The following is a 55,433-nucleotide window of genomic DNA, read 5'->3' on the forward strand; positions in this document are numbered from 1 at the left end:
GTGCGCCCGCGTCTACATGCAGCAGCTCCATCGGCAGAGTGGCCGGCTCGCCGAGTGGGTGCGCGCCATGCTCACGCGCCGACACTCGAACGTCGTGGCCTGCGCGCTGGCGAACAAGCTGGCGCGCACCGCCTGGGCACTGGCGACTCGCCACGGCACGTTCGATGCGCGACCGGGCCTCAACGCGCCGGCCTGAGCGCCCGATCCCCAACCACGCTTTACCGCAGTCCCCCACCTGGTTTTGCGACCGCTGAACTTTGATGACGTGAACGGCATACCGGCCTGACGGACAACCTGTTAAAAAAATCGGCTCTCGAAGCCGCGGCGGTTTTAAGGACCATCAGGCGCGACTCTCATCGTGGCGCGGGGAGTGATCCCCACAACGACGCCGGATAGATTTAGGCAAGCCAACCACAACGTCAACGATCAAGGTTGCAAAAACGGGGGTGACCATAGATTTTTTTTGTCCTTATTTTTCGATCGCGCTCTGGGAGGCGGCAGCGAACGCGGGCGGCGTGGGGAAGTACACGCCCGCGCGCTGTGCCGCATTGGCGATGTGCGCCTCGATCGCCTCGCCGGCCGCCGCCGAGTCGCGCGCCTTCAGCGCCACCACGATCAGGCCGTGCTCGCGATGCGTGGAGAGCACGCGCTCGCGCCGGTAGAACGGCATGCGCTGGCTCTCTTTCATGATGTCGGCGCTGCTGCGCAGGATCGATTCGATCGCCGCATTGCCCGCGAGATTCACGATACGCATGTGGAACTCGAAGTCGAGCTGCGCGGCTTCGTCGAGTTCGTCGCAGGCGAGGGCGCTGTGCAGCGCCTCGGTGTTCGCTTCGAGCCACGCCACGTCGGCATCGCCGATGGCGAGCGCCGCCATGCGCGCGGCGAAGCCTTCGAGCGCGTAGCGCATCTGGTAGGTGTCGGGCAGCGACGACTGATCGGCGAAACGCCACGGGTGAGCGTTGGTGGCCTGCGCGCTCGTCACATACACACCCTTGCCCGCGCGGATCGACAGCATGCCGAGCGCTTCGAGCGTCGAGAGCGCTTCGCGCAACGACGCGCGGCTGATCGCCAGCTCCTCGGAAAGCTGCCGCTGCGCGGGCAGCAGGCTGCCGACCGGATACAGGCCGCCCTCGATCCGTTCGCGGATCGTGGCGATGGCGGCGTCGGTGACGGTGTGCGGAACGTTCTTCATCGGATGGCGCGGGCAGCTTTCGCGTGGTCTGACCGGTATTGTAGTCCCGTCACGAGCACCCGCATGGTGCATCGCGTCAACGCCCGTGCGCCGTGGGACAAGGCGTGGCGCTCCGGCCCGCAAACTGGTCAGACCGCGCAAGGGTAAACACCGCACTTGCCAACCTTGACTCCGGTATATCGGCTTCCTACTATCCGCCATAACAGTGCTGGTCAGACCAGTCAGAACAGTTGCTCCACCCCTGCTCAGTAGGAGACAGTCGTGACGAAGTTCTTCAATTCGCTGTTTGGCCGCGTAGTGATCGCCCTCGTACTAGGCATCGTCGTAGGCGCGGTGTTTCCGCATTTCGCTCAATCGCTGCGCCCGTTCGGCGACGGCTTTCTCAAGCTCATCAAGATGGTGATCGGGCCGATCGTGTTCTGCGTGGTCGTAAGCGGCATGGCGCACGCGGGCGACCTGAAGAAGGTGGGCCGCGTCGGCCTGAAGTCGGTGGTGTACTTCGAGGCGATGACCACCGTCGCACTCGTGATCGGCGCCGTGCTCGCGTATGTCACGCGTCCGGGCGCGGGCATGAACGTCGATCTGCACTCGCTCGATGCGGCCTCGCTTGCGACCTACACGGAGCACGCCAGGAGCCTGAAGGACACCGCGGGCTTCCTGCTGAAGATCATTCCCGACACCGCCTTCGACGCCTTCGCGAAGGGCGACATCCTGCAAATCCTCGTATTCTCGGTGTTGTTCGGCAGCGCGCTCTCGCTGCTCGGCCCGAAGGCGCAGCGTGTGAACAGCCTCATCGACGAACTCTCCCAGGTTTTCTTTCGCGTGATGGGCTTCATCATCAAGCTCGCGCCGCTCGGTGTGCTCGGCGCGATCGCGTTCACGACCGGCACCTACGGCGTCGCTTCGCTCAAGCAGCTTGGGCTGCTCGTGATCGTGTTCTACGCGAGCTGCGTCGTGTTCGTTGCGGTCGTGCTCGGCATTGTCATGCGGCTGGCGGGCTTCAACGTGTTCAAGCTGATCCGCTACCTGCGCGAAGAACTCTCGATCGTGCTCGGCACCGCTTCGTCCGACGCCGTGCTGCCGCAGATCATGCGCAAGCTCGAATGGATGGGCGTGAAGGATTCGACGGTGGGCCTCGTGATCCCGACGGGCTACTCGTTCAATCTCGACGGCTTTTCGATCTACCTCACGCTCGCCGTGATCTTCATCGCGCAGGCAACCAACACGCCGCTGTCGATGCACGACCTCATCGTGGTCGTGCTGGTGTCGCTCATCACTTCGAAGGGCGCGCACGGCATTCCCGGCTCGGCGATCGTGATTCTCGCCGCCACGCTCTCCGCCATTCCCGCGATTCCCGTGCTCGGCCTCGTGCTGATCCTGCCGGTGGACTGGTTCGTCGGCATCGCTCGCGCGCTCACCAACCTGATCGGCAACTGCGTCGCGACGGTGGTGGTCGCAGTGTGGGAGCACGACATCGACAAGGCGCGCGCCAGGCGTGTGCTGAACCTCGACGAAGGCTTTCTCTACGTGCCGGCGGGCGACAGCGACGCAGACACGGCGCATGGCGAAAACGGTGCGCTCGGCGGCAAGCACGCGCACGCCTGACCCAGCACTCGGCATTCGTTTTCCTTCGATCAACTGAACAACCCACGCGAACGACACCATCATGGCCATTCCGACTCTCGACCCCAATGCTCCCGCCTTCACGCGCCGCTACATGAACCTCGCCGATCCGCGTCTGGGCGCCCGCGCGCTCCACGCGAGCGACGAGTTCTTCGCGCCGAAGGAGCGCATGCTCGATCCGCAGCCGGCGGTCTTCATCCCCGGCAAGTACGACGACCACGGCAAGTGGATGGACGGCTGGGAAACGCGCCGCAAGCGCACGACGGGCCACGACTTCTGCATCGTGCGCCTCGCGCGCCCGGGCGTGATTTACGGCCTCGATCTCGACACGAGCCACTTCACGGGCAACTTCCCGCCGGCGGCTTCGATCGAGGCGTGCTACGCGCAGTTGGGCGACGACGATACCCCCAGTGACAACACCGACTGGCAGACCATCGTCCCCGCGACGACCTTGCAGGGCAACCAGCACCACTACGTCGAAGTGAGCGATACGCGCGCGTTCACGCATTTGCGCGTGAATCTCTATCCCGACGGCGGCCTCGCGCGTCTGCGCGTGTACGGTCAGCCCCGGCGCGACTGGAACACGGTGGAGCGCGGCAGCCTCATCGATCTCGCGGCGATCGAAAACGGCGCTTATCTGGTCGCGGCCAACAACCAGCACTTCGGGCTCGCTTCCACGATCCTGATGCCCGGCCGCGGCGTGAACATGGGCGACGGCTGGGAAACGCGCCGCCGCCGGGAGCCGGGCAACGACTGGGCGATCGTGGCGCTCGCGCGGCCCGGCATCATCCGCAAGGTCGAAGTGGACACGGCGCACTTCAAGGGCAACTACCCGGACCGCTGCTCGCTGCAGGCGGCGACCGTGACGGGCGGTACCGACGACTCGCTCGTCACCCAGGCGATGTTCTGGCCGGAACTGCTCGCCGAGCAGAAGCTCGAAATGGACAAGCAGCACGTGTTCGAGAGCAGGATCGCGGCGCTCGGCCCGGTCACGCACGTGCGTTTCAACATCTTCCCGGACGGCGGCGTCTCGCGCCTGCGCCTGTGGGGCGAACTGGCTTAAGCGAGGAGCCGCGATGCAGATCCTGCACATGGAACCCTTGACGCGCCAGGCGTTCGCGCCGTTCGGCGACGTCATCGAACTCGAAGGCGCGCGTCATTTTCCGATCAACGGCGGCACGACCGAGCGCTTTCACGATCTCGCCGCCATCGACGTGAACGAGGCGGGCGGCCAGCCCATCGTCAGCGTGTTTCGCGCCCAGCCGCGTACGTGGCCCGTCGAGATTGCGATGATGGAGCGACATCCGCTAGGCAGCCAGGCGTTCGTGCCGCTCGGCGAAGCGGACTACGCGGTGGTGGTCGCGCCCGCGGGCGAGTTCGATCCGGCCGGCTTGCGGGCGTTCTGGGCCGGGCGCGGGCAGGGCGTCAACTACGCCAAAGGCGTCTGGCATCACCCGTTGCTCGCGTTCGGGCGCGTAAGTGACTTCGTCGTGATCGATCGCGGCGGCACGCAGCCGAACTGCGACGAGATCGCGCTCGCGCGGCCCTGGCGGCTCGCGCAAGCCGACACGGCACTCGTGCCCGCCTGAGGGCCGGCCCGTTTTTCGCCAATACCGGCTCCCCAAACGAAAACGCCACGGCAGATCTGCCGTGGCGTTTCCTTTTCTGCAGCCTGCAAGCCGCAAGCGGCGGTCAGTGCTTGCGGTGCGGGCAGTTTTCCTTCGTGCATGCGCCGTAGAGCGCGAGGGCGTGCTCCTGGAGCTTGAAGCCGCGCTCCGTGGCGATCATTTGCTGGCGCTTTTCGATTTCGGGGTCGAAGAATTCTTCAACGATGCCGCAGTCGAGGCACACGAGGTGGTCGTGGTGACTACCCTCGTTCAGCTCGAACACCGCCTTGCCCGATTCGAAGTTGCTGCGCGTGAGCAACCCGGCCTGCTCGAACTGGGTGAGGACCCGGTAGACCGTGGCGAGGCCGATATCGAGCTCCTCGTTCAGCAGGTTCCGGTAGACGTCTTCGGCGGTCAGATGGCGCACGGGGCTGTGCTGAAAAATCTCCAGGATCTTGAGGCGAGGCAGCGTCGCCTTGAGGCCGATGTTCTTGAGATCGGTTGGATTGGTCATGACGATAAGTCCCTGGAGTACAATGCTAGGTTGTTATGTTAATGCGTTTTTGCCGTTCCGGGCATTTTCGCCAGAACTTCGAACGATCTTCTACAGAATACGCGCGGCTTCGCGAAAAGCCCGCACGGTGAGGGAAATGATTCCAGAATTCACAACGATCGGCCGGCGCATGCACGGCGGCCGCCTGGCGTGCACCCTGCTGGCTGCGGCCGCGTTCGCGGCGCTCGCCGGCTGTAAAACATACGACAGCGTGACGCAGCGCGTCGCCCAGAGCATTACGCCTTACCGCATTACCATCGTGCAAGGCAATTTCGTCTCGGCGGAAGCCGCGGCGCAGATGAAGGTGGGCATGTCGCGCGCCGAGGTCAAGCAGCTGCTCGGCACGCCGCTCCTCACCGACATGTTCCATGCGAATCGCTGGGACTACATCTTCTATTTCAAGCGCGGCTCGACCGCCGTGGTCCAGCAGCGTGACTTCGTCGTGCTGTTCGAAGGCGACCGCGTAGCGAGCTGGTCGGGCGGCGAAGACCTGCCCTCGAACCTCGAACTGCTCGCCGAAATCGACGGCGACCGCACCGGCAAGAAGGCCGTCGCGGCCGCGCCGGCCTCGGGCGCTTCGGCGCCGGTGGCGGCTGCAGCAGGCGCGCCCGGGCAGGCTTCGAGCGCGACCGGCCCGACGGTTGGCGACACGGCGCGCACGCCGTCGTCCGAACTCGGCACCGCGACCAACGCACTGCCGCAGGACGCCAACGCACAGGCGGCCGCCGCCGCGAACCGCGCCACGGAAGCCGTGCAAACCCCGTCGGGCTTCACGCCGTCGGTGCGCGCGGGCAATCCGCAGTCGTCGGCGCTGCCGCAGAACGTCGGCACGATGCCATCGCAGGTTCAGCTGCATCGTCAGCCGCAGCCGCAAATCCAGGGCGTGCCGCCGAGCAACCCGGTTGGCCCGACCGCCGGCGCGCAAGGCACAGGCGATACCAATGCGGCGCCGTCAGGCCCCGCACGGGATTCGTCGCTCGCCGCGCCACCCACGGTGCCGGCCTCGGGGGCCGCTGCGGCTCCGAGCAACTGACCCGGCTGACCCAGCCGGTAACACAAGCAGGGCGTCGTGCGCGAGGCGCGCCACGCCTCGATCCGGCGGCCGGGGTGTCACCACCACCGGCCGCCGCGTTTTTTGGCGGCGGCGCTGCGTGGCGCCTGGTAGGACCCGGCACCGCGGCCCGCGACACAATGGCAGGAAGACTCATGAAAATCGCAATCGCGGGGGCATCGGGCCGCATGGGCCGCATGCTTATCGAAACCGTCCTGAATTCGCCCGACGTCACGCTCTCGGGCGCGCTCGTGCGCAAGGGCTCGGCCGCCGTCGGCCAGGACTCCGGCGCGTTCCTCGGCAAGGACACCGGCGTGCGCATCACCGACGACATCGAGCAGGTCTTCGCGCAAAGCGACTGCCTGATCGACTTCACGCGCCCCGAAGGCACCCTCGTGCACCTCGAGGCGGCGCAGCGCCACGGCGTGAAGATGGTGATCGGCACGACCGGCTTCGACGCCCAGCAAAAGGCGCAGCTCGGCGCGGCCGCGCAGAAGATCGGCGTCGTGTTTGCGGCCAACATGAGCGTGGGCGTGAACGTCACGCTCAAGCTGCTCGAATATGCGGCGCGCTTTTTCGAGACCGGCTACGACATCGAGATCATCGAGGCGCACCATCGCCACAAGGTCGACGCGCCCTCGGGCACCGCGCTTGCGATGGGCGAGGCCGTGGCGCACGCACTCGGCCGCAATCTCGACGAATGCGCCGTGTATGGCCGCGAAGGCGTCACGGGCGAGCGCGACCCCTCGACGATCGGGTTTTCGGCGATTCGCGGCGGCGATATCGTCGGCGATCATACGGTACTGTTCGCGGGCATTGGCGAGCGCATCGAGATTACGCACAAGTCCTCGAGCCGCCTGTCCTATGCCCAGGGCAGCGTGCGCGCCGCGCGCTTTCTGCAGGACAAGGCCCATGGCCTGTACGATATGCAGGACGTGCTCGGCCTGCGCTGAGCGTTTCCCCTACGGTCCGGCGCCTGCGCCGGACCGACAGTGAGCGAGGTCCGATGGCAGCGAGTTCCGGAGTCATTCACTATCTGCAGACGGGCGACGCGGTCACCCACGCGGTTGCGTGGGTATTGCTCGCCATGTCGGTCGCGAGCTGGTGTTTCCTCATCATCAAGAGCTGGATCCTGCTGCGCGCGAAGCGCCAGGGGCCACGCGCCATTGCGCGCTTCTGGCAGGCGCGCACGCTCGCGGACGGCGTTGCCGCCATGCGTCCGGTCGACCGCGAGCGCGTGTTTCTGCCGCTGGCTCAGGCGGCGCTCGCCGCCGAGGAAGCCGACGCGCCCGGCGTGATGCTCGCGCGCGTGGATCGCGGCGAGCGCGTCCTGCGGGCGCTGCGCGGCGCGCTGCAGGCGTCGCAGCGGCGCCTCGAATTCGGCCAGGTCCTGCTCGCCTCGGTGGGCAGCACGGCGCCGTTCGTCGGTCTGCTCGGCACCGTCTGGGGCATCTATCACGCGCTCGGCAGCATTGCCGCGAGCGGCCAGGCGATGATCGAGAACGTGGCTGGCCCGGTGGGCGAGGCGCTCATCATGACGGCCTTCGGTCTCGTCGTCGCGATTCCTGCGGTGCTCGCCTACAACGTGCTGGGTCGCCTCGTGCGCCAGCTCTGCGACGATCTCGACGGCTTCGCCCACGATCTGCACGCCTATGCCTGTGCGCCCGAAGGCGCGCCGCTGCGCCGCGAAGGTGCGCACGGCGCGATGCGCGAAGGCGCGCGCGCCGAGTCGTAGGAGGCAACGCGTATGGCATTCGGCGGACTCGAAAAGAAGCGCGATACGGCACCGATGTCGGAAATCAACATGACGCCGCTCATCGACGTCATGCTCGTGCTGCTCGTCATCTTCATCATCACGGCGCCGCTCTTCTCACACGCGATCCGGCTCGATTTGCCGAAGGTCGCCGCCGAGCCGGCGCAGCAAACGGCGCAGACCGTCACGCTCTCCATCGACGCCGCCGGCAAGCTCTACTGGAACGCCCAGCCCATCACGCTAGACGAACTGCGCGCGCGCTTCACGGCAGCGGGCAAAGAGCCCGAGTCGCAGCAGCCGGAGCTGCAACTGCGCGCCGCGCGCGAGACGCGCTACGACGCGATCGCCCAGGTGATGGGCGCTGCGCAGCAGGCCGGTCTCACGCGCTTAGGCTTCGTGACCGAGCCGCCCGCCGGCGCTCACTGAAGACGCCACTGCGCACGCCGCTGAGCGCGCGCCAGTCAACGGTATAATCAACGTTTCCTTTAAAAACGGGCCCAGCGAAACCGCCGCAATCTGCCGGTATCGTGAACGGCCGGCCCGGTGCATCCGGCACCGAAACGGCCCGTTTCCAGCGTTCACCATCCACACCATGCTCGAAAAATACGTTCCCTCCGACGTCGAATCCGCCGCGCAAGGCGAATGGCGCGCCACCGACGCTTACCGGACGGCCGAGAAGACCGACAAGCCCAAGTTCTACTGCGTCTCGATGCTGCCGTATCCGTCGGGCAAGCTGCACATGGGCCACGTGCGGAACTACACGATCAACGACGTGATGTACCGTTACCTGCGCATGAACGGCTACAACACGTTGATGCCGATGGGCTGGGACGCGTTCGGCATGCCCGCCGAAAACGCCGCGATGGCCAACAGCGTGCCGCCGGCCAGGTGGACGTACGACAACATCGAATACATGAAGGGCCAGATGCAGTCGATGGGTCTCGCCATCGACTGGTCGCGTGAAATCGCCACCTGCAAGCCCGACTACTACAAGTGGAACCAGTGGTTCTTCCTGAAGATGCTCGAGAAGGGTATCGCCTACAAGAAGACCGGCACGGTGAACTGGGACCCGGTCGATCAGACGGTGCTCGCCAACGAGCAGGTGATCGACGGGCGCGGCTGGCGCTCGGGCGCACTGGTGGAAAAGCGCGAAATCCCGATGTACTACCTGCGCATCACGCAGTACGCCGACGAACTGCTGAACGACCTCGACGGCCTCGGCTGGCCCGAGCGCGTGAAGATCATGCAGCAGAACTGGATCGGCAAGAGCTTCGGTGTGAACTTCGGCTTCCCGTACGAGCTGGATGGCGAGAAGAAGCTGCTGCGTGTGTTCACCACGCGCGCCGACACGATCATGGGCGTGACCTTTGCGGCGATCGCGGCCGAGCATCCGCTTGCCACGCGTCTCGCGCAAGGCAAGCCGGAGTTGCAGGCGTTCATCGACGAATGCAAGCGCGGCGGCGTGGCGGAAGCCGACGTCGCGACGATGGAAAAGAAGGGCGTGCCCACGGGCTTTACCGTGACGCACCCGCTCACGCACGAGCAGGTGCCGGTGTGGATCGGCAACTACGTGCTGATGAGCTATGGCGAAGGCGCCGTGATGGGCGTGCCGGGCCACGACGAGCGCGATTTCGCATTCGCGCAGAAGTACAACCTGCCGATCAAGCAGGTCATCGCCGCAGAAGGCGAGACCTACTCGCTCGACGGCTGGCAGGAATGGTACGGCGACAAGGAACGCGCCGTTTGCGTGAACAGCGGCAAATACGATGGCCTCGCCTACACGGCGGCCGTGGACGCCGTCGCGGCCGACCTCAAGGCGCTCGACCTCGGCGACAAGCAGGTCACGTGGCGCCTGCGCGACTGGGGCATTTCGCGCCAGCGCTACTGGGGCACGCCGATCCCGATCATCCACTGCCCGAGCTGCGGCGACGTGCCGGTGCCCGAAAAGGACCTGCCGGTCGTGCTGCCGGAAGACCTCGTGCCGGACGGCACGGGCAACCCGCTCGCGAAGTCGGAAGCCTTCCTGAACTGCAAGTGTCCGACCTGCGGCGCCGACGCGAAGCGCGAAACCGACACGATGGACACCTTCGTCGACTCGTCGTGGTACTTCTACCGCTACGCTGCGCCGGATGCCGTGAACATGGTCGACGAGCGCACCGACTACTGGATGCCGATGGACCAGTACATCGGCGGCATCGAGCACGCGATCCTTCACCTCTTGTACTCGCGCTTCTGGGCGAAGGTCTCGCGCGACCTCGGCCTCGTGAAGTTCGGCGAGCCGGCGAAGAACCTGCTCACGCAGGGCATGGTGCTCAACGAAACGTTCTATCGCGAAGACGCTGCGGGCAAGAAGACCTGGTACAACCCGGCCGACGTGACCGTCACGCACGACGACAAGGGCCGCCCGATCGGCGCGACGCTCAACAGCGACGGCCAGGCCGTGGTGCTGGGCGGCGTGGAGAAGATGTCGAAGTCGAAGAACAACGGCGTCGACCCGCAGGTGCTGATCGACCAGTACGGCGCAGACACGGCGCGTCTGTTCACGATGTTCGCGGCGCCTCCCGAGCAGCAGCTCGAATGGTCGGGCGCGGGTGTGGAAGGCGCAAGCCGCTTCCTGCGCCGCGTGTGGGCCTTTGGCCACGCGAACGCCGAAGCGATCCAGTCGCGTGCCTCGTTCGACGCGGCGGCGCTCACGGACGTCGAAAAGGCGCTGCGCCGCGAAGTCTACAGCGTGCTCAAGCAGGCCGACTTCGACTACCAGCGCCTGCAGTACAACACCGTCGTATCGGCGGCGATGAAGATGCTCAATGCCATCGACGGCGCCAAGGGTGCGGGTGCGGGCGTGCAGCGCGAAACGTTCGGCGTGCTGCTGCGCGTGCTGTACCCGGTCGTGCCGCACATCGCCTTCGAACTCTGGAAGGCGCTCGGCTACGGCGATGAATACGGCACGCTGCTCGATGCACCGTGGCCGAAGGTCGACGAAAAGGCGCTGGAGCAGGCCGAAATCGAACTCGTGCTGCAGGTGAACGGCAAGGTGCGCGGCGCCGTGACGGTGGCCAAGGACGCACCGAAGGACGCGATCGAGGCGGCTGCACTTGCGCACGAGATGTTCGTCAAGTTCGCGGAAGGCCGTGCACCGAAGAAGATCATCGTCGTGCCGGGCCGCCTCGTGAACGTCGTGGTCTAACGAGGCAAACCAAGGCCATGTGAGCGGCGTAGCGCGTGAAGCACCGCGCGGCGCCGCTCAGCCGACACCGGCGACTCTGTCGCGAACCCAGGGAGTCCATGTGATTCGCAGATCGTTTCTCAGGTTGTTCCCGCTCGTGGCGGGCAGCGCGCTGGCCCTCTCGGCGTGCGGCTTCCAGCTGCGCGGCGAGGAGAACTTCGCCTTCAAGCGCCTCGCGGTCGTCGGCGCGCCGCCGCCGCTCGTCGGGCGCCTCTCGCGTATGGTCGAAGGCGGCAGCGATTCGGTGGTGGTCGACTCGGTGGCCAACGCCGACGCCGTGCTGCACATATCCGAAGGGCGCAGCTTCAGCACGCTCACGCTCAATTCACTCGGCGCAGTCGTGGAATATCAGGTCAACTATTCGCTGAACTATACGCTGACCAGACCGGATGGCAGCGTGCTGATCCAGCCGAGCGCCATTTCGCTGAATCGCGCGATGACGTACAGCGATCAGTTCTCGACCGCCAAGACGCAGGAAGCCGATCTGCTGTTCACCGACATGCAGAACGACGCCGTCGACCAGCTCATGCGGCGCCTTGCCGTGCTCAGAACGATCAACCCGACGCCCGATCAGGTCGTGCCGGGTGTCGCGCCGCGCGCACCGCTGCCGCCGCCGCCGCTGTAATGCGCGCGGTTTCCATCTACTGAGCGACCTTCGACCGAGCGCCATGCAACTGCGACCCGACGCACTCGAACCGCACCTCGCGCGAGGGCTGGCCGGCCTGTACGTCGTCTATGGCGACGAACACCTGCTCGCCCAGGAGGCGTGCGACCGCATCCGTGCGGCTGCGCGCGCGGCGGGCTTCACCGACCGTTCGGTGTTCACCGTCGAGCGCGGCTTCGACTGGAGCTCGCTCCTCGGTGCGAGCCAGTCGATGTCGCTATTTGGCGACCGCCAGCTGGTGGAGTTGCGTATTCCGTCGGGCAAGCCCGGCAAGGAAGGCGCGGACGCGCTCAAGACGCTCGCCGCTGCCTCGAATCCCGACGTGCTGATGCTCGTTACGCTGCCGCGCCTTGACGCCGCCACGCAGAAGTCTGCATGGTTCACGGCGCTGGCTGATAGCGGCGTCGCGCTGAAGATCGATCCCGTCGAGCGCACGGCACTGCCGAACTGGATCGGCCAGCGTCTGGCGCTGCAAGGCCAGCGCGTGGCGCCAGGCGAGGACGGCCGGCGCGCGCTGCAATTCGTGGCAGAGCGTGTGGAGGGCAACCTGCTGGCGGCGCATCAGGAAATTCAGAAGCTTGGGCTGCTTTATCCGCAAGGCGTGCTGAGCTTCGAGCAGATTCACGACGCCGTGCTCAACGTCGCGCGCTACGACGTATTCAAGCTCAACGAAGCGATGCTCACAGGCGACGTTGGTCGTCTCGCGCGCATGCTCGACGGGCTGCAGGGCGAAGGCGAGGCGTCGGTGCTGGTGCTGTGGGCCGTGGTCGAGGAAATCCGCACGCTGTTGCGCATCAAGCGCGGCGTGGCGGCGGGCAAGCCGCTCGCCATGCTGCTGCGCGAGAACCGCGTGTGGGGGCCGCGCGAGCGGCTCATCGGGCCGGCGCTGTCGCGCTTGAGCGAAGCGACGCTGGAGCGCGGTCTCGCGCTCGCGGCGCGCCTCGACCGCCAGGTCAAGGGGCTTTCGGGTCAATCGCGCGCGGACTGGCGCAATGCGCTGCCGCCCGATGCCTGGGACGGCCTTTTCGAACTCGCCATGACCGTGGCCGCGCCACGCGAAGGCGCACCGCAGGCGCGCGCCGCTGCCGGTGCGCGCGCCGCTGGAGCGCCACCACGCGCGCAGCCGGGTGCTCAGCCAGCTGGCCCAGCCGCGGCAGCCGCCGCCGCGGCCGCGGCCCGACCGCGCACCGCAGGGCCGTCGCGCCGTCCGGGATAAAGCGTTCCGCGCTTGCCTGAACCGGCGCGTCGGCGCCTGCCTCATGCCGCGCCGCGCGGCCGGTGCACCTGCCGGGCCGCCCGGCCACGTCCAGCAAACCTTGGCGGCTGGCCTTAAAATCGGCCTGAACCGCTTTGAATCGAACCGCGCCTGGGCAGCTCATCTGACTGCGCCTCACGCGCCGCATGACGAAAGACACTATGGATATCGACCAGTACATGACCGACCTCGGCCGCCGCGCCCGCAACGCTTCGCGCGCGATGGCACGAGCCACGACGGCCGCGAAGAACGCGGCGCTCGAAGCGGTGGCGCAAGCCATCGAGCGCGACGCGCAGCAGTTGAAGGATGCGAACGCACGCGACCTCGCACGTGCGAAGGAAAAGGGCCACGACGCGGCGTTCATCGACCGTCTCACGCTGTCGGACAAGGCGCTCAAGACGATGGTGGAAGGCCTGCGCCAGGTGATGGCGCTGCCCGACCCCATCGGCGAAATCAGCAACCTCAAGTTCCGCCCGAGCGGCATTCAGGTGGGGCAGATGCGCGTGCCTCTGGGCGTGATCGGCATCATCTACGAGTCGCGGCCGAACGTGACGATCGACGCTGCCGCGTTGTGCCTGAAGTCGGGCAACGCGACGATTCTGCGCGGCGGCTCCGAGGCGCTCGAATGCAATACGGCGCTCGCGAAGCTGATCGGCGAAGGGCTGGCTGCGGCGGGATTGCCGCAGGATGCGGTACAAGTGGTCGAGACTGCCGACCGCGCGGCCGTGGGCAAGCTCATCACGATGACTGAATTCGTGGATGTGATCGTTCCGCGCGGCGGCAAGAGCCTGATCGAGCGCCTGATGGCAGAGGCGCGCGTGCCGATGATCAAGCACCTGGACGGCATCTGCCATGTGTACGTGGACGACCGCGCCGATCTCGCGAAGGCGCTGACCGTGTGCGACAACGCCAAGACGCACCGCTACGGCACCTGCAACACGATGGAGACGCTGCTCGTGGCGCGCGGCATTGCGCACGACGTGCTGCCGCCGCTTGGCCGCCTGTATCGCGAGAAGGAAGTCGAACTGCGCGTGGATGCTGCGGCGCGCGCGATTCTCGCCGACGCGGGCGTAGGTCCGCTCGTGGACGCGATCGAAGAGGACTGGCGTACCGAGTATCTTGCGCCGGTGCTGGCGGTGAAGGTGGTCGACACGCTCGACGACGCGATCGAGCACATCAACGCCTACGGCTCGCACCACACCGACGCGATCGTCACCGAAGACCACGACCGCGCCATGCGCTTTCTGCGAGAAGTCGACTCGGCGAGCGTGATGGTGAACGCCTCGACGCGCTTCGCCGACGGCTTCGAGTTCGGCCTCGGTGCGGAGATCGGCATTTCGAACGACAAGCTGCATGCGCGCGGCCCGGTCGGCCTGGAAGGGCTGACCTCGTTGAAGTACGTCGTGCTCGGCCACGGCGAAGGCCGTCAATAGTCACGCATCGCTCGGGGCGGCGCACGGCGTAGCGCCCCGCCTCGTTGCACAATCGCTCACGAAGAAGAAAAAATAATGTCGATGCTCTGGGTCAAGACGTTTCACATCGTGCTGATCGCCTCGTGGTTCGCGGGCCTGTTCTACCTGCCGCGCATCTTCGTGAATCTCGCGATGGAAACCGAGCCTGCGGCCGTCAAGCGCCTGCTCATCATGGCGCGCAAGCTCTACCGCTTCATGACGATGATCGCCGTGCCCGCGCTGCTATGCGGACTGTGGCTGTGGCTCGTGGTGGGGATTGGGCGCGGCCAGGGCTGGATCCATGCGAAAGTGGGCGTGGTGGTGCTGCTCATCGTCTATCACGCGTACTGCGGACGTTTGCTCAAGACCTTCGAGCGCGGCGAAAACCGCCGCTCCGACAAGTGGTATCGCATGTTCAACGAGCTTCCCGTGCTCGGCATGCTGGCTGCGGTGGCGCTGGCTGTCATCAAGCCGTTCTGAATCACTGACGCACTCACGCCGCCACCGCGGCGCGTAATTCAGCTTTTTCCCGCGCGCGGGCGCCGTCAGATAGCGCCCGCTGTCTCGCGGCGCATGCGGGCCGCTACGACACGCCAGCTGCACGCCTGCTTCACGAGCACGTCAGTGAAGCGATACTCGATCGCCTCCAGGCCTGCCGCAGGTGTGTAACCGTAGATGCCGCTCGCCACGGCGATATTGTCGAGCACCTGCAAACCCGCGTCGCTCAGCACGTGCGCCCCCGATATCCGATAAATCTCGGCGGATAGCCTGAAGTTTAATATTTATTGAAAAATACCTGACAATTGCGGATGCAATTGGGATTGAATTGTAGGATTTCTTAAAAGGCGTAGGAGATTTTTCTCGTATAAAGACAAGGCTGTTTTTCTGTAATGCGATTCCGTCTAATTGGTGAAAATAAATGGAAATTTCCTGCTGCCTCTGCGGTTCTTATCTCGACCTTTGAGAACATTGCTGACTCCTGCGAACTATTGCTATTGCCTTTGCTGATTGTGTGCCTCGGCCCTTTTTCATCGACCTTTTTGCTTTAAGAGTTCTCTTATTCTCCCTGTGACTTCGAATTCGTAAAGTTGCTCCTGTAATCGCGTATTGGTCCGATAAATCTGTAGGGAATCCCTCAGTTGTCGGAATTATCGAGCCATGGCGTGTTCGACGCAGATCGTTGGCTTTAATGGGCCAGATGATTTTCTTTATAGAAGGGCGACGCACGACTCGGTGACGCTGGGCGGCACGGATGCGACCACGCCGGTGGCCTTGCACAACGTGGCGGCGGGCGCAGTCTCGGCGACGAGCTTCGACGCGGTGAACGGCTCCCAGTTGTACAACCTGGCCAGCTCGACGGCGGATTCGTTCGGCGGCGGCTCGACGGTGAACAGCGATGGCTCGATCTCGAACCCGACGTATAACGTGGGTGGAGACACCTACAACAGCGTAGGTGGGGCGATTACGAACCTCGATGGCCGCGTGACACAGAACACGACCGACATCACGAACCTGCAAGGTGACGTCACGAACATCAATGGCCAGCTGGCCGATGCAGTGATGTACGACACGTCGAAGCACAGCTCGGTCACGCTGGGCGGCACGGAATCGACGACGCCGGTCAAGCTGCCCAACCTGCAGGACGCTGAACTCTCGGCGTCGAGCACGGACGCCGTCACGGGCTCGCAGTTGTACGCCACGAACGTCGTGGTCTCGAACCTGAATCAGCAGATTCAGAACATCAGCGTCAACGGCACTGAGTATCTGTCGACCACTACGACGAGCGGCGCGGCTTCGGCCACGGGCGCCAGCTCGATCGCGGCAGGCGGCGGTGCGATTGCCTCGGGTCCGAACGCGACGGCGATTGGCGACTCGGCGAAGGCCACGGGCAACAACTCGGTAGCGCGCGGTGCAAATTCGATCGCGGACGAGGACGACACCGTGTCCGTGGGCTCGCAAGGCAACGAGCGACGGATCGCCCATGTCGCGAATGGCGTCAACGCTACCGATGCGGTGAACATGGGGCAGCTGCAGAGCGGCTTGAATGGGCTCCAGAGCAACGTCAACTCGGTGGCGCGCAACGCCTACGGCGCTATCGCGGCGGCAACCGCGCTGACAATGATGCCGGAAGTCGATCAGGGCAAGACCGTCGCGGTGGGTATCGGCACAGCCAACTTCCAGGGCTATCAAGCAGTGGCGCTCGGCGCATCGGCGCGCATCACACAGAACCTCAAGGTGAAAGTGGGCGGCGGTTATGCATCGGCAGGCGGTGCCACGGTCGGCCGCGGTATGTCGTACCAGTGGTAAGCGTCTGAGGCTTAATCGGTTGCGGTCTGGGCCGAAATGCAGAGCGGACTCCCTCGGGAGTCCGCTTGTTTTGTTGGGCGCCTTCTGGTCCGCCATTAGCCATTCGGGTCCAGCCTTCTTCGCGCGATGATCTCCTTGGCATCTGCGAGTTTCTCTGCCAACTCCGGACCGCGCTGCAGCGCGACCCCCACCGCGAGTATGTCGCCGATCGCGAGATGCGACGTCCGCGACGTCATCGGGGAGAAGACGTCGGTGTCTTCGTCGACATTCGCGTGCAGGCCGACGCTCGCCAGGCGCGCGAGCGGCGACGTGCCATGCGTGATGGCGATTACCTTTGCGCCGCGATCGAGCGCCGTGCGCGCGGCATCCACGATGTCGCGCGTGCGCCCCGTGTTCGAGATCGCCACCACGACATCGCCGGGGCCGAGCAGCGCCGCCGACATAAGAAACGTTTGTGGGTCCGAATACGCGACGCTAGGCATGCCGAGGCGAAAGAACTTGTGCTGCATGTCCTGTGCAGCGATGCCCGAGCCACCCGCACCATAGAACTCGATACGCGCCGCGTGCGCGAGCAGGCCAATCGCCGCGGCGAGCGAGTCCGTCGAGAGATTGTTGCGCACCTGCAGGAGCGCGCCAATGGTGCGGTCGAGCACCTTGGCCGCGACGCCCGGTACCGGCTCGTCCGGGCTCACGTCGCGGTAGACGGCCGGATGTTCTGAGGGCAGATCCGCGGCAACGGCCTGCGCGAGGCGAATCTTGAACTCCCGGAATCCGGAAAATCCCAACGCATGGCAAAACCGCGCGATGGTCGGCTGGCTCACGCCTGCGCGCTCGGCAACCTCGGTCATCGACAGATCGAGCACCTCGCGAGGCGCCTGAATCACGTAATCGGCGAGCTTGCGCTCCGAAGGGCGCAATTGCTCGCGCATGGCTTTCACCTGGGACAGCAGCATCAGGAAACTCGCACTATGCTGAAAGATCCGTGGACTATAACGGATCGGACGTTATGTACAAAAACTACAGGATCGACGTTTGCTCCTTTTCAGTTCCTGCGCGCATCAACGCGCAAGGCCTGTAAATAATGAGACTAGGCGGTCGTTTACCGTCGCACTCCCAGGGTCTTACCGGGATTGTCGTCGTGTAGTTTTTCTACTAACATCGCGCCATCGCTGTCTGGTGCGCCCAAGGGCGCACCAGATCTGGCCCCGAGCGTCCCCGCCGTGACAAGAAGGAAGGAGATTCGATGGTTTCCCTGCATTCTCAATTGATGAAGGTCACGCAGCGCGTGATCGAGCGCAGCAAGCCCACGCGCGAGGCCTATCTGGCGCGCATCGCGGCGGCTCAGGACCGGTTCCCGGCGCGCGGCGCGCTCTCATGCGCGAATCTTGCCCACGGTTTCGCCGGCCTCGAGGGGCGCGACAAGATCTCGATCAAGTCGATTCGCGAGCCCAATATCGGCATCGTCTCGGCATACAACGAGATGCTCTCGGCTCACGCGCCTTACAAGGATTTCCCCGACATCATCAAGAAGGCGGCCCGCGAAGGCGGCGGCGTCGCGCAGTTCGCGGGCGGCGTGCCGGCGATGTGCGATGGCGTCACGCAAGGCAACGCCGGCATGGAGCTGTCGCTCTTTTCGCGTGAAGTGATCGCGATGAGCACGGCCGTCGCGCTCACGCACAACATGTTCGATGCGGCGCTGTGCCTGGGCGTGTGCGACAAGATCGTCCCGGGCCTCCTGATCGGCGCGCTGCAATTCGGCCACCTGCCGACCATTTTCGTGCCCGCCGGCCCGATGACGAGCGGCATCACGAACGACGACAAGGCCAAGGTGCGCCAGCAGTTCGCCACGGGCCAGTGCGACCGCGCGGCGCTGCTCGAATCGGAGGCCGCCGCGTATCACGGCCACGGCACCTGCACGTTCTACGGCACGGCCAACAGCAACCAGATGCTCATGGAGATCATGGGCCTGCATCTGCCGGGTTCGGCCTTCATCCATCCGCATACGCCGTTGCGCGACGAACTCACCGCTGCGGCGGCGCGCCGCGTGCTCGAGCTCACCGTCGAGCGCGGCCACTACACGCCGATCGGCCACGTGGTCGACGAGAAGGCCGTGATCAACGGCATCGTCGCGCTGATGGCGACGGGCGGCTCGACCAACCACACGCTGCACCTCGTGGCGATGGCGCGGGCGGCGGGCATCATCATCGACTGGAACGACTTCGACGTGCTGTCGGACGCCGTGCCGCTGCTCGCGCGCGTCTATCCGAACGGCAAGGCCGACGTGAACCATTTCCACGCGGCGGGCGGCATCGCCTTCCTCGTGCGCGAACTGCTCGACGGCGGGTTGCTGCACGAAGACGTGAATACCGTCGCGGGTCGTGGGCTGCGTCACTACACCGAGGAGCCGAAGCTCATCGACGGCAAGCTCATCTGGGTGCCGGCGGTCGAGAAGAGCGCCGACGAGACCGTGCTGCGTCCGCTGCCGACGCCGTTCCAGCCGGACGGCGGCCTGCGCCTGATGCAGGGGCGTCTGGGCCGCGGCGTCATCAAGGTTTCCGCGGTCGCGCCGGAGCGCCGCAAGGTGCGTGCGCCCGCCATCGTGTTCGATTCGCAGGAAGCCGTGCAGGAAGCGTTCGACCGCGGTGAACTCGAGCGCGATTTCGTGGCCGTCGTGCGCTTCCAGGGCGCGCGCGCGAATGGCATGCCGGAGCTGCACCGCCTCACGCCGTTGCTCGGCGTGCTGCAGGACAAGGGCTTTCACGTGGCGCTCGTGACTGACGGACGCATGTCGGGCGCGTCGGGCAAGGTGCCCGCAGTCATCCACGTTTCGCCGGAAACGCTGCTGCACGGCCCGATCGGCAAGGTGCGCGACCGCGATACGATCGTGATCGACGCGGTGGAGGGCGTGCTCGACATCGAAGTCGATGCTGCCGAGTGGGACGCCCGTCCGGTCGCGCAGCCCGCGCATCAGGAACTCAATGAAGTGGGCTTTGGCCGCGAGCTGTTCGGCGTGTTCCGCGCCACCGCCGCGCCGGCGGAGCTGGGCGCCACGGTGTTCGGTCCGCTCGTGGGCGAGCAGGCCGCGCCCGCACCGGCTGTTGCAACTGCGCATGCGCCGGCCCACGCCGCGAACTCAATTCATCATCAAGGAGCCTGAACATGGCAAATCGCACAGTCGCCGACATCGTTCGCCTCGGTCCCGTCATCCCGGTGCTCGCGTTCGATACGCCGGAGCAGGGCGAGCACGTTTCCCGCGCGCTCCATGCGGGCGGCGTGAAGGTGCTCGAAATCACGCTGCGCACGAAGGCCGGCCTCGAAGCGATCGAGCGCGCCGCGAAGATCGCGCCGGACATCGTCGTGGGCGTGGGTACGATCACGAAGCCTGAGCACTGCGCGCTCGCGAAGCAGGCCGGCGCACAGTTCGGCGTTTCGCCGGGCCTCACGCGCGAGATCCATCAGGCTTCGCTCGACGCGGGCCTGCCGCTGCTGCCGGGCGTGATGACGCCGACCGACATCATCGTCGCGATGGAACTGGGCTACGAGATCGTCAAGTTCTTCCCGGCGGTTCCGGCCGGTGGCCTGAACATGCTGCAGGCCTTCCACGGCCCGTTCCCGACGCTGAAGTTCTGCCCGACGGGCGGTATCAGCGCCGAATCCGCGCCGACCTTCCTCGCGTTGCCCAACGTGGTCTGCGTGGGCGGTTCGTGGCTCACGCCGAAGGCCGCCATCGCCGCGCAGAACTGGGACGAAGTCACGCGCCTTGCGCACGCCGCGAGCGAGCTGTCGCGTCCGGTGCGCTAAAAGAACGCGTCTCTTTGATGCGCTGACGCGCGCCGCATGCTGCGGCGCAACGAAGACCGGAATGCCGCGCCCCTTGGGTACGAGAGGCGTGCAACGAGCCGCGCAAACGGCGCCTTTCAGGCGCGCGCTTTGCGCGGCTCGCGTGTCTTTCAAGCACGCTGCACCAAAAGTCGTTATAAGCTCTACAATCCCCGGCCCGGCGACGGCCGGCTTTTGTCCCGCGCGCGCCGCTGCGGCGCTCATCCGTCGCCGCACAGGGCAAAAGGACTTCGAACAACTACCTGGAGAGGAGCCTCATGGGAGTGGCCCACGGCAGCATGCTGCTGATTTACGCGCTCGTCGCGATCGCCGCGCTGATCCTGCTGATCACGCGCTTCAAGGTTTATCCGTTTCTCGTCCTGATCATCGTTTCGCTGCTGCTCGGCCTCGCCGTCGGCATGCCGATGGATCAGATCGTCAAGTCGTTCGAAACCGGCAACGGCAACACGCTCGGCCACATCGCCATCGTGGTGGGCCTTGGCACGATGCTCGGCAAGATGATGGCGGAGTCGGGCGGCGCCGAGCGCGTTGCCACGACGCTCATTCGCTGGTTCGGCGAGAAGAACATTCACTGGGCCATGATGGTCGTTGCGATCATCGTCGGCCTGCCTGTGTTCTTCGAAGTCGGCTTCGTGCTGCTCATTCCGATTGCGTTCAACGTCGCCAAGCGCACGGGCAAGTCGCTGCTGCTGATCGGCCTGCCGATGGTGGCGGGCCTTTCGGTCGTGCACGGGCTGATTCCACCGCACCCGGCCGCACTTCTCGCCGTGCAGGCGTATCACGCCGACATCGGCAAGACCATCGCTTACGGCCTGATGGTGGGCGTGCCCACTGCGATCATCGCCGGGCCGCTTTTCGCGCTCTTCATTCACCGCTACATCAAGCTGCCCGAGAGCAATCCGCTTTCCGAGCAGTTCGTGAGCAAGGCCGACCCCAAGCCCGATAGCGAGCTGCCGGGCTTCGGCGTCACGCTCTTCACGATCCTGCTGCCCGTGATCCTCATGCTGATCGGCAGCTGGGCCGATCTCGTGTTCGAGCCGAAAACGTTGCCGAACAACTTGTTGCACTTTATCGGCACCTCGGACGTCGCGCTGCTGATCGCCGTGCTGGTAAGCTTCTGGACCTTCGGCGCGCAACGCGGCTTCACGCGCGAGCAGATCCAGAAGTTCTGCGGCGACTGTCTCGCGCCGATCGCGGGCATCACGCTGATCGTGGGCGCGGGCGGCGGCTTTGGCCGCGTGCTGATGGACAGCGGCGTGTCGAAGCAGATCGTCGAGCTGGCGCAGAACGAACATCTGTCGCCGCTGCTGCTCGGCTGGCTCGTCGCCGCGCTGATCCGTCTCGCCACGGGCTCGGCCACGGTCGCCATGACCACGGCCTGCGGCATCGTCGCGCCGATCGCGTCGGCCAGCGCCATGACCGTGAAGCCGGAGCTGCTCGTGCTCGCCACGGGCTCGGGCTCGCTGATCTTCTCGCACGTCAACGACGGCGGGTTCTGGCTGATCAAGGAGTATTTCGGCATGAGCGTCGTGCAGACGTTCAAGACATGGTCACTACTGGAGACCATTATTTCGCTGCTGGGCCTCGGGCTTACCTTCGCCCTCGCAGCGGTGGTGTAACGCGCAACTATGTTGCATGGGACCGGAGTCAGCGCTAAAGCGCTCACTCCGTTCGACAGGAGCAGTAAATGATTTTGATAGCGATGGGCGTGTCGGGCGCAGGCAAGACACGCATCGGCGAATTGCTCGCCGAGCGCCTCAAGTGCACCTTCACCGACGGCGACGCCTTCCACAGCGAAGCCAACAAGAAGAAGATGCACGACGGCATTCCCCTCACCGACGACGACCGCTGGCCGTGGCTGCGTACGATTCGCGCGGCGATCGAGGAGAAGCAGCGCGCCCACGAAACGGCCGTGTTCACCTGCTCGTCGCTCAAGCGCTCGTATCGCGACGTCCTGCGCGGCAACGACCATGACGTGTGCTTCGTCTACCTGAAGGGCTCGTTCGAAGTGCTGCACGAGCGCCTCGCTTCGCGTACCGGACACTTCTTCGACCCGTCGCTGCTGCAAAGCCAGCTCGACACGCTCGAAGAGCCGGGCGCGGACGAGGCGATCGAGGTCAGCATCGAGCTCACGCCCGAGCAGATCGTCGACGAGGTGATGAAGCAGATGCAAACGCGCGGCAATCAGGCATCCTGATCTCGCGGCTATGCACGATCATGCGATCGTGCGGCGGTAAACGAAAAAGCGCTCGATTCGATCGAGCGCTTTTTTTATGGCCTTGCGATGTCGCGATTACGAAATGCGCTTCGCCAGTTCCGCCGCCTTGCCGACGTACGACGCAGGCGTCATCTCCAGCAGACGCTTCTTCGCGTCCTCAGGAATCGCCAGACCGTTCACGAACGTCTGCAGCGCTTCGCGCGTAATGCCCTTGCCGCGCGTGAGTTCCTTCAACTGCTCGTATGGGTTCTCGATGCCGTAGCGGCGCATGACCGTCTGCACCGGCTCGGCCAGCACTTCCCACGTGGCGTCGAGGTCGTCGTTCAGGCGCTGCGGGTTCACTTCGAGCTTGTCCAGACCGCGGATCAGCGCGTCGTACGCGAGCAGCGAATAGCCGAGTGCGACGCCGATGTTGCGCAGCACCGTCGAGTCGGTGAGGTCGCGCTGCCAGCGCGAGACGGGCAGCTTGTCGGCGAGGTGGCGCAGCGTGGCGTTCGCGAGGCCGAGGTTGCCTTCCGAGTTTTCGAAGTCGATCGGGTTGACCTTGTGCGGCATGGTCGACGAGCCGATTTCGCCGGCCTTCGTCTTCTGCTTGAAGTAGCCGAGCGAGATATAGCCCCAGACGTCGCGGTCGAGGTCGAGCAGGATCGTGTTCGCGCGCGCGACGGCGTCGAACAGTTCCGCCATGTAGTCGTGCGGCTCGATCTGGATCGTGTACGGGTTGAACGTGAGCTTCAGGCGCTGCTCGACGACTTCCTTCGAGAAGGCTTCCCAGTCGAATTCCGGATACGCCGAGAGATGCGCGTTGAAGTTGCCGACCGCGCCATTCATCTTGCCGAGCAGTTCGACCTTCTCGATGCGCTGGATCGCACGCGCGAGACGCGCCGCGACGTTGGCGATTTCCTTGCCGAGCGTCGTGGGACTGGCCGGCTGGCCGTGCGTGCGCGAGAGCATCGGCTGCTCGGCGTGCGTGTGCGCGAGCGCGACGAGACGCTGATGCACCGAGCGCAGCGCCGGCAGGATCACGTGCTCGCGTGCGCCCGCGAGCATCAGGCCGTGCGACGTGTTGTTGATGTCTTCCGAGGTGCAGGCGAAGTGGATGAATTCGCTTGCGCGCTCCAGTTCCGGCTGACCCTTCACCGACTCCTTGAGCCAGTACTCAACGGCCTTCACGTCGTGGTTCGTCACGCGCTCGATGTCCTTGATGCGCGCGGCGTCGTGCGCCGTGAAGTTTTCGGCGAGCTTGAGCAGGAATTGCTCCGAGGCTGCCGAAAAGCGCGGCACTTCCGCGAAACCGGCCTGCGAGAGCGCGATCAGCCAGTGGATTTCCACGGTCACGCGGTTGCGCATGAACGCGGCTTCCGAGAGCCAGTCGCGCAGCGCTTCGGTTTTCGAGGCGTAGCGGCCGTCGAGCGGGGAGAGCGCGTTGAGCGCGAAGAGGGTATCGGGACGAGTGTCGGACATGATGGGGACGTAACGTGGCGCGTTACGCTCAGTTGGCAGTCGGTTGCAGTCGGATTCGAGACCGCGGGAACCCGAGATTTTATCACCTTGCCGACAGTGGCCGAGGCCGACGCTGTCAGCAACGGCAAAGCGCCGGCCTGGGACGCACCCCGAGGGATTCAGTCGTATCGGCCTGTTAACGAGATGGCACGTTTTGAGACGGATATAGAGTGCCCTCACGTCAAAAGTTTGCGCTTAATCAAATACCTGCCGCCATGACTCCCGATGCTCCCATTCTCGCTACCGGCCAGGTCGCTGACCTGGTCGAAGCCGGCCTGGCTTGCCACCGCGTGGGCCGGATCGACGACGCCCACCTTACTATCAGTCCGCGCTCGCGGCGCACCCCGAAGATCCCGGCGCACTGCGCTATCTGGGCGTGATCGCGCTAGGCCACGACCAACTGCAGGAAGCCGCCGCGCTGATGGATCGCGCGCTCGCGCAGAAGCCTGACAGCGCCGAATATCTGGCCAACCGTGGCGTGGTCGCGCACCTCGCCGGCGCGCTCGGCAAGCCCGTTTGGGTGCTGCTCGCCGCGCAGCCCGACTGGCGCTGGGGCAAGGATCGCGCCGATTCGGTCTGGTATCCGTCGGCGCGCGTGTTTCGCCAGTCCACGCTCGGCGACTGGCGCGGCGTGGTCGCCGAACTGGAAGCCGCGCTTTCCGGGGCTTCCCGCTAAGGCGCCCGGCCGGCGCGCCGCGCGAAATTCGCCTGCGGGCGCCCAGGCGTGCGCTCGCGGGCCTAGAATGCGGACTTCTCATCCGCTCGCTGGCCCCGCATGGAACTCAAATGGCTCGAAGACTTCGTTTCGCTCGCGGAGACGCATAGTTTCAGTCGCTCGGCCGAACTGCGCCACGTGACGCAGCCGGCTTTCTCGCGCCGCATCCAGGCGCTCGAAGCGTGGCTTGGCACCGAGCTGATCGATCGTTCGGTTTATCCAACGCGCCTCACGGCTGCGGGCCAGGTCTTCTACGAGCAGGCGCTCGCGATGCTTTCGCAGTTTCACGAGGCGCGCACCCTGTTGCGCGGCCACACGGCCACGCCCGCGGCGACGATCGAGTTCGCGGTGCCGCATACGCTTTCGCTCACGTACTTTCCACGCTGGCTGCAGCGCATCGAGGCGAAGCTCGGCCGCATCCACACGCGCCTGCGCGCGCTGAACGTGCACGACGCCGTGCTGTCACTCGTGGAAGGCGGATGCGACCTCGTGATGGGCTATCACCACCCGAGCCACCCCGTCACGCTCGACCCCGCGCGCTACGACACGCTGACGCTCGGCATCGAGTCGATCAGCCCGTACTCGGCGCCGCAGCGCGCGGGGCGTGCGCGTTACACGCTGCCCGGCACGCCCGATGCGCCCGCACCGTATCTCTCCTATACGCCGAACGCGTATCTCGGCCGCATGACCGAGGTGATCGTTGCCAACGCACCGGCGCGGCTCTATCTGGACCGCGTGTACGAAACGGACATGGCGGAAGGCCTCAAGGCGATGACGCTGGCGGGTCACGGCATCGCCTTCTTGCCGCACAGCGCGGTGGAAGACGCCGTGGCCCAGGGCGAACTGATCCGCCTCGACCGCGGCACGCGCGGCGTGCCGGAGGGCCAGTTCACGCTCGACATGGAGATCCGGCTCTATCGCGACAAGCTCGCGACGCAGGGCGACGATGCGCGCCAGGCGCTCGTGCGCGAACTGTGGGAGGCGGTCAGCGAGGAACTTGCGCAGGGCAGGCGCTGACGAAGCGCAAGCTGCACACACACAACAGCCACGCAAACAGTCAGGCTATTTCAGTCTGTAAGGCCTCAACACTAGCCGCGCGACACGTTTTTTCGACTTCGGGGATGTTATGCACGAAAAGCATAACGGGATGATCAAACGGCATTGGATTTCACGTGGGCGTTTTCTGACAATGGCACCACTTGTTCGATCGGAGCGTTCATGTCATCCCAACTGCAGTCGGTTCCTTCCTATCTCCACGCCGACGATCTCGGCCCCTGGGGCAACTATCTTCGTCAGGTCGACCGCGTGGCGCCGTATCTCGGCTCGCTCTCGCGCTGGCTCGAAACGCTCAAGCGTCCGAAGCGTATCCTGATCGTCGACTGCCCCATCGAACTCGATAACGGCACCGTCGCGCACTTCGAAGGCTATCGTGTCCAGCACAACGTTTCGCGTGGTCCCGGCAAGGGCGGCGTGCGTTATCACCAGGACGTTACGCTCTCCGAAGTAATGGCGCTGTCCGCGTGGATGTCGGTGAAGAACGCTGCAGTGAACGTGCCGTACGGCGGCGCGAAGGGCGGTATCCGCGTCGATCCGCGCACGCTGTCGCGTGGCGAGCTCGAGCGCGTGACGCGTCGCTACACCAGCGAAATCGGCATCATCATCGGACCGAACACCGACATTCCTGCGCCGGACGTCAACACGAACGAGCAGATCATGGCGTGGATGATGGACACCTACTCGATGAACCAGGGCCAGACGGCCACGGGCGTCGTGACGGGCAAGCCCATCTCGCTCGGCGGCTCGCTCGGCCGTCGCGAAGCCACGGGCCGCGGCGTGTTCGTGGTCGGCTGCGAGGCTGCGCGCCGCACGGGTCTTTCGATCGACGGCGCACGCATTGCCGTGCAGGGCTTCGGCAACGTGGGCGGCATTGCCGCGCGCCTGTTCCAGGAAGCCGGCTCGAAGATCGTCGCCGTGCAGGACCATACCGGCTCGCTCTACAACTCGAGCGGCATGAGCGCGGAAGCGCTGCTCGAGCACGTTGCCAAGACGGGCGGCGTGGCAGGCTTTGCGGGCGCCGAAGTCATGGCGAACGACGAATTCTGGACCGTCGAAACCGACATCCTCATTCCGGCCGCGCTGGAAAACCAGATCACCGAGAAGAACGCGGGCAAGATCCGCACGAAGATCATCGTGGAAGGTGCGAACGGCCCGACCACGACGGCAGCCGACGACATCCTGCACGACAAGGGCGTGCTCGTGATCCCCGACGTGGTGGCGAACGCGGGCGGCGTGACCGTTTCGTACTTCGAGTGGGTGCAGGACTTCTCGAGCTTCTTCTGGACCGAGCACGAAATTAACGAACGTCTGGAACGCGTGATGCGCGAAGCCTTCACGGCGGTGTGGCAAGTGTCGAGCGAGCAGAAGGTCTCGATGCGTACCGCGGCGTTCATCGTGGCATGTAAGCGCATCCTGATGGCGCGCGAAATGCGCGGTTTGTATCCCTGATCGCACCCGGTCGGCAGGCGTCGCGACGCTGCACGCGGCGCCAGGCAAGGCGCGCAGCGAAGTGACGAATCCGTGACTGCACCGTGACAGGTTTTTGCGCTGCACATCAAGGCGCATAGAAGGCGGACGTCCTCCACAAGGGGGCGTCCGCTTTCGCACATTCAGGCGTTGCGCCAGGGTCACTCTTGATGCTTTCAAAAAAATTACTTTGATAAACTGGCGGCGGTTCTTGTACCGGAGAAAACAATGCAAATGAAAAAGACCGCCGCACTGCTCGCACTCCTTGGTTGCGTCGCCACCAGCGCTTTCGCGCAGGACGCGGGCACGCTCAAGAAGATCAAGGACACGGGCGTCATCTCGCTGGGGCACCGCGAGTCGTCCATTCCTTTTTCGTACTACGACGACAAGCAGAATGTGATCGGCTACTCGCAAGACTACGCGATGAAGATCGTCGAGGCCGTCAAGCAGAAGCTGAACATGCCTAACCTGAAGGTCAAGATGGTGCCCATCACGTCGCAGAACCGTATTCCGCTCGTGCAGAACGGCACGGTGGACATCGAATGCGGCTCGACCACGAACAATGCCGAACGTCAGCAGCAGGCCGCGTTCTCGAACACGATCTTCGTGATCGGGACGCGCCTCATGACGAAGAAGGATTCGGGCGTCAAGGACTTCGCCGACCTCAAGGGCAAGACCGTCGTGACGACGGCGGGCACGACGTCCGAGCGCCTGCTGCGCAAGATGAACCAGGACAAGAGCATGGGCATGAACATCATCAGCGCGAAGGACCACGGCGAGTCGTTCATGACGCTCTCCACGGGCCGCGCAGTGGCGTTCATGATGGACGACGCGCTGCTCGCGGGCGAGCGCGCCAAGTCGAACAATCCGGGCGACTTCGTGATCGTCGGCCAGCCGCAGTCGCGTGAAGCGTACGGCTGCATGATGCGCAAGAACGACCCCGAGTTCAAGAAGGTCGCCGACGACGCCATCGCCAAGGTCCAGACCTCGGGCGAAGGCGAAACGATCTACAAGAAGTGGTTCGAGTCGCCGATCCCGCCGAAGGGTCTCAACCTGAACTTCCCGATGAGCGAGGACATGAAAGCGCTGTTCAAGAACCCGAACGACAAGGCGATCGATTAACACGGCCCCGGCCGTTCGACCCGCATTTAGCGTTTAGCACGGAACGGAAGAAGCGCCGCTTCTTCCGTTCTTTTTCTTGGAGTCTCTTGATGTCCTATCACTGGAACTGGGGCATTCTGCTCAGCCCGGTCTCGACGGGCGAACCCACCACGTACCTCGGCTGGATCCTCTCCGGCCTCTGGGTGACGGTCTCGGTGTCGCTGTGCGCGTGGGTGATCGCGCTCATCGTCGGGTCGTTCTTCGGCGTGCTGCGCACGGTGCCGAACAGGTTTCTCGCGGGCGTCGGCACAGTTTATGTGGCGATCTTCCGCAATATTCCGCTTATCGCGCAGTTCTTCATCTGGTACTTCGTGCTGCCGGAAATCGTGCCGCAATCGATAGGCAATGCGTTCAAGCAATCGCCGCCGGGCGTGCAGTTCTTCTCGGCGTCGGTCGTGTGTCTCGGGCTCTTTACCGCGGCGCGTGTATGCGAACAGGTGCGCTCGGGCATCAACGCGCTGCCGCGCGGCCAGCGCGCAGCCGGCCTCGCCATGGGCTTCACGCAGTGGCAGACGTACCGCTATGTGCTGCTGCCGGTGGCGTACCGCATCATCGTGCCGCCGCTCACGTCGGAGTTCCTCAACATCTTCAAGAACTCGGCGGTCGCCTCGACGATCGGTCTGCTCGACTTGTCGGCCCAGGCGCGTCAGCTCGTCGACTACACGGCGCAGACCTATGAGTCGTTCATCGCCGTCACGCTCGCTTATGTGCTCATCAACCTCGTCGTCATGACGCTCATGCGCTGGGTCGAGGCGAAGTCGCGTCTGCCCGGCTACATCGGAGGCAAGTGATGCATCATTTCGACTGGAGCGGCATTCCGGGCGCGCTGCCCACGCTGTGGACGGGCGCGATCATCACGTTCAAGATCACGCTGTGCGCGATCGTGGTCGGCATTCTCTGGGGCACGCTGCTCGCGCTCATGCGGCTTTCCAGCGTGAAGCCGCTCGAATGGTTCGCCAAGGGCTACGTCACGGTCTTCCGCTCGATCCCGCTCGTGATGGTCCTGCTGTGGTTCTTCCTGATCGTGCCGCAGGTGCTGCAAAACGTGCTGGGCCTGTCGCCCGACATCGACATTCGCCTCGCGTCCGCGATGATCGCGTTCTCGCTGTTCGAGGCCGCGTATTATTCGGAGATCATTCGTGCGGGCATTCAGGCGGTGCCGCGCGGGCAGGTGAACGCTGCGTTCGCGCTCGGCATGCGCTATGGCCGGGCCATGCAATACGTAGTGCTGCCGCAGGCGTTCCGCGCGATGGTGCCGCTGTTGCTTACGCAGGCCATCGTGCTGTTTCAGGACACCTCGCTCGTGTACGTGATCAGCCTCGCCGACTTCTTCCGCACATCCACCAATATCGGCGACCGTGACGGGACGATGGTCGAGATGGTACTGTTCGCGGGCGCGTGTTATTTCGTGATTTGCGTGATCGCGTCGAGCCTCGTGAAAGGTCTTCAGAAAAAGGTCGCAAGATGATTTCAATTAAGAACGTTTCGAAGTGGTACGGCCAGTTCCAGGTGCTGACCGACTGCACGACGGAAGTGAAGAAGGGCGAGGTGGTGGTGGTGTGCGGGCCCTCGGGCTCGGGCAAGTCCACGCTCATCAAGACCGTCAACGGGCTCGAACCGTTCCAGCAGGGCGAGATTCTCGTGAACGGCGAGTCGGTGGGCGACAAACGCACCAACCTCTCGAAGCTGCGCTCGAAGGTGGGCATGGTGTTTCAGCACTTCGAGCTGTTCCCGCATCTGTCGATTACCGAGAATCTCACGCTCGCGCAGATCAAGGTGCTCGGCCGCGGCAAGGACGAGGCCACGCAAAAGGGCCTGAAACTGCTCGACCGCGTGGGCCTGCGTGCGCATGCCGACAAGTTCCCGGGTCAGCTCTCGGGCGGCCAGCAGCAGCGCGTGGCGATTGCACGCGCGCTGTCGATGGACCCCATCGCCATGCTGTTCGACGAGCCAACTTCGGCGCTCGACCCCGAGATGATCAACGAGGTGCTCGACGTGATGGTGGAGCTGGCCCAGGAAGGCATGACCATGATGTGCGTGACGCACGAAATGGGCTTTGCGAAGAAGGTCGCGCACCGCGTGATCTTCATGGACAAGGGCGCCATCGTCGAGGACGACCAGAAGGAAGCCTTCTTTGCGAGCCCGAAATCGGATCGTGCGAAGGACTTTCTGGCGAAGATCCTGCACTGAGGCTTCGTACGCTTCGAAAAAAAGCCGCGCTCGAATGATGCGCGGCTTTTTTTGTTTTGGGCGTGGCCCGGCTTACTCGCCCCAGGTCTGCAGTGCGTCCACCGCTTCCGGGTCGATCTCGCGCGGCTGCCCGGCGCACGGTGCGCTGGCCGACGCGTCGAGCGACGGGTTGGCGAGCTTGTCGAGCACCTTTTGCGGCACCGGCACGCTTGTCCTGGCGATCACGTCGCCGTGCTGGAACATCAGCAGGTCGCCGGGAGCGAAGCGCGTCCAGACCTCGTTGTCGGTGAGCGGTGCGGTGGCGATCACGGCCACGCGGTCCTCGGGCGTCGTGTACTTGGCGAAGTCGATGGAGACATCGGCATCGACGAGATGGGCCGTCGAGAACGGCCAGCGTCGCACGAGATAGTAGAGATGCGTCGAACAATGCGCGAACAGCGCCTGGCCGTTCGACATCAGGAAGTTGAAGACGCCGAACTGCGTGACCTCGCGCGTGAGCGACTCCAGCGCCGCGAACAGCTCGGCGAGCGGCGGCTGCGCACCGGGGAACGCCTTGCGCAAGCCTTGTAGCAGCAGGCAGAACGCGCGCTCGCTATCGGTCGTGCCAACCGGCTGGTAGACGCCCGACATCACCGGATTGAAGTCCTGAAGGTCGCCGTTGTGCGCGAAGATCCAGTGCCGGCCCCACAGCTCGCGCTGGAACGGATGACTGTTTTCGAGCGCGCAGTTGCCCTGCGTGGCCTTGCGGATGTGGGCGATGGTGTTGCGCGACTTGATGGGGTAGTGCTTGACCATCTCGGCGATCGGCGAACGTGCCGAGGCCTCGTTGTCGATGAAGAGGCGGCAGGCCTTGTCCTCGAAGAACGCGATACCCCAGCCGTCGGCGTGGTGATCGGTGGCGCCGCCGCGCGCCGCGAATCCTGTGAAGGAGAACGTGACGTCCGTCGGCGCGGCGCAATTCATTCCGAGAAGTTGGCACATGGTGCTGATGGTGCGTAATGCGACTGGGACGGCTGAGGCGGCGGCTGCAGTGGTAGGCGGGACCCGCCGTCGACCCGTTACAATGATGATTTTCCAAGCATATCACCGGCCTGCGGGTCGCCAATACGAAATTTGTCGGATGCATTGCAGGCCTGCATAGAAGGGCGCGTGCCGGGGGCGATGCAGCGCGGATTGTCGTGTGTACGCGACGGTGCGGGCAATGCACAGGTTGGATCGGCATCGATCGTCGCCGCGTTTTTCCCCGTGATATGCCCGGAATTTCCGGCAGCCTGAGCGCGTTTCAAGCGAACTTGCCGCCGTTCATTCATACCGCTGTTGGTTCACTACCGCGCCTGACTCTTGCCATGAACGCCTCTTCCCCCTCGACTCTCACGCTCGCCCGCCCCGACGACTGGCACCTGCACGTGCGCGACGGCGCGATGCTCGCGGCCGTGCTGCCGCATACGGCGCGCCAGTTCGGCCGCGCGATCATCATGCCGAACCTCAAGCCGCCGGTCACGACGACCGAGCAGGCCGCCGCCTACCGCGAGCGCATTCTCGCGGCGCTGCCGGCGGGCTCGACGTTCGAGCCGCTGATGACGCTCTATCTCACCGACAACACGCCGCCCGAGGAAATCCGCCGCGCGAAGGCGAGCGGCTTCGTGCACGGCGTGAAGCTGTACCCGGCGGGCGCGACGACGAATTCGGACGCCGGCGTGACCGACATCCGCAAGTGTGCGAAGACGCTCGAAGTCATGCAGGAAGTGGGCATGCCGCTGCTCGTGCACGGTGAAGTGACGAGCGCCGACATCGACCTGTTCGACCGCGAGAAGGTCTTCATCGACCGCGTGATGATTCCGACGCGCCGCGATTTTCCGGGTCTCAAGGTGGTGTTCGAGCACATCACGACGAAGGACGCCGTCGACTACATCCGCGCCGATCATGCCGCGCCCGGTCTACTCGGCGCGACGATCACCGCGCATCATCTGCTCTACAACCGCAACGCGATCTTCCAGGGCGGCATTCGTCCGCATTACTACTGCCTGCCCGTGCTCAAGCGCGAGACGCATCGCGTGGCGCTCGTGGACGCGGCGACCTCGGGCGATCATCGCTTCTTCCTCGGCACCGACAGCGCGCCGCACCCGAAGGGCCTGAAAGAGCACGCGTGCGGCTGCGCGGGCTGCTACACGGCGCTGCACGCGCTCGAGCTGTACGCCGAAGCGTTCGACAATGCGGGCGCGCTCGACAAGCTCGAGGGCTTCGCGAGCTTTTACGGCGCGGACTTCTACGGCCTGCCGCGCGCGACCGAAACGGTCACGCTGCGTCGCGAGAGCTGGACGCTGCCCGCCGAAGTCGAGGCGGGCGGCACGCCCGTCGTGCCGCTGCGCGGCGGCGAGACGATCGGCTGGAAACTCGCTTGAACGAGGCGGGGCCAGGTGTGGCTGCGGGCGCAACGGTTGGCCCGGCCGGCGCAGTCGATGCGCCCGCACCGATGCCCGCGCGCGCGCCTCGCCGGGCCATGCCGCTGGGCAGTTTCACCGACATCGACTGGGCCCGCCCGTGGTTCGCGCAACACGAAACGCGCGGCCGGCGCTGGCAGCAGGCCGCGCTGGCGGGATACGCGGCGTACCTGGATGCGCTGAACGCCGATGCGCTGGCCGCCGTCCAAATCACGGGCCGCGGCCGGCCGCTGCGCTTCATCGCCCAGGACGACCTGCCCGAAGGCTCGGCCTATGAGGCGCATATCGCGGCGACGGGCTGCGTGCCGACGCGTCACAACCTCCACGACTTCTTCAACGCGCTCGCCTGGTTCGCGTTCCCGCGCATCAAGGCGACGCTGAACGCGCGCCAGGCCGCGGCGATCGACGTGCTGGGCGTGGGCCCCACGCGCGGCGGCGTGCGCGACGCGCTCACGCTGTTCGACGAGAACGCGGTGCTCTTTGCCTCATCGGATGCGCCGCTGGTCGCGGCGTTGCGCGGCTTCGACTGGCGCACGCTGTTCGTGGCGCAGCGCGCTGGCTGGGAAGCGGCTTTCGGGGAGACGATCGGCGCGGCGCGCTGCGAAGTCCGCGTATTCGGCCATGCGCTGCTCGAAAAGATGATCTCGCCTTATGCGGCGTGCACGGCGCACGCCTGGGTGGTCGAGGTGCCGCAAGCGTATTTCACGTGGCCGCGCGCGCAACGCGACGCGTATCTGGACGAGACAGTGAGCGTCTCGCTCGCCGCCGATGCCACGCATGAGGCGCTCAATGGGCGCAGCTTTGCGCCGCTGCCGGTGCTCGGCATTCCGGGCTGGTGGGCGCAAAACGAGCACCCGTCGTTCTACGACGACACCACAGTCTTTCGCGCCGGCCGCCGGACTCGCTAAATGCCAGGCAGGCGGCAAGCGATCCGGCCCCCGGCGCGGCGCGCCAGCCCGTGCTAATATCGCGCCTCGCAAAGCAGGCCAGGCAGTCGCGGCTCCGAGGTTTCGGCCAAAGAGGCGAGGAAAGTCCGGACTCCACAGGGCAGGGTGATGGCTAACGGCCATCCGTGGCGACACGCGGAACAGGGCAACAGAGAACAGACCGCCGATGGCCCGATTTCGGTCGGGATCAGGTAAGGGTGAAACGGTGCGGTAAGAGCGCACCGCGTCTGCGGTGACGTAGACGGCACGGTAACCTCCACCCGGAGCAATTCCAAGTAGGCAGGCGCGCATCTTCGGGATGCAGGATGGGGCCCCCATTCCGTCTGCGGGTAGGAAGCTTGAGCGCGTCAGCAATGGCGCGCCTAGAGGAATGGCTGCCACGCGCGGCGCGTCTTCGGACGCGGCGTGTGCACAGAATCCGGCTTATCGGCCTGCTTTGCAGCCTCATTCATGCAAAAAGCCGGCGCGGTTCTTCGCAGAACCGCGCCGGCTTTTTCTTTTGCCGCCGATATTAAGCCGCGACGATCTCGAACGTATGCGTGATCTCGGCAGTCTTGCCGATCATGATCGACGCCGAGCAGTACTTGTCGTGCGAGAGGTTGATCGCGCGCTCCACGGTGGCTGGGTTCAGGTTCTTGCCGGTCACGGTGAAGTGGAAGTGGATCTTCGTGAAGACCTTGGGGTCTTCGCTCGCGCGCTCGGCCTTGAGCGTCACGCTGCAGCCGCTCACTTCCTGGCGGCTCTTCTTGAGGATCAGCACTACGTCGTAGGCCGTGCAACCGCCCGTGCCGAGCAGCACCATTTCCATCGGCCGCGGCGCGAGGTTGTGGCCGCCGCCTTCCGGTGCGCCGTCCATGTTGACGAGATGGCCGCTGCCCGTTTCGGCTGCGAACGCCATGCCGTCCTGACCCATCCAGCTAACTTTGCATTCCATATGCGTATGCCCCTGCGCGGTTTCTTGATTCAGATGGCATTGTAGCCCGCCCCTTACTGGTATGTCCGGGGGGCACGGCGGCGCGCGCCTTATGCCACCTGCTTGAATGTTGCGTCGCGACATCCTATCGACAAGGCGGATTTCCCTGACGCAATTAGGGGTTTCGCTCTAGCTGTCCTGGATGCTTTTCGCGGGCTGGATTTTCAACCCGCTGATTTTTAAGAAATTCTCTTCCGGTACGTCGTTTCGATTGTATTTCACATTGTGGTGTTAGATTTCGCAATGCAAATGTCCTTGCGCCGCACAAGGCCCGTCCGTATAATCCGTCTCATTGGTTGTCGTGCTTCACGACACCTCAGCATGTCTCCTCCACCCTCCTCAAAAGAGTGGATTAAGCCCGAACAAACGCGTTCGGGCTTTTTTTCGTCTGCCGCCCTCGGCTTGTCCCGTCCGTAACGCGCCGCAAGCAAATTTTTGACTCGCGACTGAATTTCCCTTTATAATCGTAGGTTCTCCGCATCCATGTCCGCGCGGAGACGGGGAAACTCGAACCAGGGAGAGCCTGCGCCGACGTCAACGAGCGTCACCATATAAGCAGGACCAAAACAGGGCACAGCATTTTTTTTGGATCGATCATGAAGACTTTTTCCGCCAAGGCACATGAAGTGCAGCGCGAATGGTACGTGATTGACGCGACGGATAAGGTTCTCGGCCGTGTCGCCAGCGAAGTGGCACGCCGTCTTCGCGGCAAGCACAAGCCTGAGTTCACCCCGCACGTCGACACTGGTGATTTCATCATCATCATCAACGCCGGCAAGCTGAAGGTCACGGGCAACAAGACCACCGACAAGAAGTACTACCGTCACTCGGGTTACCCGGGCGGTATCTACGAAACGACGTTCGGCAAGATGCAGGAACGCTTCCCGGGCCGCGCGCTCGAGAAGGCCGTCAAGGGCATGCTGCCGAAGGGCCCGCTCGGCTACGCGATGATCAAGAAGCTGAAGGTCTACGCTGACGCAACGCACCCGCATTCGGCGCAACAGCCGAAGGCGCTCGAGATCTAAGGGGAGCCCACATGATCGGTAACTGGAATTACGGTACGGGCCGCCGCAAGAGCGCCGTCGCTCGTGTCTTCATCAAGTCGGGCAAGGGCGAAATCGTCGTCAACGGCAAGCCCATCGCTGACTACTTCTCGCGCGAAACGTCGCTGATGATCGTGCGTCAACCGCTGGAACTCACGAACCACGGCACGACGTTCGACATCAAGGTGAACGTGACGGGCGGCGGCGAAACCGGCCAGGCCGGCGCAGTTCGCCACGGCATCACGCGCGCGCTGATGGACTACGACGCAACGCTCAAGCCGGCACTGTCGCAAGCTGGCTTCGTGACCCGTGACGCACGTGAAGTGGAACGTAAGAAGGTCGGTTTCCACAAGGCACGTCGCCGCAAGCAGTTCTCGAAGCGTTAATTTCGTATTGGCGCTTTGCGCCTGCGCCCCTCGCGGGGTGCAGCGCAGCTGCAAAAGCCGTCCGCGCTTCGTGCGCCGGGCGGCTTTTTCGTTTGTTTTTCGTTTTCGTCGGCGCGCCGAACGTGTGGCGCGCAAGCTGCGACAAGCTGGAGAAACCCCTTGATTTCGTGGGCTTAAGCACGATATCGGGAAGAGCCCTACAATAGCGGCTAGAAGCTTTTTTGGAGAGTTCGAATGAGCGCTGTCACCGAAACTACCGCGACCGAAATGCCCGGTCCCTTCGTTTTCACCGAAGCAGCGGCTGACAAGGTCAAGCAACTGATCGACGAGGAAGGCAACCCGGAGCTGAAGCTGCGCGTATTCGTGCAGGGCGGCGGCTGTTCGGGCTTCCAGTACGGATTCACGTTTGACGAAACGGTCAACGAAGACGACACCGTGATGAACCGCAACGGCGTCCAGCTTTTGATCGACTCGATGAGCTATCAGTACCTCGTCGGCGCCGAGATCGACTACAAGGACGATCTGAACGGCGCGCAGTTCGTCATCAAGAACCCGAACGCGACCACCACGTGCGGTTGCGGCTCGTCGTTCTCGGTCTGATCGATTTGCTGTAATAAGAAACGGGGCTTCGGCCCCGTTTCTTATTGGTGCGCGCCTGCTTAGCGCGGATAAATCGCACCCAGCACGCGCTCGCCGGCAGCCCCGGTTACGGCCGCGAGATTGCCAGGTTCGCGTGCCACGCAGCGCATGGCGAGCCACGCGAAGGCGAGCGGCTCCACCTGATGCGGCGGGACGCCGAGCGCTTCGGTGGTCGTGACCGGTACGCCCGCCACACCGCCCGTTTCAAGCGCCTTTTGCAGCGCGGCCATCAATGCGGCATTGCGCGCGCCGCCGCCGCAGACATACACGGCACGGCAATCGCTTGCGTGACGCTCGATCTCGCGTGCCACGCTCACGGCGGTCAGGGCGACTAGCGTGGCCTGCACGTCGGCGGGTGTGAGCGATTCGAAGCCCTTGAGCTTGTCGTCGAGCCACTGGGCGTTGAAAAGATCGCGACCGGTGCTCTTGGGCGGCTGCTGTTCGAAGAACGGTTCGTCCAGCAGGGCATTCAGAAGCGGCTGATGCAGATTGCCGCTCGCGGCGAACTTGCCGTTCTCGTCATAGGGCTTGCCAAGGTGCCGTTCGGCCCAGAGGTCGAGCAGAGCGTTGGCCGGGCCGCAGTCGAAGCCACGCACGGCGCCCGTCGACGAGAGCACCGTGATGTTGCTGATGCCGCCGAGGTTGCAGACCACGCGCGTTTCTTCCTGCGAACCGAACAGCGTCGCGTGGAACGCGGGCACGAGCGGTGCACCCTGGCCGCCCGAGGCGACGTCGCGGCTGCGGAAGTCGGCGATCACGTCGATATGCGTGAGTTCCGCAAGCAGCGCCGGGTTCTGGATCTGCACGGTGTAGCCTTTCTCCGGCCGATGCCGCACGGTCTGGCCGTGCGCGCCGATCGCGCGCACCGCGGCGGGAGGCACGGTACTTCCGCGCAGCAACTCGTGGCAGCACACCGCATAGCGGGCAGCCAGCGCGTTGCCGGCGAGCGCTTCGCGTTCGATCTCGTTCTCGCCGGGCTGCTGCAACGAAAAGAGTGCGTCGCGCAGTCCCTGTGCGAAGCCGACGAACGCCTCGGCCAGTACCACTGGCCGCTTGCCCGCCTCGAAGCGCACGGCAATGCCGTCCACGCCATCCATGCTCGTGCCCGACATCAGGCCGAAATACACGCCGTCGGCGGCGTGTGCGCTCTCGTTTCGTGCGTCGCGTGGCGCCACGTTGTGCTCCTTTATCAATGCAATTCAGTGCCCTGCGAGGCAATTATCGGCGTAATGCCTCTCGAGCGTAAGCCGAACGGCTGACTGCGCACCGGCGCGGGCGAGTCTGGCACCCAATTCCCGGTCCGAGGGCGGTGCAGCCTGGCTTCGCGCGCACAAACCGCAAACCTCGGCCCGGCGAGTCGAATCACGTAAAATTGCGGCCTAGACCCAGACTTAACGACAGAACCGATCGAAGCATGAGCAACGAGTCCACCTTCAGCAACGGCGCCAGCACCGGCGCAAAAGACGCCTTTCCGGTCACCGACGAAGTCCGTCACGCGCTCGCCGTCACGAAGCGCGGCGTGGACGAACTGCTGATCGAAGAAGAATTCGAGCAGAAGCTCGCCCGCAGCGCGGCTACCGGCAAGCCGCTGCGCATCAAGCTCGGCCTCGACCCGACCGCGCCCGACATCCACATCGGCCATACGGTCGTGCTCAACAAGATGCGCCAGCTGCAGGATCTCGGCCACAACGTGATCTTTCTGATCGGCGACTTCACTTCCCTCATCGGCGACCCGTCGGGCCGCAACGCCACGCGCCCGCCGCTCACACGCGAGCAGATCGAATCGAACGCGAAAACGTATTTCGAGCAGGCCGCGCTCGTGCTCGACCGCGAAAAGACCGAAATTCGCTACAACAGCGAATGGTCGATGCCGCTCGGCGCCGACGGCATGATCAAGCTGGCATCGCGCTACACGGTGGCGCGTATTCTCGAGCGCGAGGACTTCACCAGGCGCTTCCAGAGCGGCGTGCCCATTTCGATCCACGAATTCCTGTATCCGCTCATGCAAGGCTACGACTCGGTCGCGCTCAATGCGGACCTCGAGCTCGGCGGCACGGACCAGAAGTTCAACCTGCTCGTTGGCCGCGAACTGCAGAAGCAGTACGGCCAGGAGCAGCAGTGCATTCTCACGATGCCGCTGCTCGAAGGCCTCGACGGCGTCGAGAAGATGTCGAAGTCGAAGAACAACTACATTGGCATCAGCGAGAAGCCCAATGACATGTTCGGCAAGCTCATGAGCATTTCCGACGTGCTGATGTGGCGTTACTTCACGCTGCTCTCGTTCCGTCCGATGGACGAAATCGAAGGGTTCAAGCGCGAAATCGAAGCGGGCCGCAACCCGCGCGACTTCAAGGTGCTGCTCGCGCAGGAAATCGTCGCGCGCTTTCACTCGCAGGCCGACGCCGAGCGCGCGCTCGAAGACTTCAACCATCGCGCCAAGGGCGGCGTGCCGGACGACATTCCGTCGATCACGCTCGCGGGCGCGCCCCTCGCCATCGGCCAGTTGCTCAAGCAGGCGGGGCTCGTGCCGTCCACGAGCGAAGCGCTGCGCAACATCGAGCAGGGTGGCGTGAAGATCGACGGCGCCACCGTCTCCGACAAGGGCCTCAAGGTCGAAGCGGGCGAGTTCGTCGTGCAGGTGGGCAAGCGCCGCTTTGCGCGCGTGACGCTCACCGCATGATTGCGCTGATCCAGCGCGTGCGCCGCGCCGAAGTGCGCGTGGCGGACGGCGGCAGCGAGCGCGTGACCGGCGCGATCGGCCAGGGGCTGCTCGCGCTGGTTTGCGCCGAGCGCGGCGACACCGAGGCGAACGCCGACAAGCTGCTCGCGAAGCTGCTCGGCTACCGCGTGTTCAGCGACGCGGCGGGCAAGATGAACCTGAGCGTGCAGAACATCGACGGCAACGGCGCCCCCGGCGGCCTGCTGCTCGTCTCGCAGTTCACGCTGGCGGCCGACACGAACAGCGGTCTGCGCCCGAGCTTCACGCCGGCCGCCCCGCCCGATGAGGGGCGGCGTCTGTTCGATTATTTCGTCGCCGCTGCGCGCGAGAAGCATACGAGCGTCGAGACGGGCGAGTTCGGCGCCGACATGCAGGTGTCGCTCGTCAACGACGGCCCCGTCACGTTCTGGCTGCAAGTGCGCAACTGAACCATGCGCTTTTGACTATGAACACGGAAATCCTCTTTATCCGCCACGGCGAAACGGACTGGAACCGCATCAAGCGCATCCAGGGCCATATTGACATTCCGCTCGCGGAAAGCGGCCTCGCGCAGGCGCAACAACTCGGCGCCCGGCTCGCGAACGAAGTGCAATCGGGTGCTCGGCTCGACGCAATCTGGTCGAGCGATTTGTTGCGCGCGCAACAGACGGCACAGCCCATTGCCGAAGCCCTGGGTCTGCCGATTCAACTCACCGAAGGGCTGCGCGAGCGCAACTATGGCGCGTTTCAGGGCCACGACAGCGACGAAATCGCCGAGCGCTTTCCGGACGAGTACGCGCACTGGCAAACGCGTGACCCAGGCTTTGCGCCGCCGGAAGGCGAGTCGCAGCGCGAGTTCTACCACCGTGTGCTACACGCGCTCGAGCCGATCCTGGCCAGGCACCCGGGCGGCCGTATTGCGTGTGTCGCGCACGGCGGCGTGCTCGACTGCGTGTACCGCTTCGCGAACGGCCTCGCACTGGACGCGCCGCGTGCGTGGCCGCTCCTCAACACGAGCGTCAACGTCGTCGATTTCGAACGCGGCGAGTACGTGACGCAGGCGCGCGTCGTCGCATGGGGCGACGTGGTGCATCTGGGCGGCGTCAGTGCCGACGACGGCTTCAAGCGCACGCCCGAGGCGGGGCGCTAACCTGTCCTTTCAGGCAGCGCGGTGCCTGGCCGCGCTGTCCTGTTCTTCCTGCTATTCCCCTCCCTGCGCTGCTCCCGTGCCTCGCCAACGCTGCGGCCACATCGAATTCCTTTCCGTTCGCTTGCGGCTTCTTTCCAAAGCCCAACCACAAAGTTAAGCGTCCTGCTAACATTTGCCCTACCTTTGGGCGCGCTGGCCACCGGGCTCCAGGCCCGGCCCTGCGTTGAAGAGGGACGCGCGCGCATGACAAGCGTGAGGCCGCGTGCCGAAGGTACGGGTATTCCAAGAAAACACGCAGGAGAAAGTTCAATGACGTTCAAGCTTCACAAGCTGCTGCCGGTGAGCGCAGCGGTCATGGCGCTCGCAGCGCTGTCGGCCAGCAACACGGCGTCGGCCGACCAGGTCGTCAAGATCGGCCACGTCGGTCCGCTCACGGGCGGTTCGGCCCACCTCGGCAAGGACAACGAGAACGGCGCGCGCCTCGCCATCGAGGAAATCAATGCCAAGGGCCTGACGATCGACGGCCAGAAGATCACGCTCGCGCTCGACGCCCAGGACGACGCCGCCGACCCGCGCCAGGCCACCCAGGTCGCGCAGAAGCTGGTAGACGACAAGGTCGTGGCGGTGATCGGCCATTTGAACTCGGGCGCGTCGATCCCGGCATCGAAGATCTACAGCGACGCCGGAATCGTGCAGATCTCGCCGTCGTCGACCAATCCTTCGTACACGCAGCAGGGCTTCAAGACCACGTACCGCGTGGTCGCGACCGATGCCCAGCAAGGACCTGCGCTCGCCGATTACGCGGCGAAGAGCCTGAACGTGAAGACCGTGGCTGTGGTCGACGACTCGACCGCCTATGGCCAGGGCCTCGCGAACGAGTTCGAGAAGACGGCGAAGTCGCTCGGCATGAAGGTGCTCTCGCACGACGCGACCAACGACAAGGCCGTCGATTTCCGCGCGATCCTCACGAAGATCAAGGGCGAGAACCCCGACGCCATCATGTACGGCGGCATGGACGCCACGGGCGGCCCGTTCGCAAAGCAGGCCCGCCAGCTCGGTCTGCGCGCGAAAGTGCTGTCGGGCGACGGCGTGTGCACGGAAAGCCTCGCGGACCTCGCGGGCGCGGCGACGGACAATATCGTCTGCTCGCAGGCCGGCATGGCGGTCGAGCGTATGAACGGCGGCGCGGCATTCGCGGCGAAGTACGAGAAGCGCTTCGGTCACCCGATCGAATTCGATGCGCCGTTCACGTATGACGCGGTGTACATCGTCGTCGACGCGATGAAGCGCGCGAACGCCATCGACCACGCGAAGATCCTCGCGCAGATCCCGGGCACCGACTACAAGGGTGTGATTGGCGAGACGACCTTCGACTCGAAGGGCGACCTCAAGCACGGCGTGATCTCGCTCTACAACTACAAGGGCGGCAAGAAAACGCTGCTCGACGTGGTGAAGATGTAAGCACGCGGGCGCGCGCCGTTGCATCGGCGCGCTGCTCATGAGCCGGCCAGCCTGCGCGAGCGGGTTGGCCGTGTTTTATTGCGCATCGCCTACTTCGCGGGTGTTGCCGCGGCCCGCCGCCGCGCGCGTTTCGATACGCCGTTGACGAGCGCCCAGCGCAAGACCGGCGCGACGGCGAGCATGCCGGGCTGCACCATGGCGCGGCGCGCGAAGGCGAACGAGTCGAAGCCGAGCATCTGCTGCGCAAAGGGCGGCAACAGGTCGATGCCTGCGTTCCTGATCAGCGCGCTAGCGGGGCGCATCCCCGGGCGCGGCGCGGGCGCTTGCATGAGCACGCGCACCACTTCGAACGTGCGGTCGCTCGCGACGAGTTCGGGCTGCATCGATTGCAGATACGCAGCGATTTCGGCGCGCGAGCGCGGCACCTTCGCAGCGCCGAGCAGTTCGGCAATGCGCGCGACTTCGGCGTAGTACTGATCCTGCATCTCACCGGGCAGTGCGGGATTCACGAAGCGCAAATACGCGCCGAGAAAACTCGAAACTTCGGCCACGTGCACCCAGGTCAGCAGCGCAGGATCGCTCGCGCGATAGGGACGGCCATCGGGTGCGGTGCCCGTCACGGCGAGGTGGATCCGCTTGACGCGTTCGATCAGCGCCAGCGCGTCGGCGCGGCTGCCGTAAGTCGTGCCGGCGATGAAGGTCGCGGTGCGCCGCAGCCGCCCGAGGATGTCGATGCGAAAGGTCGAATGGTCCCACACACCGGCGAGCGCAAGCGGATGCAGCGCCTGCAGCAGCAGCGCGCTGACGCCGCCCGCCATCATCGCGGCGAAATCGGCGTGGACCTTCCAGCAAACGGCGTCGGGGCCGAAGAGGCCCGGGTCGCCCGGCGGATTCGAGTAATCGAGTTTCGGGCCGCTGCCCGTGGTGAGATGCGTGATGTTTTCGGCGAGCGTCATGCGCAGGCGGCGCACGAGCTGACCGGCGAGGCCGGTCGGTTCAGGCGCGTTGGGAGGGAGGCCGGCGTGATCGGACATCGTGCTCTCGCTCGCGCTGCGTTGGGGCTTGCGCGCCCTACGACGCGTCCGGTTCCCAGTCGCCGCCCGCCGACGCGTCGTCCGGCACCGTGAGGCCGAAGTGGCGGTAGCTCAGTTGCGTGGCTACGCGCCCGCGCGGCGTGCGCTGCAGATAGCCTTGCTGGATCAGGTACGGTTCGAGCACGTCCTCGATCGTGTCGCGTTCCTCGCCGATGGCGGCGGCAAGGTTGTCCACGCCTACCGGACCGCCGTCGAACTTGTGCAGGATGGCTTCGAGCAGCTTGCGGTCCATCAGGTCGAAGCCCACGGGATCGACGTCGAGCATGCGCAGCGCGGCGTCGGCGACCTTCGCGGTGATCGCGCCGTCGGCCTTCACCTCCGCGTAATCGCGCACGCGGCGCAGCAGGCGGTTGGCGATACGCGGCGTGCCGCGCGAGCGGCGTGCGATTTCGAGCGCGCCGTCCGGGTGGATCTGCGCGCCGAGCAGCGAAGCCGAGCGCTGCACGATGCGCGAAAGCTCGCTGGCGTTGTAGAACTCGAGGCGCGAGACGATGCCGAAGCGGTCGCGCAGCGGGTTCGTGAGCATCCCCGCGCGCGTGGTCGCGCCCACCAGCGTGAACGGCTGGAGGTCGAGTTTCACGCTGCGCGCGGCCGGTCCTTCGCCGATCATGATGTCGATCTGGTAGTCCTCGAGCGCCGGATACAGGATTTCCTCGACGACCGGCGAGAGCCGGTGAATTTCGTCGATGAAGAGCACGTCGTTGGCTTCGAGGTTGGTGAGCAGGGCCGCGAGATCGCCCGCGCGCTCCAGCACGGGGCCCGACGTCTGCCGCAGATTGACCCCCATTTCGCGCGCGATGATATGCGCGAGCGTGGTCTTGCCGAGGCCCGGCGGGCCGAACAACAGCACGTGGTCGAGCGGTTCGGACCGGCGCTTCGCAGCCTCGATGAAGATCTCCAGCTGGCCGCGCACCTTTTCCTGGCCGACATATTCGTCGAGCTGGCGCGGGCGCAACGCGCGTTCGAACGCTTCCTCGTGAGTCGAGGCGGGCGTGGCGGCGATCACGCGGTCGGCGCCGGCGTGGTTGGCGGCGAGTTTGTCGGTTTCGATCATGCAGCGATTGTACCGCGCAGACTCTGCGGCGGCGGGGCCGCCCCGGGCATCACGATGGCACCGCAACTAACAGCCAGCCTCGAGCGTGCGCGAGGGCGATCAGGCCTTGGAGAGCGCCTTGAGCGCGAGCTTGATGCCTTCCGAAACGCCGGTGCCGGCGGGCACGTTCTTGATCGCGGCCAGCCCTTCCTTCTCCGAATAGCCGAGCGCGAGCAGCGCGTTGAGGATGTCGTTCGCGTGGTCGGAAGGCGAAGCGGCGGCGGCCATCGCGCCGAGGTCCGCGCCGAGCTTGCCCTTGAGTTCGAGCAGCAGTCGCTCGGCCGTTTTCTTGCCGATGCCGGGCACGCGCGTGAGGCGCGCCGCGTCCTGCTGCGTGACCGCTTGCGCGAGGTCATTCACGCTCATGCCGGAAAGCACGGCGAGCGCCATGCGTGCACCGATGCCGCTGATCTTGAGCAGCTCGCGAAACGTCGAGCGCTCCTCATGCGAGCCGAAGCCGAAGAGCAGATGCGCGTCTTCGCGCACGATCATCTGCGTGAGCAACACGATTTTTTCGCCGGTGCCGGGCAGGTTGTAGAACGTGCTCATCGGCACGTCGACTTCGTAGCCGACGCCGTTGCAGTCGATGAGCAGGTGCGGCGGGTTCTTTTCCAGCAATACGCCGGCAATGCGACCGATCATGGCGGGTTCTGTGATGAGGGAAAGCTCAAGAGTGTAGCGGAGGGCAGGGCAGTCCGGAGCGCGCGGCCAGAACGTTCGCCGCCCGGCCAGGCGCATCGGCCACGTATTCAGCCTATCAACCGTCCGCGGCGTACCCGCATGCCCTTCTTCGCGAGCGCAGGCGCGAGCCCGCCGAGCGTGGCGAGCGCGTCGCCGCCGTGCGCGTGGCAGATCGCCATGCCGAGCGCGTCGGCGGCGTCGGTGCCGGGCGTGCCGGTGAGGGCGAGCAGGCGCACGACCATCTGCTGCATCTGTTCCTTGGTCGCGCGTCCGTAGCCCACCACGGCCTGCTTGAGCTGCAGCGCGGTGTACTCGGCCACCGGTACGCCGCCCGACACCAGCCCGCAGATGGCCGCGCCGCGCGCTTGCCCAAGCAGCAGGGTCGACTGCGGATTGACGTTGACGAAGACCTTTTCGATTGCGGCCTGGTCGGGCGCGTGCTGGCGGATCAGCGTGGAAACGCCCTCGAAGATGGTGCCGAGGCGCGTGGGCAGATCGGCATCGGCGGTGCGGATGACGCCGCTTGCGACGTACGTGAGCTGATGGCCGTGGCGCTCGATTACGCCGAAGCCGGTGACGCGCAAGCCGGGGTCGATGCCGAGAATTCTCATGAAATGCGGGGAAGACGGATGTGCCTGCGATGGTACAACGAACGGCACAGATGCCGCGAGCCTTGAAGGCGCGGGCGAACGAGGCGCGCCGCGCAAAGAAAAAGCCCGCGAGACGCAAGTCCGGCGGGCTTTGCACAAGCGGCGCGTCACGTGCAGGTGACGCGTCGCACGCAACCAGGGCGGCGAAGATCAGTGACGGAAGTGGCGGATGCCCGTCATCACCATCGCGATGTTGTGCTCGTCGGCGGCGGCGATCACTTCGTCGTCGCGCATCGAGCCGCCCGGCTGGATCACGCAGGTCGCGCCCGCGTTCACCACCACGTCGAGGCCGTCGCGGAACGGGAAGAACGCGTCCGAGGCGACTGCCGTGCCCGCGAGCTTGAGGCCCGCGTTTTCGGCCTTGATGCTGGCGATGCGCGCCGAGTCCACGCGGCTCATCTGGCCCGCGCCGACGCCCATCGTCATGCCGTTCGCGCAGAACACGATGGCGTTCGACTTCACGAACTTCGCGACGCGCCATGCGAACAGCAGGTCGTCCATTTCCTTCGGCGTCGGGTGGCGCTTCGTCACCACGCGCAGTTCGTGCGGCTGCACGTTCTTCGCGTCGAGCGATTGCACGAGCAGGCCGCCGCCCACGCGCTTCAGATCGAATGCGTTATGGCCGTCGCCCAACGCGATCTCGAGCAGACGCACGTTCTGCTTCGCGGCGAACACGGCCTTCGCGGCTTCCGAGAACGACGGCGCGATCAGCACTTCGACGAACTGCTTGGCGACAGCCCGCGCCGCAACTTCGTCCACTTCGCGGTTGAACGCGATGATGCCGCCGAACGCCGAGGTCGGGTCGGTCTGGAACGCCTTCGAGTAGGCTTCGAGCGCGTTCGCGCCGATCGCCACGCCGCACGGATTCGCGTGCTTGATGATCACGCACGCCGGGGCGTCGAACGTCTTCACGCATTCCCATGCCGCGTCCGAGTCGGCGATGTTGTTGTACGACAGTTCCTTGCCCTGCAGTTGCGTGTAGTTCGCGAGCGCGCCGGCGGGCGTCGTGAGGTCGCGGTAGAACGCGGCGCTCTGGTGCGGGTTTTCGCCGTAGCGCAGGTCCTGGACCTTGTCGAACGCGAGGTTCAGCACGGCCGGGTAGGTGTTGCGCGACTTGTGCTCGAGCGCTTCGGTGAGGCTCGTGAGGTAATTCGTGATCGCGCCGTCGTATTGCGCCGTGTGCGAGAACACCTTGGTCGCGAGGCGGAAGTTCGTGGCATAGCTCACGCTGTTGCCGTTCGCGCGCATTTCTTCCAGCACCAACGCGTAGTCGGCCGGGTCGACCACCACGGTCACGTCGCGATGGTTCTTCGCCGCCGAGCGCAGCATGGTCGGGCCGCCGATATCGATGTTCTCGATTGCGTCTTCGAGCGAGCACTCTTCCTTCGAGATCGTCTGGACGAACGGGTAGAGGTTCACGACGAGCAGGTCGATCGTCGGGATATCGTGCTTTTCGAGCGCGGCCATGTGCTCGGGCAGGTCGCGGCGCGCGAGGATGCCGCCGTGCACCTTCGGGTGCAGCGTTTTCACGCGCCCATCGAGCATTTCCGGGAAGCCGGTGTAGTCGGCCACTTCGGTGACGGAAAGGCCCGCGTCCGCGAGCAGTTTCGCGGTGCCGCCGGTCGAGAGGATCTTGACGCCGAGGTCTGACAGCGACTTCGCGAAGTCGACGATGCCGGCCTTATCGGAAACGGAGATGAGCGCTTGCCTGATCATGATGGGTAACGAGGTAGATTGCCGAGAGATCGAGGGGGCTGCGCCGAAGGTCCAGAAAAACGCAGCGGCGTTACAGCAGGCCGTGCTGCTGGAGCTTCTTGCGCAGCGTGTTGCGGTTGATGCCGAGATACTCGGCGGCGAGCGACTGATTGCCGCCTGCCTGCTCGAGCACCACCTCGAGCATCGGTTTTTCGACGCACGCCATCACCATTTCGTAGACGTCGTGCGGATTGCTGCCGTCGAGGTCCTGGAAGTAGATGCCAAGGCTCTCGCGGACGGATTGTTCGATGTTGTGCTTGCTCATGCTGCCAGTCGATCGGTTGATTCGTCGCTGCCGTCGCTGTCGTTGTTCTCGTCGTCGACGTAGACGAGGCGCTCGGAGCGCGCCTTCTGTTCGTCGAAGAACTGATTGACGGCGACGAGCTGCTCGCGCGTGGTGTCCAGCGTATTCATGCGGTGCCGGAACGTGTTGGCGCCGCAAAGGCCGCGAGTGTACCAGCCGATATGCTTGCGCGCAGTACGCACGCCCGTAAATTCACCGTAAAAAGCGTAGTGGTCCTCCAGATGCTCGTTCATGATCGACTGGATTTCGTCTACGCGCGGGGCCGGCAGCTGCTCGCCCGTCGCCAGGAAATGCTCGATTTCGCGGAACAGCCACGGGCGCCCCTGCGCCGCGCGGCCGATCATGATGGCGTCGGCGCCCGTGAGTGCGAGGACCTCGCGCGCCTTTTGCGGCGACGTAATGTCGCCGTTCGCGACCACCGGAATGCGCGCGGCGGCCTTCACCGCGGCAATCGTTTCGTACTCCGCTTCACCGTGATAGAGATCGGCGCGCGTGCGGCCGTGCACGGTGAGCATGGCGATGCCGCTTTCTTCGGCAATGCGCGCGATGGTAAGTGCGTTGCGGTTGTCGCGGTCCCAGCCCGTGCGGATCTTGAGCGTGACGGGCACGGCGTCGGGGCCCACGCCCACGGCGTCGACCACGGCCTTGACGATGCGCGCGACGAGCGGCTCGTTCTGCAAGAGCGCCGAGCCGGCCGCGACGTTGCAGACCTTCTTGGCCGGGCAGCCCATGTTGATGTCGATGATCTGCGCGCCGTTCGCGACGTTGTAGCGCGCGGCTTCGGCCATCATTGCCGGATCGGCCCCGGCGATCTGCACCGAGATCGGTTCCACTTCGCCCGCGTGATTGGCGCGGCGCATGGTCTTTTCGCTCTTCCAGAGCTGCGCGTTGGACGCGACCATTTCGGAGACCGCATAGCCCGCGCCGAGGCGCTTGCACAGCTGGCGGAACGGCCTGTCCGTGACACCCGCCATGGGGGCGACGAACAGGTTGTTACGCAAGGTGTGACGGCCGATAGTGAACATGACGCGCGGGCGAGGCCGGTACCGCGATCCGGATGGCAATCCGGCCGGCGCGGCGATCGGCGTGAACTTGAAAAAGGGGAAACGCATATTTTAGCGTAAGCGCGATGCGAGGTCGCGCTGCGCGGACCCTGGTCTTGTCCCGGAGCGGCGTTGCCGCGCTCAAAGAAAAGCGATGCGACCCTTAGTTCGCCTCAACGCCGCTGCCCGAACATCATCTGCCGCGCGAGCGCCGTTTTCACGGGCGGTGCGAATTCGAGCGCCGTGAGCGCGAGCCCGCGCAGCGTGGCGAGTGGGCCGAAATCGACGGTGAACAAGCGGGCGAGCGTATCCGTCGCGCCGATCGTCATGCGGCGGTCGAACGCGCGACGGCCGGCGAACTCGGCGAGTGCGCGCGGCGTGGCACCGTGCTGCGCGAGCGAATCGGCGAGCGCGTGGGCGTCGCGCAGACCGAGATTGAGACCCTGGCCCGCCACGGGATGCAGTGTTTGGGCCGCATTGCCGACCGCCGCGATGCGGCCGTGGCCGCAAACGAGGGCGTCGAGCGCGTTCAGGCCGAGCGCAAAGGCCGCGCGGCCGTGAACATGCGTGAAGCGGCCCATGCGCGCCCCGAACGCCACGCCGAGTTCGGCGAGGAAATCGGCGTCCGAAAGCTGCGCGCGGCGCTCGGCCTGCGCCGGGGAGCAGCACCACACCAGCGCGTAATCCGCGCCGCGCACGCCGCCCATCGGCAGGAGCGCGATCGGGCCTTCGCTGGTGAAGCGCTCCCACGCGACGTGCGGTTGCGGGGCAGCTAGCGTCACCACGCCGACCAGCGCCGTTTGCCCGTAGTCGCGCGTCCGTTTGGTTTCGGCGGCCGGCAGTGCGGCCTTGGCATCGGCTTCGTCGGCCTCTTCTGCATCGTCTTGCGCGTCGCGTGGCGGCGGCGTGCGATACAGGCCGCCCTCGGCGTTCACGAGGATACGCGTGCGCAGATGGCGCTCGACGCCCGCGCTCACGACCGGCAGCGTCACGCCGTCGTTCTCCACGACGGGATCGTGCGCCTGCGTGTGATGCAGCCAGTGCACCCGCGTGCCGCGCACGGCCTGCGCAAGCGCCTGAACGATCGCGCCGTAGCGCGCCACGTAGCCGAGCGCGGGCAAGTCGTAATCGTGGCGGTCGATCAGCGTGCGCCCGAAATGGCCGCGCTGCGAAACATGGATGCGCTCGATGGGCGTCGCGTCGTGCGGCCACGCGAGCGCTTCGAGCAGCGTGCGGCTGCCCTGCGAAACGGCGATGGCGCGCGGATCGCCGGCGCTGTCCTCGGGTTCGCGCGCGTCGATCAGCGCAATCGAGAGCCCTTGCGTGGCGCTGCGCCGCGCGAGCCAACCTGCGAGCGCGAGACCTACCGGCCCCGCGCCGACGATCGTCACATCGTGGTCGAATTGAGCGGGCGCGTTCGCGCCGGTGGGAGTGTCGTTCGCGCTGCCGGAAACTGCGTTCATGTCGTTTGCTTCGCTTCGTGTGGAATCTTCGCGTCTGCGTTTCCGTCTGCGTCAGGCGCCGCGTTGCGCGCCCTGCATGAGCGCTTCGATTTCATCGGCGGCAACGGGCACGCCGCGCGTGATCAGCTCGCAGCCCGTTTCGGTGACGATGGCGTCGTCCTCGATGCGGATGCCGATGTCCCAGTAGCGCTCGGGCACGTCCTCGGCCGCGCGGATGTAGAGACCCGGCTCGATCGTGAGCGTCATGCCGGCGCGCAGCGTGCGCCACGGCGGCGGGGCGTCGGGCTTGTCTGCGCTTGCCTTAACGCCACGTTCGCCGCGTTCACGATAATCGCCCGCGTCGTGCACATCCATGCCGAGCCAGTGCCCGGTGCGATGCATATAGAAGCGCGCGTAGGCGCGCTCGGTAATCACGTCGTCGACGCTCGCAAAGCGCTGCCGGTCGATGATGCCGGTATCGAGCAGCCCCTGCGCGAGTACGCGCACCGCGGCGTCATGCGGCGCCTCGAAATTCACGCCGGCGCGCGTGGCGTCGATCGCGGCCTGCTGCGCGGCGAGGACGATGTCGTACAGCTCGCGTTGCGCGCTCGTGAAGCGGCCGCTCGCGGGGAAGGTGCGGGTGATGTCCGAGGCATAGCCGTTCAACTCGCACGCGGCGTCGATCAGCACGAGGTCGCCTTCGCGCGCCACCGCGTTGCCCGCTGGGTAGTGCAGCACGCACGCGTTCGCGCCTGCCGCGACGATCGAGCCGTAGGCGGGCGCCTGCGCGCCGTGCTTGCGGAACGTGTAGAGCAACTCCGCCTCGATCTCGTACTCGCGCATGCCGGGCCGGCATGTCTGCATCGCGCGAACGTGCGCGAGCGCCGAAATTTTTGCGGCGCGGCGCATCGTGTCGAGTTCGTGCGCATCCTTGATCACGCGCATGTCGTCGAGCAGCGGCAGCAGGTCGTACGCGGCGGCCGGCGCCGTGACGCCGCTGCGCCCCTGCGCGCGCACCGCGTCGATCCAGCGCTTCACCTGCGCGTCGAAGCGATCGGAGGCCGCGAGCGCGTAGTGCAGCGCCGGACGGTTGGCGATGAACTGCGGGATGCGCGCATCGAGTTCGTCGGCAGGAAACGCGGCGTCGAAGCCAAACGCTTCGCGCGCGGCGTCCGGACCGAAGCGAAAGCCTTCCCACGTTTCGCGCTCAACGTTCTTCGCGCGGCAGAACAGAATGGCGGCGGGCTGGTTCTCGCCCGCGTTCGCGTCGAGCACGAGCAGCGCCTCGGGCTCGGTGAAGCCGGTGAGGTAGTAGAAGTAGCTGTCGTGCCGATACGGATAGTCCGCGTCGCGATTGCGCAGCGCTTCGGGCGCGGTCGGCACGAGCGCGACACCGCCGCCCTGCGCACGCAGCGCTGCAAGCACACGTTCGCGGCGCGCGCGATAGAGCGCCGCGCCGCCGTCGGGGCCGCGCTGCATGTCGGCTGCGTCGGCCACGCTGGCCGCAGGTTGGGCTTCGCTCGAGGCGGCCGGGGCGCTTTGCTTGAGGGTCGAGTCCATCGTGAGATTGTAGCGCTGGCTACAAAGGCGCGCGCTGGCTCGCGGTGACCCCACCCGCGCGCCGCTATGGCCGGGTGTTGTCTCTTGCTGACATCATTTGTAGGAAAAATCCTGCACTGCAACAGACGGCGCGTCAGAAAATTACGAATCCAACGTATACTTCGGCCGGATTCCAGAAAAGGCAGGTGGTATGAAACTTATCGGTTCGCTCGGCAGCCCGTATGTCCGCAAGGCGCGGATCACGCTCGCCGAAAAGAAAATCGACTACAAGCTGGTGCTCGAAAACGTGTGGGGCGAGGAAACGGCGATTCACGATTTCAACCCGCTCGGCAAGGTTCCGTGTCTCGTGATGGACGACGGCGAGGCCGTGTTCGACTCGCGCGTGATCTGCGAGTACGTCGACATGCTCTCGCCCGTGGCCAAGCTCATTCCGCCCGCAGGACGTGAGCGCATTGAAGTGCGTTGCTGGGAGGCGCTCGCCGACGGGATGCTCGACGCCACCGTGCTGATCCGCCTCGAAGGCACGCAGCGCACGCCGGAACAGCGCAACGAGGCGTGGGTGAAGCGCCAGGAGCGCAAGATCCACGAGAGCCTCGCCGCGATGGCCAAGGGGCTCGACGGCAACCCGTGGTGCGCGGGCAACCGCTACACGATCGCGGATATTGCCGTGGGCTGCGCACTCGGCTATCTCGACTTCCGCATGCCGGAACTGAACTGGCGCGAGGCGCATCCGAATCTCGCGCGCCACTTCGAGAAGCTTTCGCAGCGTCAATCGTTCGTCGACACGGTGCCGCAAGGCTGACGTCCAGTCCATCTGCAACTGACGTGACTTAAACAAAACGCCCGACGGCATGATGCGCCGTCGGGCGTTTTCGTTCAAGCCGCGGATCGCCTTCCTCAGACGATCTTTTCCTCGGCCGGCGCGAACGAATCGCTGCGTGCAACCGGCCACCACTTCTCGTACAGCTGATAGCGATAGCGGCCTTCGAGCAGATCGCCGGGCTTCAGGTACTTGAGCAGTTCCGACATCAGCTTTACTTCATACGACGACACGCGCCGCACGATGTGATGCGCGCGCAGATCCGATGGGCTCGCGAGACCCGCGGCCTGAATCAGCTCCTGCAGCGCGTGCAGCGTGTTGTGGTGGAAGTTGAAGACGCGCTCGCCCTTGTCCGGCACGTTCAGCGCGCGCTGGCGCACGGGGTCTTGCGTGGCGACGCCGGTGGGGCAGCGGTCCGAGTGGCACTTCTGCGCCTGGATGCAGCCGACGGCGAACATGAAGCCGCGCGCCGAGTTCACCCAGTCCGCGCCGATCGCGAGCGTGCGCGCGATATCGAACGCCGTGATGATCTTGCCGCTCGCACCGATCCTGATCTTGTCGCGCAGGCCGATGCCCACGAGCGTGTTGTGCACGAGAAGCAGCCCTTCCTGCAGGGGCGTGCCGATGTGATCGGTGAACTCGAGCGGCGCTGCGCCCGTGCCGCCTTCCGCGCCGTCCACGACGATGAAGTCGGGCAGGATGCCGGTTTCCAGCATCGCCTTGGCGATGCCGAAAAACTCCCACGGATGGCCGATGCACAGCTTGAAGCCCGTGGGTTTGCCGCCCGAGAGCTTGCGCAGGCGCTCGATGAATTCGAGCAGGCCGCGCGGCGTGGAGAACTCCGAATGGCGCGCAGGCGAGACGCAATCCTTGCCGATGGGAATGCCGCGCGTTTCGGCGATCTCGGGCGTGACCTTGGCCGCGAGCAGCATGCCGCCGTGGCCAGGCTTCGCGCCTTGCGAGAGCTTCACCTCGATCATCTTCACCTGCGGCTCGTTCGCGAGGCGCTGGAATTTTTCGGCGCTGAAGGTGCCGTCGTCGTTGCGGCAGCCGAAGTAGCCCGAGGCGATCTCCCAGATGATGTCGCCGCCATTTTCGCGGTGATATTTCGACATCGAGCCTTCGCCGGTGTCGTGCGCGAAGCCGCCTTTCTTCGCGCCCATATTGAGCGCGCGGATGGCATTCGCGGACAGCGCGCCGAAGCTCATCGCCGAGATGTTGAAGATCGACATCGAGTACGGTTGCGCGCGGTTGGCGCCCACGAGCACGCGGAAGTCGCTGCCTGCGAGCTTCGTCGGCGCGAGCGAATGGCTGATCCACTCGTGGCCCACGGCCTTCACGTCGAGTTCGGTGCCGTACGGGCGGCTGTCCACCGCGTTCTTCGCGCGTTGGTAGACGAGGCTGCGCTGGGCGAGCGAGAACGGCTTTTCGTCGGTGTCGTCCTCGACGAAGTACTGGCGGATCTCGGGCCGCACGAACTCGAACAGGAAGCGCAGATGACCCCAGATCGGGTAGTTGCGCAGGATCGCGTGGCGCTCCTGGAACATGTCGTAGAGGCCGAGCGCGACGAGCAGCGCGGGCACGATCATGCAGTACCACGACAGGCGATGGAGCGCGGCAGCGGCGGCACAGGCCGCGAGCAGCAGCACCGCGCCCCACATGGCGAGATAACGTCGGGAAAACATTGGGGGGAACTCCTCGAACTTGATGTAATGCGCGCGCCTGCTCTCCTCTTGTGAAGGGGCGGCGCGCGTGAGCCGCGCGGTTGCTGGGCGCGGCTTGCGGGAATGATGCCGCAAGTTCGTGAAACTGGCAGGCAAGCGGGCAGTGTCGTTCGAGCGGCCTGTGGGAGGCTTCAAAAGTCGGATAAAAAACGCGGCGCCCAGGGCGCCGCGCGGTGTTTCCTTACGTTTTGCCTGACGCAGCTTGCGTCACGCGGCCGTCGCCGCAGCAGGCTTCTTGCGCGGGACGCGCTTCCTTTTCTTCGGCGCTTCGGGCGGCAGCACGGCGGGCACGTGCGGCGCGAGCGTCGTTACCGCCTCGACGATGCCACCACCCAGGCAAACGTCGCCGTCGTAGAGCACCGCCGACTGGCCGGGCGTCACGGCCCATTGCGCGTCGGGAAAACGCAGCGTGAACTGGCCCGCGCCGAATTCGTCTGCGGTATGGAACGAGCAGGGCGCATCGGCCTGGCGATAGCGCGTTTTCGCGCCGCATGCATGGTCCTGCGCCGGCGGCTCGCCCGCCACCCAGCTCACGTTGCCTGCGCGCAGCTCGTGCGCGAGCAGCCACGGATGATCGTGGCCCTGCACGACGTAGAGCGTGTTCGAGGCCATGTCCTTGCCCGCCACGAACCACGGATCGCCGCTGCCGTCCTTGCTGCCGCCAAGGCCAATGCCCTTGCGTTGCCCGAACGTG

The 55,433-nt window shown here is 65.2% G+C and carries 54 protein-coding genes, 1 other RNA gene and 1 pseudogene (1 of these 56 running past the window's edge); 36 read left to right on the forward strand and 20 right to left on the reverse strand.

Annotation, left to right across the window (positions count from 1 at the left end; all coding sequences use genetic code 11):
- Positions 1 to 196: pseudogene (locus BFD71_RS32785) on the forward strand (IS110 family transposase); the annotation flags it as partial.
- A gap of 273 nt (positions 197 to 469) precedes the next feature.
- Here BFD71_RS32785 and BFD71_RS32790 read toward each other — a convergent pair.
- Positions 470 to 1,195: a FadR/GntR family transcriptional regulator gene (locus tag BFD71_RS32790; RefSeq protein ID WP_069268413.1), complete on the reverse strand. Its 726-nt coding sequence runs from the start codon at positions 1,193 to 1,195 to the stop codon at positions 470 to 472.
- A gap of 261 nt (positions 1,196 to 1,456) precedes the next feature.
- Here BFD71_RS32790 and BFD71_RS32795 point away from each other — a divergent pair, with 261 nt between their 5' ends.
- From BFD71_RS32795 to BFD71_RS32805, 3 genes are all read left to right on the forward strand, one after another.
- Positions 1,457 to 2,800 (forward strand): C4-dicarboxylate transporter DctA, encoded by a 1,344-nt coding sequence (locus tag BFD71_RS32795; protein ID WP_069268414.1) that lies wholly within the window; start codon positions 1,457 to 1,459, stop codon positions 2,798 to 2,800.
- A 61-nt stretch (positions 2,801 to 2,861) separates the two neighbouring features.
- Complete coding sequence (alc, locus tag BFD71_RS32800) at positions 2,862 to 3,881, forward strand: allantoicase (protein WP_069268415.1); 1,020 nt, start codon at positions 2,862 to 2,864, stop codon at positions 3,879 to 3,881.
- A gap of 13 nt (positions 3,882 to 3,894) precedes the next feature.
- Positions 3,895 to 4,407, forward strand: coding sequence for an ureidoglycolate lyase (locus BFD71_RS32805; protein WP_069268416.1), 513 nt, complete (start codon positions 3,895 to 3,897; stop codon positions 4,405 to 4,407).
- A 103-nt stretch (positions 4,408 to 4,510) separates the two neighbouring features.
- On the opposite strand, the gene fur is transcribed toward BFD71_RS32805, so the two are convergent.
- The gene (gene fur, locus BFD71_RS32810; protein ID WP_069268417.1) at positions 4,511 to 4,939 is read right to left on the reverse strand and encodes a ferric iron uptake transcriptional regulator; all 429 of its coding nucleotides are present in this window, start codon (positions 4,937 to 4,939) and stop codon (positions 4,511 to 4,513) included.
- 136 nt (positions 4,940 to 5,075) lie between these two features.
- On the opposite strand from fur, the gene BFD71_RS32815 reads away from it, so the two are divergent.
- From BFD71_RS32815 to BFD71_RS32855, 9 genes are all read left to right on the forward strand, one after another.
- Positions 5,076 to 6,011: an outer membrane protein assembly factor BamE gene (locus BFD71_RS32815; protein ID WP_069268418.1), complete on the forward strand. Its 936-nt coding sequence runs from the start codon at positions 5,076 to 5,078 to the stop codon at positions 6,009 to 6,011.
- Between the two features lie 173 nt (positions 6,012 to 6,184).
- The gene (dapB, locus tag BFD71_RS32820; RefSeq protein WP_069268419.1) at positions 6,185 to 6,982 is read left to right on the forward strand and encodes a 4-hydroxy-tetrahydrodipicolinate reductase; all 798 of its coding nucleotides are present in this window, start codon (positions 6,185 to 6,187) and stop codon (positions 6,980 to 6,982) included.
- Positions 6,983 to 7,035: 53 nt separating this feature from the next.
- Positions 7,036 to 7,764, forward strand: a complete 729-nt coding sequence (locus BFD71_RS32825; protein WP_069268420.1) for a MotA/TolQ/ExbB proton channel family protein — start codon at positions 7,036 to 7,038, stop codon at positions 7,762 to 7,764.
- 12 nt (positions 7,765 to 7,776) lie between these two features.
- Positions 7,777 to 8,208, forward strand: a complete 432-nt coding sequence (locus BFD71_RS32830; protein WP_069268421.1) for an ExbD/TolR family protein — start codon at positions 7,777 to 7,779, stop codon at positions 8,206 to 8,208.
- Between the two features lie 166 nt (positions 8,209 to 8,374).
- Positions 8,375 to 10,969, forward strand: a complete 2,595-nt coding sequence (leuS, locus tag BFD71_RS32835) for a leucine--tRNA ligase (RefSeq protein WP_069268422.1) — start codon at positions 8,375 to 8,377, stop codon at positions 10,967 to 10,969.
- Positions 10,970 to 11,069: 100 nt separating this feature from the next.
- Entirely contained in the window at positions 11,070 to 11,633 is a 564-nt protein-coding gene (locus tag BFD71_RS32840; RefSeq protein ID WP_069268423.1) for an LPS-assembly lipoprotein LptE, read from the forward strand.
- Between the two features lie 43 nt (positions 11,634 to 11,676).
- Positions 11,677 to 12,888 (forward strand): DNA polymerase III subunit delta, encoded by a 1,212-nt coding sequence (holA, locus tag BFD71_RS32845; RefSeq protein ID WP_069268424.1) that lies wholly within the window; start codon positions 11,677 to 11,679, stop codon positions 12,886 to 12,888.
- 200 nt (positions 12,889 to 13,088) lie between these two features.
- The gene (locus tag BFD71_RS32850; protein WP_069268425.1) at positions 13,089 to 14,360 is read left to right on the forward strand and encodes a glutamate-5-semialdehyde dehydrogenase; all 1,272 of its coding nucleotides are present in this window, start codon (positions 13,089 to 13,091) and stop codon (positions 14,358 to 14,360) included.
- Positions 14,361 to 14,435: 75 nt separating this feature from the next.
- Positions 14,436 to 14,858 (forward strand): CopD family protein, encoded by a 423-nt coding sequence (locus tag BFD71_RS32855; protein ID WP_133182365.1) that lies wholly within the window; start codon positions 14,436 to 14,438, stop codon positions 14,856 to 14,858.
- A 65-nt stretch (positions 14,859 to 14,923) separates the two neighbouring features.
- On the opposite strand, the gene BFD71_RS32860 is transcribed toward BFD71_RS32855, so the two are convergent.
- A complete protein-coding gene (locus BFD71_RS32860; protein ID WP_069268426.1) occupies positions 14,924 to 15,109 on the reverse strand; it encodes a hypothetical protein in 186 nt (61 codons plus the stop codon).
- Positions 15,110 to 15,536: 427 nt separating this feature from the next.
- Here BFD71_RS32860 and BFD71_RS32865 point away from each other — a divergent pair, with 427 nt between their 5' ends.
- Positions 15,537 to 16,685: a YadA family autotransporter adhesin gene (locus tag BFD71_RS32865; protein ID WP_083245605.1), complete on the forward strand. Its 1,149-nt coding sequence runs from the start codon at positions 15,537 to 15,539 to the stop codon at positions 16,683 to 16,685.
- A 95-nt stretch (positions 16,686 to 16,780) separates the two neighbouring features.
- Here the strand turns inward: BFD71_RS32865 and BFD71_RS32870 are convergent, their stop codons facing one another.
- Positions 16,781 to 17,638 carry a MurR/RpiR family transcriptional regulator gene (locus tag BFD71_RS32870; protein ID WP_069268428.1) on the reverse strand — a complete coding sequence of 286 codons (858 nt, stop codon included), beginning with the start codon at positions 17,636 to 17,638 and terminating at the stop codon, positions 16,781 to 16,783.
- Between the two features lie 290 nt (positions 17,639 to 17,928).
- Here BFD71_RS32870 and edd point away from each other — a divergent pair, with 290 nt between their 5' ends.
- The 4 genes from edd to BFD71_RS32890 all read left to right on the forward strand — a co-directional run bounded on the left by edd (position 17,929) and on the right by BFD71_RS32890 (position 22,722).
- Entirely contained in the window at positions 17,929 to 19,842 is a 1,914-nt protein-coding gene (gene edd / locus BFD71_RS32875) for a phosphogluconate dehydratase (protein WP_069268429.1), read from the forward strand.
- Positions 19,843 to 19,844: 2 nt separating this feature from the next.
- Positions 19,845 to 20,486 (forward strand): bifunctional 4-hydroxy-2-oxoglutarate aldolase/2-dehydro-3-deoxy-phosphogluconate aldolase, encoded by a 642-nt coding sequence (gene eda, locus BFD71_RS32880; protein WP_069268430.1) that lies wholly within the window; start codon positions 19,845 to 19,847, stop codon positions 20,484 to 20,486.
- Positions 20,487 to 20,782: 296 nt separating this feature from the next.
- Positions 20,783 to 22,144: a GntP family permease gene (locus tag BFD71_RS32885; RefSeq protein ID WP_069268431.1), complete on the forward strand. Its 1,362-nt coding sequence runs from the start codon at positions 20,783 to 20,785 to the stop codon at positions 22,142 to 22,144.
- A gap of 68 nt (positions 22,145 to 22,212) precedes the next feature.
- Positions 22,213 to 22,722: a gluconokinase gene (locus tag BFD71_RS32890; RefSeq protein ID WP_069268432.1), complete on the forward strand. Its 510-nt coding sequence runs from the start codon at positions 22,213 to 22,215 to the stop codon at positions 22,720 to 22,722.
- A gap of 96 nt (positions 22,723 to 22,818) precedes the next feature.
- On the opposite strand, the gene purB is transcribed toward BFD71_RS32890, so the two are convergent.
- Entirely contained in the window at positions 22,819 to 24,207 is a 1,389-nt protein-coding gene (gene purB, locus BFD71_RS32895; RefSeq protein ID WP_069268433.1) for an adenylosuccinate lyase, read from the reverse strand.
- A 319-nt stretch (positions 24,208 to 24,526) separates the two neighbouring features.
- Here purB and BFD71_RS40955 point away from each other — a divergent pair, with 319 nt between their 5' ends.
- From BFD71_RS40955 to BFD71_RS32930, 7 genes are all read left to right on the forward strand, one after another.
- Positions 24,527 to 24,922 carry a tetratricopeptide repeat protein gene (locus BFD71_RS40955; RefSeq protein WP_069268434.1) on the forward strand — a complete coding sequence of 132 codons (396 nt, stop codon included), beginning with the start codon at positions 24,527 to 24,529 and terminating at the stop codon, positions 24,920 to 24,922.
- A 99-nt stretch (positions 24,923 to 25,021) separates the two neighbouring features.
- Entirely contained in the window at positions 25,022 to 25,978 is a 957-nt protein-coding gene (locus tag BFD71_RS32905) for a LysR family transcriptional regulator (protein WP_069268435.1), read from the forward strand.
- Between the two features lie 201 nt (positions 25,979 to 26,179).
- Positions 26,180 to 27,466 (forward strand): Glu/Leu/Phe/Val family dehydrogenase, encoded by a 1,287-nt coding sequence (locus BFD71_RS32910; protein WP_069268469.1) that lies wholly within the window; start codon positions 26,180 to 26,182, stop codon positions 27,464 to 27,466.
- Positions 27,467 to 27,712: 246 nt separating this feature from the next.
- Positions 27,713 to 28,606 carry a glutamate/aspartate ABC transporter substrate-binding protein gene (locus tag BFD71_RS32915; RefSeq protein ID WP_069268436.1) on the forward strand — a complete coding sequence of 298 codons (894 nt, stop codon included), beginning with the start codon at positions 27,713 to 27,715 and terminating at the stop codon, positions 28,604 to 28,606.
- Positions 28,607 to 28,695: 89 nt separating this feature from the next.
- Entirely contained in the window at positions 28,696 to 29,436 is a 741-nt protein-coding gene (locus tag BFD71_RS32920; protein WP_069268437.1) for an amino acid ABC transporter permease, read from the forward strand.
- Positions 29,436 to 30,113, forward strand: a complete 678-nt coding sequence (gene gltK / locus BFD71_RS32925; protein WP_069268438.1) for a glutamate/aspartate ABC transporter permease GltK — start codon at positions 29,436 to 29,438, stop codon at positions 30,111 to 30,113. The genes BFD71_RS32920 and gltK overlap by 1 nt, the downstream gene beginning before the upstream one ends.
- The gene (locus BFD71_RS32930; RefSeq protein ID WP_028209421.1) at positions 30,110 to 30,835 is read left to right on the forward strand and encodes an amino acid ABC transporter ATP-binding protein; all 726 of its coding nucleotides are present in this window, start codon (positions 30,110 to 30,112) and stop codon (positions 30,833 to 30,835) included. The genes gltK and BFD71_RS32930 overlap by 4 nt, the downstream gene beginning before the upstream one ends.
- Before the next feature lie 72 nt (positions 30,836 to 30,907).
- Here BFD71_RS32930 and BFD71_RS32935 read toward each other — a convergent pair whose 3' ends face one another.
- Together BFD71_RS32935 and BFD71_RS40960 are read right to left on the reverse strand one after the other, a co-directional pair.
- Positions 30,908 to 31,816, reverse strand: a complete 909-nt coding sequence (locus BFD71_RS32935) for a class II glutamine amidotransferase (protein ID WP_069268439.1) — start codon at positions 31,814 to 31,816, stop codon at positions 30,908 to 30,910.
- 77 nt (positions 31,817 to 31,893) lie between these two features.
- Positions 31,894 to 32,145, reverse strand: coding sequence for a hypothetical protein (locus BFD71_RS40960; RefSeq protein ID WP_141710879.1), 252 nt, complete (start codon positions 32,143 to 32,145; stop codon positions 31,894 to 31,896).
- Between the two features lie 36 nt (positions 32,146 to 32,181).
- Here BFD71_RS40960 and pyrC point away from each other — a divergent pair, with 36 nt between their 5' ends.
- The 3 genes from pyrC (at position 32,182) to rnpB (ending at position 34,665) form a co-directional block, all read left to right on the forward strand.
- The gene (pyrC, locus tag BFD71_RS32940; protein WP_069268440.1) at positions 32,182 to 33,237 is read left to right on the forward strand and encodes a dihydroorotase; all 1,056 of its coding nucleotides are present in this window, start codon (positions 32,182 to 32,184) and stop codon (positions 33,235 to 33,237) included.
- On the forward strand, positions 33,234 to 34,184 hold the full coding sequence (locus BFD71_RS32945) for a DUF3025 domain-containing protein (RefSeq protein ID WP_370684333.1): 951 nt from the start codon (positions 33,234 to 33,236) through the stop codon (positions 34,182 to 34,184). The genes pyrC and BFD71_RS32945 overlap by 4 nt, the downstream gene beginning before the upstream one ends.
- A 70-nt stretch (positions 34,185 to 34,254) precedes the next feature.
- An RNA gene (gene rnpB / locus BFD71_RS32950) (RNase P RNA component class A) lies at positions 34,255 to 34,665 on the forward strand.
- Between the two features lie 69 nt (positions 34,666 to 34,734).
- Here the strand turns inward: rnpB and BFD71_RS32955 are convergent.
- Entirely contained in the window at positions 34,735 to 35,157 is a 423-nt protein-coding gene (locus BFD71_RS32955) for an OsmC family protein (protein WP_027795839.1), read from the reverse strand.
- Between the two features lie 635 nt (positions 35,158 to 35,792).
- On the opposite strand from BFD71_RS32955, the gene rplM reads away from it, so the two are divergent.
- The 3 genes from rplM to erpA all read left to right on the forward strand — a co-directional run bounded on the left by rplM (position 35,793) and on the right by erpA (position 37,225).
- A complete protein-coding gene (rplM, locus tag BFD71_RS32960; protein WP_027795838.1) occupies positions 35,793 to 36,221 on the forward strand; it encodes a 50S ribosomal protein L13 in 429 nt (142 codons plus the stop codon).
- 11 nt (positions 36,222 to 36,232) lie between these two features.
- Complete coding sequence (gene rpsI, locus BFD71_RS32965) at positions 36,233 to 36,625, forward strand: 30S ribosomal protein S9 (protein ID WP_028209425.1); 393 nt, start codon at positions 36,233 to 36,235, stop codon at positions 36,623 to 36,625.
- A 234-nt stretch (positions 36,626 to 36,859) separates the two neighbouring features.
- Positions 36,860 to 37,225, forward strand: a complete 366-nt coding sequence (gene erpA, locus BFD71_RS32970) for an iron-sulfur cluster insertion protein ErpA (RefSeq protein ID WP_042262553.1) — start codon at positions 36,860 to 36,862, stop codon at positions 37,223 to 37,225.
- 59 nt (positions 37,226 to 37,284) lie between these two features.
- On the opposite strand, the gene BFD71_RS32975 is transcribed toward erpA, so the two are convergent.
- A complete protein-coding gene (locus tag BFD71_RS32975) occupies positions 37,285 to 38,439 on the reverse strand; it encodes an anhydro-N-acetylmuramic acid kinase (RefSeq protein ID WP_083245606.1) in 1,155 nt (384 codons plus the stop codon).
- A gap of 239 nt (positions 38,440 to 38,678) precedes the next feature.
- Between BFD71_RS32975 and tyrS the strand changes: the two genes are divergently transcribed.
- From tyrS to BFD71_RS32995, 4 genes are all read left to right on the forward strand, one after another.
- Complete coding sequence (tyrS, locus tag BFD71_RS32980; protein ID WP_069268441.1) at positions 38,679 to 39,944, forward strand: tyrosine--tRNA ligase; 1,266 nt, start codon at positions 38,679 to 38,681, stop codon at positions 39,942 to 39,944.
- Entirely contained in the window at positions 39,941 to 40,411 is a 471-nt protein-coding gene (dtd, locus tag BFD71_RS32985) for a D-aminoacyl-tRNA deacylase (protein WP_069268442.1), read from the forward strand. Before tyrS ends, dtd begins: the two co-directional genes overlap by 4 nt.
- Before the next feature lie 17 nt (positions 40,412 to 40,428).
- The gene (locus BFD71_RS32990; RefSeq protein WP_069268443.1) at positions 40,429 to 41,112 is read left to right on the forward strand and encodes a histidine phosphatase family protein; all 684 of its coding nucleotides are present in this window, start codon (positions 40,429 to 40,431) and stop codon (positions 41,110 to 41,112) included.
- 309 nt (positions 41,113 to 41,421) lie between these two features.
- A complete protein-coding gene (locus BFD71_RS32995) occupies positions 41,422 to 42,573 on the forward strand; it encodes a branched-chain amino acid ABC transporter substrate-binding protein (RefSeq protein WP_069268444.1) in 1,152 nt (383 codons plus the stop codon).
- 89 nt (positions 42,574 to 42,662) lie between these two features.
- Here BFD71_RS32995 and BFD71_RS33000 read toward each other — a convergent pair whose 3' ends face one another.
- The 9 genes from BFD71_RS33000 to BFD71_RS33040 all read right to left on the reverse strand — a co-directional run bounded on the left by BFD71_RS33000 (position 42,663) and on the right by BFD71_RS33040 (position 52,114).
- Entirely contained in the window at positions 42,663 to 43,607 is a 945-nt protein-coding gene (locus BFD71_RS33000) for an oxygenase MpaB family protein (protein ID WP_069268445.1), read from the reverse strand.
- 37 nt (positions 43,608 to 43,644) lie between these two features.
- Positions 43,645 to 44,721: a Holliday junction branch migration DNA helicase RuvB gene (gene ruvB / locus BFD71_RS33005; protein ID WP_069268446.1), complete on the reverse strand. Its 1,077-nt coding sequence runs from the start codon at positions 44,719 to 44,721 to the stop codon at positions 43,645 to 43,647.
- A 99-nt stretch (positions 44,722 to 44,820) separates the two neighbouring features.
- Positions 44,821 to 45,402, reverse strand: coding sequence for a Holliday junction branch migration protein RuvA (gene ruvA / locus BFD71_RS33010; protein WP_069268447.1), 582 nt, complete (start codon positions 45,400 to 45,402; stop codon positions 44,821 to 44,823).
- Positions 45,403 to 45,509: 107 nt separating this feature from the next.
- Complete coding sequence (ruvC, locus tag BFD71_RS33015; protein ID WP_028201962.1) at positions 45,510 to 46,052, reverse strand: crossover junction endodeoxyribonuclease RuvC; 543 nt, start codon at positions 46,050 to 46,052, stop codon at positions 45,510 to 45,512.
- 189 nt (positions 46,053 to 46,241) lie between these two features.
- Complete coding sequence (gene purH, locus BFD71_RS33020) at positions 46,242 to 47,807, reverse strand: bifunctional phosphoribosylaminoimidazolecarboxamide formyltransferase/IMP cyclohydrolase (RefSeq protein ID WP_069268448.1); 1,566 nt, start codon at positions 47,805 to 47,807, stop codon at positions 46,242 to 46,244.
- A gap of 70 nt (positions 47,808 to 47,877) precedes the next feature.
- Positions 47,878 to 48,111, reverse strand: a complete 234-nt coding sequence (locus BFD71_RS33025) for a Fis family transcriptional regulator (RefSeq protein ID WP_028216158.1) — start codon at positions 48,109 to 48,111, stop codon at positions 47,878 to 47,880.
- Positions 48,108 to 49,175 carry a tRNA dihydrouridine synthase DusB gene (gene dusB / locus BFD71_RS33030; protein WP_069268472.1) on the reverse strand — a complete coding sequence of 356 codons (1,068 nt, stop codon included), beginning with the start codon at positions 49,173 to 49,175 and terminating at the stop codon, positions 48,108 to 48,110. Before dusB ends, BFD71_RS33025 begins: the two co-directional genes overlap by 4 nt.
- 191 nt (positions 49,176 to 49,366) lie before the next feature.
- Positions 49,367 to 50,656: a UbiH/UbiF/VisC/COQ6 family ubiquinone biosynthesis hydroxylase gene (locus BFD71_RS33035; RefSeq protein WP_069268449.1), complete on the reverse strand. Its 1,290-nt coding sequence runs from the start codon at positions 50,654 to 50,656 to the stop codon at positions 49,367 to 49,369.
- Positions 50,657 to 50,707: 51 nt separating this feature from the next.
- Positions 50,708 to 52,114 (reverse strand): aminopeptidase P N-terminal domain-containing protein, encoded by a 1,407-nt coding sequence (locus tag BFD71_RS33040; protein ID WP_069268473.1) that lies wholly within the window; start codon positions 52,112 to 52,114, stop codon positions 50,708 to 50,710.
- 271 nt (positions 52,115 to 52,385) lie between these two features.
- Between BFD71_RS33040 and BFD71_RS33045 the strand changes: the two genes are divergently transcribed.
- Positions 52,386 to 52,997 carry a glutathione S-transferase C-terminal domain-containing protein gene (locus tag BFD71_RS33045; RefSeq protein ID WP_069268450.1) on the forward strand — a complete coding sequence of 204 codons (612 nt, stop codon included), beginning with the start codon at positions 52,386 to 52,388 and terminating at the stop codon, positions 52,995 to 52,997.
- 95 nt (positions 52,998 to 53,092) lie between these two features.
- Here BFD71_RS33045 and BFD71_RS33050 read toward each other — a convergent pair whose 3' ends face one another.
- Positions 53,093 to 54,700 (reverse strand): FMN-binding glutamate synthase family protein, encoded by a 1,608-nt coding sequence (locus BFD71_RS33050; protein WP_069268451.1) that lies wholly within the window; start codon positions 54,698 to 54,700, stop codon positions 53,093 to 53,095.
- Between the two features lie 246 nt (positions 54,701 to 54,946).
- A protein-coding gene (gene mnmA, locus BFD71_RS33055) for a tRNA 2-thiouridine(34) synthase MnmA (protein ID WP_256095014.1) crosses the window boundary here: on the reverse strand, positions 54,947 to 55,433 show its final stretch. The gene runs 710 nt beyond the window's last position; 487 of the gene's 1,197 nt are visible here — the last part of the coding sequence; its start codon lies beyond the right edge, outside the window; it ends in the stop codon at positions 54,947 to 54,949.

The organism is Paraburkholderia nodosa, from assembly GCF_001718195.1.
GTDB classification, from domain to species: Bacteria; Pseudomonadota; Gammaproteobacteria; order Burkholderiales; family Burkholderiaceae; genus Paraburkholderia; species Paraburkholderia nodosa_A.

What these genes read in the sequence shown, in the direction of transcription:
- BFD71_RS32790 (WP_069268413.1), bottom strand. Translation starts at nt 1,195, where the DNA reads ATGAAGAACGTTCCGCACACCGTCACCGACGCCGCCATCGCCACGATC.
- alc (WP_069268415.1), top strand. Translation starts at nt 2,862, where the DNA reads ATGGCCATTCCGACTCTCGACCCCAATGCTCCCGCCTTCACGCGCCGC.
- BFD71_RS32805 (WP_069268416.1), top strand. Translation starts at nt 3,895, where the DNA reads ATGCAGATCCTGCACATGGAACCCTTGACGCGCCAGGCGTTCGCGCCG.
- fur (WP_069268417.1), bottom strand. Translation starts at nt 4,939, where the DNA reads ATGACCAATCCAACCGATCTCAAGAACATCGGCCTCAAGGCGACGCTG.
- BFD71_RS32815 (WP_069268418.1), top strand. Translation starts at nt 5,076, where the DNA reads ATGATTCCAGAATTCACAACGATCGGCCGGCGCATGCACGGCGGCCGC.
- dapB (WP_069268419.1), top strand. Translation starts at nt 6,185, where the DNA reads ATGAAAATCGCAATCGCGGGGGCATCGGGCCGCATGGGCCGCATGCTT.
- BFD71_RS32825 (WP_069268420.1), top strand. Translation starts at nt 7,036, where the DNA reads ATGGCAGCGAGTTCCGGAGTCATTCACTATCTGCAGACGGGCGACGCG.
- BFD71_RS32830 (WP_069268421.1), top strand. Translation starts at nt 7,777, where the DNA reads ATGGCATTCGGCGGACTCGAAAAGAAGCGCGATACGGCACCGATGTCG.
- leuS (WP_069268422.1), top strand. Translation starts at nt 8,375, where the DNA reads ATGCTCGAAAAATACGTTCCCTCCGACGTCGAATCCGCCGCGCAAGGC.
- holA (WP_069268424.1), top strand. Translation starts at nt 11,677, where the DNA reads ATGCAACTGCGACCCGACGCACTCGAACCGCACCTCGCGCGAGGGCTG.
- BFD71_RS32850 (WP_069268425.1), top strand. Translation starts at nt 13,089, where the DNA reads ATGGATATCGACCAGTACATGACCGACCTCGGCCGCCGCGCCCGCAAC.
- BFD71_RS32855 (WP_133182365.1), top strand. Translation starts at nt 14,436, where the DNA reads ATGTCGATGCTCTGGGTCAAGACGTTTCACATCGTGCTGATCGCCTCG.
- BFD71_RS32865 (WP_083245605.1), top strand. Translation starts at nt 15,537, where the DNA reads ATGGCGTGTTCGACGCAGATCGTTGGCTTTAATGGGCCAGATGATTTT.
- BFD71_RS32870 (WP_069268428.1), bottom strand. Translation starts at nt 17,638, where the DNA reads ATGCTGCTGTCCCAGGTGAAAGCCATGCGCGAGCAATTGCGCCCTTCG.
- edd (WP_069268429.1), top strand. Translation starts at nt 17,929, where the DNA reads ATGGTTTCCCTGCATTCTCAATTGATGAAGGTCACGCAGCGCGTGATC.
- eda (WP_069268430.1), top strand. Translation starts at nt 19,845, where the DNA reads ATGGCAAATCGCACAGTCGCCGACATCGTTCGCCTCGGTCCCGTCATC.
- BFD71_RS32885 (WP_069268431.1), top strand. Translation starts at nt 20,783, where the DNA reads ATGGGAGTGGCCCACGGCAGCATGCTGCTGATTTACGCGCTCGTCGCG.
- BFD71_RS32890 (WP_069268432.1), top strand. Translation starts at nt 22,213, where the DNA reads ATGATTTTGATAGCGATGGGCGTGTCGGGCGCAGGCAAGACACGCATC.
- purB (WP_069268433.1), bottom strand. Translation starts at nt 24,207, where the DNA reads ATGTCCGACACTCGTCCCGATACCCTCTTCGCGCTCAACGCGCTCTCC.
- BFD71_RS32905 (WP_069268435.1), top strand. Translation starts at nt 25,022, where the DNA reads ATGGAACTCAAATGGCTCGAAGACTTCGTTTCGCTCGCGGAGACGCAT.
- BFD71_RS32910 (WP_069268469.1), top strand. Translation starts at nt 26,180, where the DNA reads ATGTCATCCCAACTGCAGTCGGTTCCTTCCTATCTCCACGCCGACGAT.
- BFD71_RS32915 (WP_069268436.1), top strand. Translation starts at nt 27,713, where the DNA reads ATGCAAATGAAAAAGACCGCCGCACTGCTCGCACTCCTTGGTTGCGTC.
- BFD71_RS32920 (WP_069268437.1), top strand. Translation starts at nt 28,696, where the DNA reads ATGTCCTATCACTGGAACTGGGGCATTCTGCTCAGCCCGGTCTCGACG.
- gltK (WP_069268438.1), top strand. Translation starts at nt 29,436, where the DNA reads ATGCATCATTTCGACTGGAGCGGCATTCCGGGCGCGCTGCCCACGCTG.
- BFD71_RS32930 (WP_028209421.1), top strand. Translation starts at nt 30,110, where the DNA reads ATGATTTCAATTAAGAACGTTTCGAAGTGGTACGGCCAGTTCCAGGTG.
- BFD71_RS32935 (WP_069268439.1), bottom strand. Translation starts at nt 31,816, where the DNA reads ATGTGCCAACTTCTCGGAATGAATTGCGCCGCGCCGACGGACGTCACG.
- BFD71_RS40960 (WP_141710879.1), bottom strand. Translation starts at nt 32,145, where the DNA reads ATGAATGAACGGCGGCAAGTTCGCTTGAAACGCGCTCAGGCTGCCGGA.
- pyrC (WP_069268440.1), top strand. Translation starts at nt 32,182, where the DNA reads ATGAACGCCTCTTCCCCCTCGACTCTCACGCTCGCCCGCCCCGACGAC.
- BFD71_RS32955 (WP_027795839.1), bottom strand. Translation starts at nt 35,157, where the DNA reads ATGGAATGCAAAGTTAGCTGGATGGGTCAGGACGGCATGGCGTTCGCA.
- rplM (WP_027795838.1), top strand. Translation starts at nt 35,793, where the DNA reads ATGAAGACTTTTTCCGCCAAGGCACATGAAGTGCAGCGCGAATGGTAC.
- rpsI (WP_028209425.1), top strand. Translation starts at nt 36,233, where the DNA reads ATGATCGGTAACTGGAATTACGGTACGGGCCGCCGCAAGAGCGCCGTC.
- erpA (WP_042262553.1), top strand. Translation starts at nt 36,860, where the DNA reads ATGAGCGCTGTCACCGAAACTACCGCGACCGAAATGCCCGGTCCCTTC.
- tyrS (WP_069268441.1), top strand. Translation starts at nt 38,679, where the DNA reads ATGAGCAACGAGTCCACCTTCAGCAACGGCGCCAGCACCGGCGCAAAA.
- dtd (WP_069268442.1), top strand. Translation starts at nt 39,941, where the DNA reads ATGATTGCGCTGATCCAGCGCGTGCGCCGCGCCGAAGTGCGCGTGGCG.
- BFD71_RS32990 (WP_069268443.1), top strand. Translation starts at nt 40,429, where the DNA reads ATGAACACGGAAATCCTCTTTATCCGCCACGGCGAAACGGACTGGAAC.
- BFD71_RS32995 (WP_069268444.1), top strand. Translation starts at nt 41,422, where the DNA reads ATGACGTTCAAGCTTCACAAGCTGCTGCCGGTGAGCGCAGCGGTCATG.
- BFD71_RS33000 (WP_069268445.1), bottom strand. Translation starts at nt 43,607, where the DNA reads ATGTCCGATCACGCCGGCCTCCCTCCCAACGCGCCTGAACCGACCGGC.
- ruvB (WP_069268446.1), bottom strand. Translation starts at nt 44,721, where the DNA reads ATGATCGAAACCGACAAACTCGCCGCCAACCACGCCGGCGCCGACCGC.
- ruvA (WP_069268447.1), bottom strand. Translation starts at nt 45,402, where the DNA reads ATGATCGGTCGCATTGCCGGCGTATTGCTGGAAAAGAACCCGCCGCAC.
- ruvC (WP_028201962.1), bottom strand. Translation starts at nt 46,052, where the DNA reads ATGAGAATTCTCGGCATCGACCCCGGCTTGCGCGTCACCGGCTTCGGC.
- purH (WP_069268448.1), bottom strand. Translation starts at nt 47,807, where the DNA reads ATGATCAGGCAAGCGCTCATCTCCGTTTCCGATAAGGCCGGCATCGTC.
- BFD71_RS33025 (WP_028216158.1), bottom strand. Translation starts at nt 48,111, where the DNA reads ATGAGCAAGCACAACATCGAACAATCCGTCCGCGAGAGCCTTGGCATC.
- dusB (WP_069268472.1), bottom strand. Translation starts at nt 49,175, where the DNA reads ATGTTCACTATCGGCCGTCACACCTTGCGTAACAACCTGTTCGTCGCC.
- BFD71_RS33035 (WP_069268449.1), bottom strand. Translation starts at nt 50,656, where the DNA reads ATGAACGCAGTTTCCGGCAGCGCGAACGACACTCCCACCGGCGCGAAC.
- BFD71_RS33040 (WP_069268473.1), bottom strand. Translation starts at nt 52,114, where the DNA reads ATGCAGCGCGGCCCCGACGGCGGCGCGGCGCTCTATCGCGCGCGCCGC.
- BFD71_RS33045 (WP_069268450.1), top strand. Translation starts at nt 52,386, where the DNA reads ATGAAACTTATCGGTTCGCTCGGCAGCCCGTATGTCCGCAAGGCGCGG.
- BFD71_RS33050 (WP_069268451.1), bottom strand. Translation starts at nt 54,700, where the DNA reads ATGTTTTCCCGACGTTATCTCGCCATGTGGGGCGCGGTGCTGCTGCTC.